This window comes from Bacillus sp. FSL R10-2201, assembly GCF_038008665.1.
Classification (GTDB): Bacteria; Bacillota; Bacilli; order Bacillales; family Bacillaceae_G; genus Bacillus_A; species Bacillus_A mycoides.
On record NZ_JBBOZP010000001.1, the window covers coordinates 2,757,590 to 2,814,635 of the forward strand.

A 57,046-nucleotide genomic window follows, 5' to 3' on the forward strand; every position below is an offset into this window, starting at 1 on the left:
AAGAAAGGAGCAACATTCGATGACTATTAGCGTATTGTTTTTAAGTATTACGATTCAAAGAAATACACTTTCCAAAGCTGAAATTCTTCATAATGAGCAAATTACAAAAGCTATGAATGATGTTAAGGAGCGCCAAGTGCTTTATTGCGATCACCTGTAATTCCTTTTCGAAAGGAGGAATTCGTCCATGACTTTTCATATTTTCTTTTTTACGACAGCACTTCAGAAAAAAACGTTATCTGAAGCTGAAATCTTTCGTAAACAACAATTAAAACAAACTATGGATAAAATAACGGACATTAAAAGTTCGTATTATACACAAATGTATTAAAATTTTTTTTAAAGGGGCAATATCCTAATGAAATTCAAAGCTTTCTTTTTAACTATCACCATTCAAAAACGTAAATCTTCAAAAGCTGAAATCTTACGTGAACAACAAATTAAAATTATTATGGACGAAGTAAAAGAGCGTCAGTCCTCTTATTACAATCGCCTTTACTAAATAAATTATAAAGGGGTAATTTCCTAATGAAATTTAAGGCTTTCTTTTTAACGATTACCATTCAAAAACACAAACTTTCAAAAGATGAAATTTCTCGTGAACAACAAATAAAAAACATTATGGATGATGTGAAAGCGCGCCAGTCCTCTTATTACAATCGTCTTTACTAAATAAATTATAAAGGGGTAATTTCCTAATGAAATTTAAAGCTTTCTTTTTAACGATTACCATTCAAAAGCGTAAACTTTCAAAAGATGAAATTTCTCGTGAACAACAAATTAAAAATATTATGGATGATGTGAAAGAGCGTCAGTCCTCTTATTACAATCGTCTTTACTAAATAAATTATAAAGGGGTAATATCCAATGAAATTCAGAGTATTATTTTTAACAATTACCATTCAAAAAAACAAACTGTCTGAGTCTGATATGCTTCATGACCGACAAATTGAGCAGGCTATGTACAACGTAAAAGAACGACAAAGTCATTATTGTAGTCACCTGTAATTCCTATTCGAAAGGAGGAATTCATGTATGAAGTTTCACCTTTTCTTTTTAACCATTACGATTCAAAAAGAAACTATATCTGCAAATGAAGTAAAACAAGAGGAACAGTATAAAAAGATTATAGATGAAATTCGTGATCGTAGAAGCAAGTACTACACTCACCTATAATTGTTTGAACTTATATTAGAAATGAAAGGAGTCGATTATGATGTTAATAACGCGGTGTAAAGAAATGATTTGGATAGTTCAGAGGGATTCCACATAGTTCATTTAACAAAAATTCACCGCCTGATTTGATGTGTAAAAAATATACAATAATAAGTATTTCATACACTAAAAAATAAAAGATACACCCCTTTTTATTAAGCGGTGTATCTTTCTCAACATATTCTATTTCCGTTTACTTCGTTTCGTCTTAAACAATCTCACTAAGTTCGAAACAACTGTTTTTGTTACCGCATAAGCTGGTACTGCTAAAATCATTCCGATAATTCCCGCGAAATTACCTACCCCTAAAATAAGGATGATAATTGTCAACGGATGGATATTTAATTTTGAACTCATAATACGCGGTGAAATGATGTTACTTTCAAACTGTTGTACGATTGTTACTATAATAATTACGTACAGAGCTTGCATCGGAGATACGAACAGACCTATAATGACAGCTGGTGCTGCTCCGATAAATGGACCTAAGTTCGGAATTATATTTGTAAATGCTGCAATAATTCCTAAAACGAAAGCATACGGTAAACCGATGATTAAATAACCAGTAAATGTAAAGGCACCAATAAACATACAAACGAGCGCTTGACCTTGAATATATGCAGATAATGTTTCGTTCGTTTCCTTTATGATACGAAGTCCTTCTTCACGGTAAGAATCTGGTAATACACTAACAGCTTTTCCTGGAAATGCATGTCCATCTTTAAACATATAAAATAAAATGAACGGTACTGTAAAGATAACTAACGCCACGTTCGTGATAATACCAAATAAAGCCGTTGCACTCGACGTAAGTGTGTTTGGTATTTCCTTTAAGTATTCAATTGCATTTTTCTCAATTGTCTCAATGGAAACGTAGTTTTGTGTAGATAGCCATTCAAATAATCTATGATGGGATAGATCTTGTATGTATACTTTTCCCTCTTTTATGTAAGTCGGCATATTTTTTACTAAATCCATTAACTGTTGTGAGATGGTTGGAACAACTACTCCAATAGCAACTCCAGTTAATGTGATGATAAAAAGATACAGTAGTAAAATCGCTAAACCTCTAGGTACTTTTTTATTCTCCAAAAAGACTAACAATGGGTTAAATATGAAGTATAAAAATAACGCGATTAAAATTGGGAAAAATAATGTTGATATGAAGATACCAATCGGTTGAAATAGAAACGATATTTTTGTGCAAATAAATATAATTCCTACAACCATCAGCACTTCTAATGTCCAAAAGTGCACTTTCGATTTCAAAAAAACGTCCTCCTTTAAACTAGCACTTCTCTTCATTGTACCAAATTAAACTTAGATTTCACATAATATTTTCCTTTACAATATTCCAAAATCCCATTAAATACACTACAATGAGATTACAGACAAATTTGCAGGTAAAGGTGATAAATATGACACAATGCATCATTTGCAGAAAAGATACGAAAGAACTTAGTGAACAATATGTCATTCCAGAGATATTATGTGGATATTATTTCATAAATTCAATTTGTGATTCATGTCATGAACATATGACAACAAATATTGATCGTCCTTTAATTAGACATAAATTAAGTCAATATAAGATTGAGCAAATGAAAAAACAAATCGATTCCCCTCTCTATACGAATGAACATGGTGAGGAGCTAGCAGCCGCTGAGACAGATGTAGTCGAAGTAAGTGATGAGATACTTTATTCCAATGCATTAATTATGAAACTATGTAAAAAGCACGATATTTCATTACATAATGAAATTTGGAAAGAAGAGCGCGTAACAAAAGTAGCTAGTTCTATTCAACGTGAATTGCTTTTAGATAACCGTAAATATAAAATGAGTGTATTAAAAATGGCTTATACTTTTGCTGTACAAACAATTGATGGCTACTTTGACGATCCAGATGCGATTGATATTTCTACCATTCTATTAAATGCCGATTTCATGGAATTAAAGGAAAAGAGTATCGTTCGTGACTTAAGCAAAAGCTCTTTATGGAATACATTAAATACAACGAGCGAAAACCATTACTTTATTTTACTTAGTGATAAAGACGGTCTATTCTGCTTCATTCGCCTATTTGATATTTTTGATGTTGTTGTTCATTTATCAGAAAAAAGATACAATCTTCCATCACCAATTGTCGGCGTAAATAATGTAGACAAAAAAGGATTTTTTGTGGAAAGTTTAAAACAGTATATGGATGGGCTATTTAAAGAAACTACACGTTCTATTTAATCCATATAGGAACATACGGTCTCCTTTCTTCATGAAAAGACACTGTGTTATAATGAGTGTGAAAAGAACAATACAATCACATAAAACAATTAAAACCTGTATATAAATAAAAAAGACTAGTGTGCGGCTACACACTAGTCCACGTAACTTAGCAGATTGGATTGTTCATTTATCCTATTTGTTTCGTACAAACACAACAACCCACTTTCTATAGGCATAGGTGGGTTGTTATTTTTTGAGCTTGTCAATTAAGACGACAATAAACGTTAACAATGCAACGAGAAACAGTCCACCTTGCAGCAGCAACGCAATTTCACTCACGAATTATCACCCCCCTCCTACTTTGGAGAAGTGATAATTGAACAACCAACCGTACCATAAGTTACCTCTTAATTTTATCATATTTATTAATTGTTTACGATGAAAACCCGCAAGCTTAAAAACTTGCGAGTTTTTTATTTCTCACTATTTTTTTAAAGCATATGCATCAGCTATCATTTCACCAACGATTTTATTTTCTTGTTGCTTCTCGTCTTTTAATAAAGGGAATAACAGTTCTGCCACTTCTTCCCCCTCCTTGAACTGATTCATATAAATGAATGGATTCGGTTTTTCCAATCAGCGATACGTTATAGAATTAACTACATATTATAAAAACATTTCCTATAAGTTAACTAGTCTTTATTTAAAGACACATATGATTCGTTTGAACATCGTTACTGTTTGTTTGAAATACAGTTCGATTTATATTCATAAAAATTGTATATTTCTTTATTTGAAAGGTATTTTTCACTTACTATTTTTTATGGTCCTTAATCCGCTGTAACCAATAAGAAAACTCACATGCTAAATGCATTTGATGTGATTTAATAAGACTATTAGGACAAAGTGCTGGGAACTCAACAACTAGACTTACTTCTATCCCAGTATCAATATCTTTAAATTGATGCCGAACTCCACCAATAATAGTACCATCTTTCATACGTGCAACACCTGTTGATTGGTATTGGTAAGACTTATCTCTAGGTGTTTTCAATCCCGTTTCGTCACCAAAAACAATGAAAAATTGAACTGGGAACGGAGAATTACCTGTAGTTTCGATAACCTCTAATTCATTTTCCCCAAAGGGGCTTAGTACATAGTGATCAGGACAAGCCGATAAATTCACTTGATTATTTTCACGTGATTGTTCAAGCATAAAACTATCAATTCCATTTATAGCTTCTTCTGCTGTAATCCCATCTAAATAGATGCTTGTTTTTGAAAATTTTCGTCTATCACCAGATAAAACAGTACAGATACGCATACCTATTCCACTTAATCTAAGTTTTGATTTCAGTTTATCATACATTTCATTATATGAATATTTCAACTTTACTTCCGTTAGCTTTTTTATCATGACGTCTGTATCATTTATTTCAGGCCCTTTATGTCCTAATGTATTTAATGCTTTTTTAATACGTTCTCTTTTCCATTTTGTAAGTTGCTCTTGCGAAATATTGTTTCCATCGATAATAATCTTCATATACATTCACCTTCTTTTTGATCGTATCGTAGTGTAGTTAATACTAAATTAACCATTTCTTGCTTCGTATCTAGATTCAACTTTACTTCTGAATGAGCAATACTGCTAAGACCGTATAAAATAAATCCAGAAGCTAATGAGGAGTTGTCAGTATAAAAAATCCCCGTTTTCACTCCTTCTTCAATTACTTGTCGAATTAATGGTTGAATTCGTGTGAATAATTTCTGTTCCAGTTGAAAATGTTGTTCCGTCTGAAACGAACTCACATTTTTATAGGGTGCTAATTTTTCAATAAATGTCCAAAATATATCTAGAGAATCTTTCATCTTCTGCATTACAGACCGTTCATTTGAAATAAGTATTTCTTCAATTAACTCCATATTTTTCACAATGAAGCTATTTAAAGTCTCATCAACAAAATCTTCTTTAGATTTAAAGTAATAGTAAAACAACCCTGTTGCTACACCAGCCCGACTAACAACATCTTTTATGCTAAATCCTCCCATACCATTTTTCATATATAGTTCAAAACCAATATCCATTAACTCTTGGCGTCTTATATCGGGTTCTTTTGATATTCTTTTCATACGTCATCTCCTACTATGTTTTTTACCACGACTGAATCTGATTCAATCATAAACGACTGAACTCGATTCAGTCAATCTTATTTGATAAATTTAAAAATCAATTTAGAAACTAAGCAACAAAATTCCTACAAAAAAAGAGTAATCCCAAGAAATATGCTTCTAACCTTAGATTTATCAAAAAAGTTAGATCATATAACTTGAGACTACTCATTTTCATTAAACACGTATTCTCTTTTCAAATCGATTAAACTTTATTTTAGCCGCACCATTTCTGTCTCTACAATCATTTGAGGAAGCGACTTTTGAATTATTTCCTTTAATACATAAAGAGCTTCATCCACATAGCTACCTTCAAAACTCTCTAAGGGCTCAGGTAACTCATCCTCATCTAAAATAAAACATTCTCCACTTGGCATTACCATAATATCAATAATTAAGTCTTCAAATGACACTAGTTCGTCTGTTATTTGCGTATTTTTTACAACATTAAAATAAGCGCCTAAATACATTCCGTTCTTATCTCTCCATATGTATAAATTGTACGGACGATTTTCCCAGTAGTATGCAATGGTGTAACTTCCTTTTGGGATTGTTAAACTCGAATCATTTGTATTCATCGTAAATGAATACTGAACCTCATAAAATAACACGATACTTTGCGATTTCTTTTCAAGTATTAAGCAATTGTGATCTACTATTGTCGAGTCATATCGGATTTTTCTTTCTATAATTTCACTTTTAGGTGTTCGTAATTTATTCATTTTTTTGTTTCCCCTTATGCTATTTCTAGTCTTAATTATATCCGTTTATATAGCGATAAAGAAGTGTACGGTCTACAATTACACAATAAAACTCCTTCTTATTTAGAAGGAGTTTTTCACTATCCACCATTCATATGTTTTAACCTTTCAGTAACCGCATCATAAAATTTTCGTTTCTCATCAACATTTAAGTGAACACGACTTACTGTTTTAGTAAATCCATACAACAACTGCACTTTCACTGGCTCTTTTAGCGTTATTTCAAAAGTAGCAGGTTCTTTTATGAACTCCATAACAGTTGCATCCAGCACCTCTTTTTCTTCTTTTGCTGTTAGGGGTTCCCCCTTGTAGAATGCAATATTATCAATTTGTGTAAATGGCAATACAACTTTCTTTCCTAATCCAATTTGAATGATAACTTGTTCTTCTGTTACGACAATTGGATTTTTACGCATCGCTTGTATTTCAGCTAAAAAATAAATCATCGCATATACGTTTAGTATGAGTAAAATCCAAGCTATTACTGGATTCCATTGATGAAGTAAATAGTGAAAACCGATACTTTCAATTAATGTTGCGTGAATAATCATAATATAAACACCTATAGCGCCGGTCTTTTTGTGATAGGAATATGTGCATTCACCATCTGGTACTTTTTCACGCCACGATAAAAATGCATAATAGATTAATTTACACTCAGTAAGAATGATACTTACAGCCTTACTTCTTTTCATAGTAGCATCAAACGCTGCATCAATCGCATAAGAAAATGAAGAATACTCACTTCTATATTCTTTATATCGTTTTATTATTTTAGGAAGTACTCTTATAATTTTATATATAAGAAACAGTTCAAAACATACGAACACAATTTCTCCAGCAACTATTACATACGAAACAAATGAAAAAGCTTGTAAATAATCACTAGGAATTATAAATCTTGCGAATACATATCCAGCTATAACTACAGGAAACATATACGTTAACGAATATCTTTTCCGTATAATAAAGAAATATGTGATGACTGGAATTACAAACATAAAATCTAATAATGAACCGAGGACTACTTCTTTCGGGGCAGCTGGCACTATTGGCAGGGCATACAATAAATAGTTTGATAACATAATTAAAGATACGAGTCCAATCCAAATGCCTTTTTTCCTTCTTGAAATTGATGGATTCATTCCTTCTCTCCTCTATTCAAAAACCTCATTTAAATGGTCTTTATAAAATGAAATAGCACGTTCAAATTCTTTTATCTCATCTACTTTCACAACTGTCTCTAACAGTAATTTCATCGCTTCTTCATGTTCGTTTACGTTATATTTTGCTAATGATAAAAACACTTTCATCACGTCATTTTCCGGGAACTTCTTTATCCCTGCTTCTAATAAAGTAATCGCTTTATCATATTCCCCTATACAACGATACGTACTGCCAAGACCGATATACGCACCGCAAAGGGATTCACCATCAAGTCCGTTCGCAATTGCCTGTTCATAATACGGAACCGCCTCCGTTTCAAGACCCATTACATCATGTATCCAAGCACATTGATATAGTACTTCTGCATCCCTCGTAAAGTTTGTTAATCCTATAAGTATCTCTCTAGACTGCGCATATTTCTTTTCATTTCTAAGTTTAATAGCTTGCTTTAATAAATGTTCCATACAATCCACTCCTCACAAAATGTTCATTATGCATATATCATGTATTACACATTTACGAGCAGCTAATGGCCTATTTATTCCATTGACTCAATTTAATAATTAGTGAGGGCTAAGTTCCCCCACTAATTTAATATTAACTCCATTACATACTATGCGACTGCATCTCTTTCTAAAAGCTTAAATTTACATCGCAGTGATACGATTACATAAATGCTCTAACATATTGACAATTTCTTTTGCAGTTTCATCTTTCCCATTACATAACTTCACATTACCGTCTTGTCCAATAACGTGATGCACAGCACCGCGAGAATATAAAGAATGCGGTGAGTTTGCTACCATTACACTTGCTTTTGCATCTTCCATTCTTTTACTTGCTCTTTCAATAAGTTCTGCTTCATTTACGTCACTTTCAAGTTTAAAGCCAACGAGTATCGTTTCTGGATCCCAACTCTTTATTTGTTTTAATACTTTTGGCGCTTTTTGAAAATGAATAATTGGAGCGATGTCACTTGAAATCTTTCCGTTCATATTAAGAACATTTCCATCTTTATCACAAATCTTTTCGACAACCCAATCTGAGCCAGCAGCAGCCATAATAACTGCATCTACTTTTTCATGTGTAATAATACTTTTCATCTTATCTTGTAAATCAATAATCCCCTCAAATGGGTGCAATTCTAATTGGTTATTTACATCCATTGGCTTCTCAGCGAAATAGCCATGCAAATATATTACATGTGCGCCCTTTGTCATTAGCTCTTCCGCAATAATTCTTCCAATCGTACCTTTTGCTAAATTTGTATGTCCACGTACTTGATCCCATTTTTCTAGGCAGCCGCCGCTCGTAATTAATACTTTTTTCTCCTGCATAATAACCATCCCTTACTGATTTTTCGCACGAAACCACTCTGTTCCAAAGTCAACTGCATCACGCTGCCTCATAAAACGGCACGTCGCATTCCCTATCTTCCCACGCGTAACTGTTCCTTTAAGCTCATATTCAACTCCGATTTCTACAAACGTATCAGAATCGTAATCCATTTCAACGAATTCTTTCCATACTCTTACACCTTCTTCTATAATAGGTGCTCCTACCTTTATTAACTCGCGTGCACCTGTACGTACCTCAGATAAATGTATAGACGTATTAGAGTCATAACCAACACCAAGTAATAATATGTATCCATCTAAATCGTATATTTTTCGTAATGGCGATTCTTCACCAAAACTTATGGAAAGTGAATGATTCGCTGTAATTTCTTCTGCGTGTTGCCCCCATGCTGCAAAACTACTGAGTGGATGATTACTGCGCAATACATTCGGATATGTACGAAAACATTCAACTACTTCTCCCATTGCCCTTGTTGGTGTTATACGTGGATCAAATGCTGGGACGTTATCCCGAATAATTTGCCACCATTCTTCTGGTACAGGTGGTCTTGACCAATGTTTTGGATCGGATAAATCCGAAGATTGCGTCGGCATAATTATCGTTCCTTCTTCTGTAACAACTTTCATTAACGCTTCTACTACGGCAACTGCACCGCCTGATATCCAACCGATTGAACTTAATGAAGAATGTACAATAACTGTTATTCCCTTTTCTATCCCTAATGCTTTTAAATCATTTGTAATTGTTTCGATTGTATTTGGAAATTGTGTATTCGCCACTATGTCATTCATTTTCACGATTGTTCCCCCATTTTGCTTTAAACTAATACATACATATATTATCATATTTTTCTTAATTTTTAACTTAATCATTCCAATTACTATACCTCTGTCGTTTTTATCATATCGGAAACAGTTAAATTATTGTATATTAATTTAAAATAAATATAGAAAGGTAAACACAATCAAAAACTTTCAATCTAGCAATCTTAATTTATACTAATATGAAATAGCCCATCACAAATGATGAGCTATTTATTTTATTCATTCTCTAAATAACAATAAAACCTCTCTACCCCCAGATATTTCTCTCCCAAGCTTTCAATCTTAAAGTTACATTTCTTGTAAAATCCGACTGCCTCTGTATCTGTCTCAGCCTCAATATATGTTAACTCATATTCCCTAATTATTTCTTTAATCATTTGAAGTGCAATTCCTTGATTGCGATATTTTTCATCAACAGCTATGTGACACATTCTCGCTCTATTTGTATGAATTAGCGCTATACCTATGCAACCCTTATTCCCATATTTATATAGCACTGCCTGATCATTTTTATACATTGAAACTGCTTTAAATAAGCTTGCTTCACTCGGACCGGTCGCATGCTTTAATACTTTTTTAATGGGATCTATTTCTAAATGCTCAACACGTTGTAACATCCTATCTCCATCCTTTCTCATGAAAAAAGATTAGCTCTTTATTGAAAAAGAGCTAATCTTTTTATGCCGTTATTTTCTCTTCTTTTTTCACAACTACAGCTACATAACTATGAAGTATCATTCCGACAATTACAAGACTCATTCCAACCCACGATAAAGAAGACGGAATTGGAGCCGATAACCAGAGCAGCTCTCCTACTAATGCAAATAAAACTTCACCAGACTGTGTCGCCTCGACTGTTGCTAATTTTTGCGGATCATCTTTTACAAGATCTGTCGCAAAGAAGAATAATACCGTTGCGATTAACCCTGAACTAACTGCTACAATAAAACATTGGAAAACTTGACTACTTGACGGTAGTCCGCCTGTTGATACTTCATAACCAGATAGTAAAAACCAAAATGGTAAACTTGCTAATGTCATACCGAGAACTCGTTGGAAGACATCTAATTCGCCCTTACATACTTGCATCATTTTTCTATTTCCAAGTGGATATGCAAACGCAGCAATGAGTACAGGAACCACACATAAAATGGTTTCACGAATCCCTAAAGAAGAAGCGTGTTCTACTTGCATAAGAACAACACCGAATAAAATAATGCCTGACATTACTAATTCTTTCATTGGAAGTTTTTTATGTAATGGGTCTACCGCAAAAAATGGTGTTAACAAAATCCCTGCAACTATTGTAATTTGCCAAGTCGAAGCGACAAGCCACCCCGGTCCAAACGCACCCGCGAAACTAAGCGGTGCATAAAAGAGACCAAACCCTACAATACTCCATAACAACCACTCTTTCGGATTGTTTTTCATATATTGCAAGAGTTGTTTTAAATTCCCTCTATACATGACAATAAGTAGTAGCATTGGAACCATAAAGTAATACCGTAGTGATGCACTCCAAATCCAACTCCCGCCCCCTAAGTCCATCGACCGGTTTAACACAAAGGTAAAGGCAAAGAAAAACGATGCCAATATCCCTACTGCAATAGCTTTCATTATAAAACCCCTTATATAGTTTCTTTTTCTACTATATAACAAAATGAATATAATTAATATTCAAAAATTTAATCATACATGCGGTCTACTTCTATATAACTTTCGTAATCGACTAATATGAGCTTGATGGTACCGATTATGATCGGCTATATGCCATATTCCCCACCTTATAGTCGCATTTTCTCCCTTTTCATAAAAAACTTCTCGTGTTAAATCATTTTCTGTTAGTTTCATACATTCCTCATAAAACATATGTTGCACAGCTTCATAATCTTGCATTAATTCTTGTAATTTGTACTTTCTTAAACTAGGCAATTTTCCCATTTCATTCAACATTGGTCCATATTTATTTTCAAGTGCAGGCGGAACTCCCTCTCCTTTTAAACGGTACACCCAGTGTAAATCGACTACTGCTAAATGCTGAAGTAGCTGTCCAATGTTATTTTCATTATTTTCAGACCCTTTATAGGATAGTTCGTTCTTTTCAATACCTTCGACTAACCTTTGCAATCGTTTAAATGTATCAGTAACCGTTGCATACAAAATTGCCACGTTGGGGTTCATATCTTTTTCTAAATGGAGATCTTTCATGATAATATCCTTCCTTTAAAGAAACAACACCATATTTTCATCATCACTATACACACCATTCACCTTTATAGCTCTTTTTTCAATTCCATACGTTTTAAAGCCCATTGATTCATACAATTTTTTTGCTGGTTCGTTTGTAGATACAACACCTAATGTCAATTGCTCTAGTTTTATATCTCGCGCTCTTTGAATGGCATTTGTTATTAACTCACGTGCCAATCCGTTCCGCCTGTTTTGTGCATCTACATACATCGCAACGATATGACCTTTATGTTTATACGCCTCTCTCTCTTCTGTTAGTAAAGTGACAACTCCAACTAAATGATTTTCTTCATTAAATGCACCAAATGTACAACTAGTAGTAGCTGTTAAATTACTTTCCACTCGCTTAATAGGATTTTCCTGGCGAATCGCCTCTTCATAAGTTGTTACAAATGCCTCTGGATTTACTTGTAAAGCTTGTAAACGTAAGTCCCAATATTTTTCCGCATCTTCTTTCGTAAGTAATCTAATCATTTTCCCCATCCCCCTTTTAGTTTACATAACATTTTTATAGACTATTAAATAAAGATTGATATTCTTCTTTTAACATACTATAACGATAGCGATGAATGAACTTCCCTTTACGTAACCGATCATTTCTCATTATTCCTTCACAAACAAATCCTGCTTTTTCATAACTCTTTCTAGCTTGTAAATTATCTTCGTCTACTCGTAGCCATATTTTTTCTAATTCGAATACAGAAAAGCCAATTTGTAACATACTGTATAGTGCTGCCATTCCATATCCTTTACCCCAATATTCTTTATTTCCAATGGCAACCCCTAGTTCAGCATTTTTATTTGTATTATCAAAGTTTTTTAGGTCTATCCATCCAATGTGTATACCTTCCTTTGTAACGATAGCTCGTTGTTCATAACCATTCCCTCGACTTATGCATGCTTCAATCCACCTTCTCGTATCTTCACGAGTGAACGGTGGATATTGATCTGGTACAACTAAATGCTTGGTTACTTCTGTATCTAATGACCATTGATATCGATCTTCTACATCATCTATTGTCAGTTCTCTTAATTGAACGAATGGTACATTCACTTTGCTATCCCCTTTTCATTTCCCTATAGAAAATCCTTCGAACATTCTTCCTCCGTATTGATCTAGCGTGTTTTCTACAAAAGTAATTAATTCATTTTTCTCCTCTGTTTTATAAAAATGATCAAAAGCCGCTACAAAATGTTCTGCATATTGCTCGTCATACCTTCTTAACACTCTAATAAACCATTTTGAATTTCCAAGCCATTGACCATTTATCCTTAAAACATATTCATGTACTAAATCAGCTAATAAATTGGCGATGAACAATTCTTCTTCTCTCTTTGTTGCACCAATGAAATCATCCAAGGTATCCGTAATAAAATAGCGTTTCTGCTTCATCGTTTCTTCTGACCATTTTTTTGGTCCTTTATTTAATAAATCATTCGCTTCTCTTTTAAGTGTCTCTACAATTTCATCTTTTCCTTTTAGCACAATCCCTTCTGAAACTAATTGAGGTAATGAAGGTCTCCCGCGCTCACAATCACTTTTAAAAAAGGTTTTATACGTTTCAAAATTATGTACGAATACTTCAACAGGCCAGCCATTACTATAGAAGGATTCTCTATAACAAGATGACAAACTTTGGTCGAATATTACAATATCAAGGTCAGATGTTTTCGTAGCCTCTCCTCTAGCCACACTTCCCCCTAGTAAAGCAACATCACAATTCGAAAATTGTGATGTAATTATGCTTTGTGCCGCTTCCATTGGTTTCATAACCGTTCCCCTTTTCTTATTTCACTTTCTTTTTTTCAGCTCTTTCTCTCGCTTTTTTTATATACGGTTCTGCGTCTGGTGTTTTGCATGACGTTGCACCATGATCAACTTCTACTTTTCCAATTTCACGTGCAATTTCAATTGCTTGTTGCTCTAAAGCTTCATTTCGAATCCCTATCGCGATTAAAGCACTATTCATCGCTTCTTTTTTTCTATTTTTTTCATTATGTATATTTGCTTTAATTTCTTCTAGATACGGAGTGAAAAATTCATCATGTAACGTTTTATTTTTAATCGCTATATTTGCTAATAAAGACCAACCTGCTCTTCCAATCCATTCATCATCAGACTTCGTCCACTCTTCCATTCTTTCTATTGCGATTGGTGACGTACATATAGCTGTCATAAGAACGTCCATTAAACAATAGTAATCAACATCCTGAACCCATCTATTTAGTTGTTTTGACGTTAGTTTCTTCGGATCTAAAATCATCGTTGCTAAAGTCATTGCATCCATATTTTTCGTTTCCCATAATGAGATTGCTAAATCATGATCCTTTTTTATCCTCTTTTTCAACAATTTTAAATTTGCAAAACTAACTCCAAATAACGGCTCTTTTGCCCCATGATTTTTAAAGATTTTACGGTTTTGTTCTGTTCCATATTCTTCTAGTTGCTGCATTACTTCTTCAAGTAACATAGATCCACCTCTTTTATATATTTTGTTGCCTTCACATATGTATGTACGATATATTCTACATTATTTTTTGGTTTTCCTATATTTATTTTTAAAATACGGTATGTGAAATTTTATTGATGTTCTTTAAAATAAAAAACATCCTCTTCCTTATTTTTCACACGGTTGTTCATTCACACTCTGTATACAATACTCCACAAGCGCATTCAACGGATTTATTATGTTCCTTCCTATTATATTTTCTACCCTTGTAGCAGCATCTACCATAGATAATTGTGCAACTGAAAGCATTTCGTTTCTATCTTTCATAATTTCATATAAATACTTTTCTAATTTAACATCATGCTCTTCTTTACGACCTTGCATAATTAACTCAAATATCCCTTCTATCACTTCTACTTTTACATGTATGGATTTATTATTCTGCCGAGCGTATTGTTTTAAACGTTCCATCGTTCCTGAAACCGTACGATTATTTGTAAAAAGTATTGTTTGTGGCTCTTCAATATGACAAATCATTTCAAAAAATGGCTCATCAATTTTCAATATAGGTATGTCTATTTTGAAATTCTCATCTAATAGCGTAATATAATCTGTACAAGTTAATAAAAGTGTATCTATATCACTTTTGGCTATATACTTTATAATATCTTTTAAATTACTCCGTGCTTGTTCTTTTTCAAAATCGCAATCTTTTTTTAATATGCGTGATAAGATGGGATCTACAAAATGGAGTATTTCGATTCCAAAAGATTGCAATGCTCGGTCAATGTATTCAATATTTGAATGATGAGCATGTAAACAAGCTAATTTTTTCATACTTTTCCTCCCTTTCTAAAACAAAAAACGTGAATGAACCATTATTACATGCAGTTCCATTCATTTAATTCTTGTTTCATTTTTTCAAACCTGCAAAACAGTGAAATCTTACATGCTTTTTAACAAACTTTTTTGCGCTTGTAAAAAAGTTTTTTTGCATTTCCCCCTCTAAAATTGCTAATATAGTAGAGTAGAACTTTTATAGAGAGTAGGAAAATTATGCACAATGGAATTCGGATGACAACTTTAGTGAAAAGGGCTCTGTTGATTTGCGCTGGGGTATTATTTACATACGAAGCTGCTTACGGATCAACACATATCGCTCTAGCAAGTACAGAGGATGAAGCGAAATCTGTTCAACTTGTAAGTGAAATTCAAACGTCCCTTGCTCCGAAAGAAGCTCCAAAGCACTATAACGGGCAAGTTAGAAAAGTCGCTTACTTAACATTTGACGATGGTCCTGGAAAATACACAGCTGAGCTTTTAGATATGTTAAAGAGTGAAAATGCAAAAGCAACATTCTTCCTAATTGGTTCAAACGTAAAAGCTTTCCCTGATCTTGTAAAACGTGAAGATGCTGAAGGCCACTATGTTGGGATGCACAGTATGACTCATAACTACAAGAAACTTTACACAGAAGGTCATTACGTTGATGAAATGAAAGAAGACCAAGGCTTAATCGCTGGCGTTCTAGGAAAATCTCCAGTATTAACTCGTCCATCTTACGGCTCAATGCCAGGGTTAAATGAAGCTCTTCGCAACAAAGTTGTTGAAAATGGTTTAAAAGTTTGGGATTGGACAATTGATTCATTAGACTGGAAATACAACAAAATGCAAGTAGACGCTGCATCTGCTAAAATCGTAGAAAACGTTCTACATGGTGCTACAAACCCAACAGAAGTTATTCTAATGCATGATATTCATCCACAATCAGTTAAAGCAGTACCTGGTATTATTAAAGGGCTGAAAGAAAGAGGATATGAATTAGAAGCCTATAATGAGAACGAACACTTCCCATTAAACTTCTGGCATGATAATCGTATGTAATAAAAAGACTTGATTCCCTCTTGTAGGTTATCAAGTCTTTTTTTATCGTTTTGGGAATTTCCTTTGTTGCTCTTCAATAGAACGAATAATATTCTCCCTATCCTCTTGAGTTATACCGATAGAAAATTCGTATTCTTCTTCCTTACACCATGTGGGGTTAAGTTCCAGCGATAAGCGAATAACAATGTTAAACTCCCCTGCTTTTCCCCCAATAAATTCAAACGCTAAATTTGGTTCTATGAAATCTAGTTCGTTATATTTAGGGTTTGGTAAAGATTCAAACCATTTTATCATGTACTGTAAATCGTATGTTTGTAAAAAAGGATCCATCGTTTCAAAAACTTTATTTTCTTCTGATAGTTTCGCTTTTACTCTTAACCAATTTCTATCACACTCGTCTTTTGCATCTGCATATTGGTAATTTACAACCTCTAAATGTAATGATATTTTTTCATTTTGAAAATTCATGCATAGACTCCTTTTATTTTACCCTATTTTGAAAATATACTTTTCTGTTTCAATATTGATCCTCAAGGAAAATCAAAAGATTTTACAAACAATCATAACACATTTTTTTCAAACCAATCCCTATTTCTTTTATTCAAATTCCCTCACTTTCTTACACTTTAATATTTAAATAAAAAGACTTGAATTCATAATTAGAATTCAAGTCTTTTTATGCTCTATTATTTAGAAAACATTCCCTAGCAATTTCGCAATTTCACTAATTAAAATACCAACAACAGCAAAGTCGGAATCACCGAATGTTGTATTTTCAAATCCTAATCCACCTAATATAGGTAGTAATATAGCTGGTAGGAATGAGATTAATAATCCATTTACAAAAGCTCCAAGTATTGCTCCTCGTCTTCCTCCAGTTGCATTTCCAAATACAGCAGCTGTTGCCCCTGTGAAGAAATGAGGGATTAATCCTGGCACTATTACACTTAATCCGATAAACGGAAGAATAAACATAGATAGTAATCCAGCAATAAAACTTGTTAAAAAGCCAATAATAACCGCATTTGGCGCGAATGGGAAGATTGTTGGACAATCTAATGCTGGTTTGGCATTTGGTACAAGTTTATCTGCTATCCCTTTAAATGCAGGGACAATTTCTGCAATCAACATACGGACACCAGCTAGAATAATATATACACCCGCAGCGAATGTAATTGCTTGCATGAATGAATACACGAGATAATTTTGTCCGTTACTTAATTCTGTTTCGATAAAGTTTTTCCCAGCAAATGGTGCAACAATAAAGAATAACACAGCCATTGTTAATGACATAGAAACTGATGTATCACGTAAAAACCCTAATGACTTCGGTACTTTAATTTGTTCTGTAGATTTTTCCTTATTTCCAAATTTACTACCAACAAATCCTGCTGCTAAATACCCAACTGAACCGAAATGGCCAATTGCGATATCATCCATTCCCGTAATTTTTCTAACATACGGTTGAAGTAGAGCTGGAAAAATGACCATAAGTAATCCTAAAATAATAGACCCACTAATAACTAGTGAAGCGCCTTTCATCCCTGTAGTTGAAAATACAGCTGAAATTAAACATGCCATGAATAAGGTATGATGACCAGTTAAAAATACATATTTAAATCTTGTAAATCGTGCAATTAGTAAATTAGCAATCATCCCAAATACCATAATTAATGCCGTTTCTGTTCCTAAAGTTTGCTGTGCTATCGCAACAACAGCTTCGTTATTTGGAATAATCCCTTTAATATGAAATGCTTTATCAAATATTTTACCAAAAACATCTAAAGCCCCTATTAATATAGTGGCTCCGCCTCCTAAAACGACGAAGCCCATAATTGTTTTTAATGTTCCTGAAACTGTATCTGCAAAATTCTTTTTTTGCAATAGTAAACCACACATAGCAAACAATCCAACTAATATTGCAGGCTGTCCCAAAATATCTTTCATTATTAAATCAAACATAGCACTACTCCCCTTTCACCGTTTCTACATCAGGTGTTTTTGTAATGCTTCTTTAATTTCATTTAAATCTAGAATGTTTGTTAATCCAGCAACTGTGCGAGTACCATCTTCAAGGTTGCAAATGATATCTTTCGCACCTAAATATAGATCTGCTTGTTCTGATTTACTTGATGCTAAATCCGTATGAGAAACTTCAGCTTGCATACCAAGTTCAGTTAATATTTTCTTTACATTCATTTCTATAATAAAACTACTTCCTAATCCATTTCCACATACAACTAATACTTTTTTCATTTCAATCTCCCCTTTAATTAGAATATTTAGCTATCATTTCTAGCATTTTATCTTTTGAATTTGAATGCATTAACATTTCTATGTTCGTTGGTTCAGATAACATCTCACTTAATTGTGCCAATGCCTTCAAATGTGTCTCGTTATCTATAGCTGCTAATACAATAATTAAATTTACAGCATGCTCTTGTTTTTCTGAAAATAACACACCCTCTTTTAGTTGTAATAAACTCATCCCTAATTTTTTGACACCTGCTTCTGGACGAGCATGAGGTATAGCGATTTTAGGTGCAATTACAATATACGGGCCTAACTTCTTTACATTCGCAATCATTTCAGAAATATATTCTTCAGAAATATGTCCACTTTGTAATAAAGGTTCCGACGCAACACGAATTGCTTCCTCCCACGTCTCAACGTGATTCTCAAGCTCTATAAATTCTCTAGTTAATAGCTCGTTTAACATAGGCTTATATTTCTCCTCCTTATCAATATGTACCGGACCACTCATAAACTCTCTCAATTCATTTTTTAAAGATTTTTCATCTAAAATGTCTGTGTATTTTTGGATAATACCCATCATCATATCAACTGAATCATTTTGATTTTCGCCATATAAAGCTACATTGACTTTTCGTAGTAACGATGCTTTTTCGGAATCGGTCAAAATTGGATTTACCATAAAGATAGGAATTTTCCCCTTCTCCAGTTCAGTTGTAGTAATAATACAATCTACATCAAATGTATTTGATTCATATTCCCGCTTTGAAATGGCTTTTAAAATATCTACACTTGAAAACACTTGCTCTAATTGGTACTGCAACATACGTGATGTACCAATACCATTTGGACAAACAAGTAGCGCGGTTTTTCTTGGGCTGGGAACGATTCCCTCTTTCCTCATCCAAGCACCAAAGTGCATAGTAATATATGCCATTTCATCATCTGAAACTATTTTTCCAACATATTCTTCAAAATGATGAATTACTTTTTTTGTAAGAGTATATACTTCTTCATAATTTTGCTGGATTGTATAAAGTAATGGATTTTCTATTTCAATCCCGTACTTTACACGATAATATGCCGGTTTCATATGCAGATATAGGTCTGAAGCAAGTCCTTTAAAATCTTGAAATATAACACAAGCATAATGTTGAAAATCCTTTATCATATATCCGACCATTGAATGTATTCCATCAATCTCACTTTTTTCAAAGTCTTTTTGTTGAGCATTTACTTTTGCTCCTAACAAATGAGTCGTAATATAATAAATTTCATCTATTGGAAAATCCACGAAAAATACTCTTTCAAACTGTTTTGCAATATATTTTGCTGCTTCAAATTGTTTTGTTTCTCTTAGTACATCCTTTTCAGCATCTTCCATCTCAACACATTTTCCATTTACAATACGATTGCGGAATAAATACATGTAAACGCTTAAACTTTCAAGTACCTCATCTGTGTACTGGACCCCTAAAAGCTCTTCACAATTTGATAAAATATTTTTTATTATAAGAAGTTCCTCGTGATCTTTATTACCTTTTACATTTTTATTATCATTCGTAATATATTTCACATGCGATATTAAATATTCCCATCCATGCTTTGAAATTATTTGTGAAAGATTTAAGATTAATATATTTCGTTTTCCATGTTCATTCCCTATAATATTGTAGCCATGTTTACGATTAAAGTTTAATGCGAGCTTAAACTTCACTAACTCTGCTTTTATTTTTTTCAAGTCAGCAAGAGCAGTATTACGACTGACTTGCACAAGTTCTATTAAGTCTTCTAATAGAATCCTTTTCTCCATTGTTAGTATATAAAGAACCAGCAATATTTTTCGTTCATGTGGAGAATATTCATATTGGCTTGTTGTAAATCCATTTAACTTTTTTATCACTCTTTGCTTCGTTTCATTATCAAAACAGTAGCCTAAAGGGCGAATATATTCATATGAATTTAAATCCTCTGCAACTAACCAATCTTCTATTTTCTTCATATCATAATAAATTGTTCGCTTTGAAACTTGTATGACTTCCATTAATTGAGATACAGAAACATAGCTATCCGCTTGAATAATTTGCTGTAAAATACTTATACTTCGATTATCTAATATCATATATGATATACACCCTTTCTATACTTGTTCTTAAATAGAATTGCAAGTATAGATACTAACTTTGCAAAATTAGAGTTTGAAATCGCTTTCTATTAATATCTTATCTTGTATCTCTTCTAAAATTAAGTCCAAATTCTTGTTTATGCACAGTGCAATGATTGTACTTTCATTTAAAAATTTTACTATATACATGCGGCATATGAAATTATACAATACGATTTTTTATTTTAAAGACAATTTGTCAATCTAAGTGCGACAGTTCTTCCTGAAACCCTTCATGGGCAGTTTTCTGTATGAAGTAAGTGATGTGATAACTTCTACTTTATACGAAGCGATATGGGCTTTTTTCTTTAGGTGTCGCACTTAATAATACAATGTATTGATACATAAAATATTTTTAACTCATTACCCTCTGTACATGAAATAAATTTGATTTGCGATATAATCTGAACTAAAGTGAAGTCCATTCCTTATCCACCACATGATAATACCTACCAATGAAGCTGTTTTAATATCAACCGCAACATAATCATCAGGCAGATCCTTTTTCGTATTCTCTCTTCTCGTTTCTATTAACTCTTTTAAAAATAAAAATAGTTGCTCCTCAAATTGATTCATTTTAAATAATATAAATAAATAATTTCGATGGATATATAAATAATCAAGTAATTGTGTTAGCTTTTGTTTTTCTGATAAATCTTTTGCATGTATTAAATCAGCTATTTTATTTGAAAGTTCATTTGAAATCTCATTCGTGATTTGGTCTAGTAAATCTTGAATATCTTGATAATGTAAGTAAAAGGTTGTTCGGTTTAATCCTGCTTTTGTTGCGACTTTCTGAACCGTTAAACTTGAAATACTAGGATTCTCACATAGGAGAGAAAAAACAGCATTTTTAAACATTTCTCTTGAACGAACTGTACGAGGATCTTCTTTTTTAGGTGTAGACATTTTGAAACTCCTTTATAGATTTTCTCTTTACTTACTCGACAGTGCATACCTTCTATGTCGAGTAGTGAACATTTTCAACAAAACTGTTCATGGTCAAAGAAAATTTATTTTGTTACCATTAATTTTATCGACACAATGTCGATAAATCAAGACGACAATGAAGGAGTTTACCAATGCAAAAGGAAATATCAGAAAGAAATAAAAAAATTATATTAATTGTGCTCATTTCCGGTTGTTTTTTATCAACATTAAATCAGACGCTATTAAATGTAGCGATGAGTAATTTAATGGAAGTATTTGATGTTACAGCTGCAACCGTGCAATGGCTATCAACAGGCTTTATGCTCATAAATGGCGTTCTAGTGCCAATTACTGCATTTTTAATGAAACGATTTACAACAAGGCAGCTGTTTATTAGCTCGATGCTCTCTTTGTTTATCGGGACTGTTCTTTGTGCATGTGCCATGAATTTTGGCATTTTGTTAACAGGAAGAATGATTCAAGCAGTTGGGGCAGGAATTATTATGCCACTAATGATGACAGTTATTTTATATTTATACCCTAGTGAAAAGCGTGGCAGTATTATGGGAACCATCGGTTTCGCCATAATTTTTGCGCCAGCCATCGCTCCAACATTATCTGGCTTTATTATTGAATATGTATCATGGAGATGGTTATTTATTGGATTCGCTCCATTTGTATTAATCGTTATTATTCTCGCGCTAAAATATTTAATGAATGTTGCTGAGACAACAAAAGCAAAATTAGATATCGTAAGTGTCATTTTATCAACGATTGGCTTTGGTTGTATTATATTCGGATTTAGTAGTGCAGGAAGTAAAGGATGGGATCATCCAATTGTTATTACTACAATTATCATCGGAATAATTGTTACAACTCTATTTTGTTTACGTCAAATAAAGTCTAGCGATCCACTATTAAATTTATCCGTATTTAAGTATAAAATTTTCACTCTTACATCAGTCATTAACGTACTCATTACGATGATTATGTATGCTGATTTAATTCTTTTACCGATTTACTTGCAAAACGGACGAGGTTTTACTGCTTTTGAATCAGGTTTACTTCTATTACCTGGAGCTGTAATTAATGCATTCTTATCACCTATCACGGGTAAAATGTTTGATAAATATGGGGCAAAACCACTCTTTATTATAGGTTTAATATGTATCATTATATCGATGTGGGGTGTAATTGATTTGACCGAATCCACCACTTATATGTATTTAATGGTTCGTACCATTATTCTACGCATTGGACTAAGTTTCATTTCGATGCCTTTAAATACAGCAGGTTTAAACGCTTTACCAAGAGAACTGGGTTCACATGGTTCCGCAGTGAATAATACCGTACGTCAATTAGCAGGCGCTATAGGAACAGCAGTCATTATTACTGTGTATACAATTCAATCCACTTCACATACTTCACAGTTATCTAGTGAGAACGGAAGCATATCAGCTATGCAAGTAACGAAATTAGCTTCTATCTTCAGCTCAAGTGATGCGTACGTATTTATGTTAGTCTTATCCTTTGTAGCTTTGATTATTGCATGTTTTATGCCTAAAAAAATAGCACTCCAAAAATCCGAAAGTAAATCTTAAAACAAAAAATCCTACTCGTTTTCTATACGAGTAGGATTTTTTATTATTTATTTCGTTTCCCCGTCTTCAGTCGTCTTCACCTTCGTTTTATCTTTATCACGATTGTTATAGTTATATTTAGAAGGTTCTACCGGTGTAAATCCTTCTGGTGTGTAGAATCGTAATAAGTCACCGTTAACAACTTGGTCGGAGTATTTTAGTGATTTTTGAACCATTTGCTCATTTTGTTTTATTTCATCTGTAAATTCTACAGGTTTCCCAGTCGCTGTATCATAGTATTTGCCGTTAAGTGCAGTAACTGTTGGGCTTACGTAGTTACCGTTACGGAACGGAACGACTTGTTTATGCTCTGGTGATAATAAATCTGATCCGAATTGGACATAATTTTTCGTATCTGTACCTAGTAAGTGTAATAACGTTGGAAGAACGTCAATTTCTCCGCCGTATTGATGTTGTACGCCGCCTTCCATTCCTGGTACGCGAATGATTAATGGTACACGTTGTAATTGAGCATTTTCAAATGCGTTCATTTCTTTACCCATTATTTGAGACATTGCTGCACTATGATTATCTGAAATACCGTAATGATCACCGTACATAACGATAATTGAGTTATCGTATAAACCAGATTGTTTCAAGTAATCAATGAATCCTTTTACAGATTCATCTAAATAGCGTGCTGTTTGGAAGTACGTATCTACTGATGAATCACCTGTTTTAGCTGGTTCAATCGTTGCTTCCGCTTTATCAATCGGATAAGGGAAATGGTTCGATAACGTAATGAACTTCGTATAGAACGGTTGTTTCAACGTTTGTAATAACGGAATTGATTCATTAAAGAACGGTTTATCTTTTAAGCCATAGTTTACTACATCTTTTTCATTCATATCGTAGTATGACGCATCAAAGAATTTATTAAAACCAAATGATTTATAAATTTCATCACGGTTCCAGAACGTTTTGTAGTTACCGTGGAACACTGCTGATGTGTATCCTTGTTGACCTAAAATAGCTGGTGCTGATTGATACGTGTTATGAGCTTTATTTGTAAAAACAGATCCTTGTGGTAATCCAAACATTGAGTTCTCTAACATGAACTCCGCATCAGATGTTTTACCCTGTCCTGTTTGATGGAAGAAGTTATCAAAGTATAACGTATTCGCATCTTTTGTAAATGAGTTTAAGAATGGTGTAACCTCTTGACCATTTAGTTTATAGTTTAGTAAAAAGTTTTGGAATGACTCTAAATGAATATAAATTACGTTCATTCCTTTTCCTTTACCGAAATACTCAGGATTTGGACTTGCATAAGTTGATGTAAGATAGTTTCTAACTTCTGTCATATTATCTCCATCCGCTAATGCTCGTTCTGTTGATGCTTTCGCACTTTGAATACCATCATAAATCGTAAAGTTGTACGCCCCTAAATATTTCACGATATAATTGCGGTCAAATGTTCTAGTTAATAACTCAGGACGGTCAGATTCTGCCAGACCTAAGTTAACGCTAAATAATAAAATACCTGCTACAAATACTAGAGATAATTTATGCTTCGCAACACGGATTGGTTTAGGATTTACAAATTTCGTTGCGACTAAAACAATTAAAATGATTGTATCTAAGAAATATAGTGGATCATATAAGTGTAGCAATGCAAAAATACTACCACCTAAATCTCCAAAGTTATTCGATTGTGTTAATGTCGGGAACGTAATAAAGTCACTGAAAAAGCGATAATATACTACGTTTGCGTATAAAAGTATAGACATTAGCAAATTAATAATAATTAACCAAATGTAAGCTCGTTTCCCTTTTGCGAATAATGCGAGTCCTAAAAATAGAACTGCTGAGCTTAACGGGTTGAAAAACAGTAAGAACTTTTGTATTGTGTTCGATATCCCTAAATTAAATTCTGTCACATATGCAGCATATGTTTTTAACCAAAGTAAAATAACAGCAAATACGAAAAATCCAAAATGATTACTTAATACTCGTTTACTCTTCAATAAAAATTGTTGCATCTCTCCACCTCTTTTGATCATCCAAGGCTTATTTTATATAAGTCTGTCTCTCTATTCAATTTCTCTTCTTCAAATAGATTTTATTTGTTTAACTATATGAAGAATATTAGTAATTATAATTTGTAGCTTTTATTTATTCAACTATTTCTTTTTAAACATTTTGACCTTGGTTTCTATTTAACAAAATACATTTGTAACATTTCCTGTTTTCTCCCAGGGGCCCATCCACTAATTATGACTCCACAAACTATAATCCTTTATTTCCTCATTTGCAAACTAACCTATCTCCAATTTTGGTACATTCATGTAAACTACCCAATTTCATAAAATAAAAAGTGTAGTTTGGGCAATTTGCTCAAACTACACTTTTTCGACTACTGTTTATCATCCTTTGTAGCTATTCCCTCTTCTTTTAACCAATTCTTTCAGTCCCATGAATATTACATTCCAATCATGCTCAGAGCCAGCATGACACCCCTTTAAAGCTTTTTCAACATCATATTTTGTCCAATCTTCTTCATGAGCAACGATTATATTTTGTGAAAATATCATTTTAAATCCTTGTTGTTTCTCTTTTATTTCAACTGTGATTTTATCTAATAATTCACTAAACTGCGGCGTTTTTAATGTAAATACTAATTTTTTTAAGACGATTCATTTCGATATATTCCCCAATTGCTCGATAATCTTTTTCGCCACGATGATCAATAATTTCCCAACTCCCTCCTACTTCAGGAGTATTTCCCGTTACTTTATCCGTCCCTTCCAATGTAAAAAACCATTTCTTCATCATTTCAGGGTTTATCCACGCTTCAAAAATTTCTTACCATCGCTAATGTTATTTTTGAATAATTATCCATTTTAATCCTCCCCCCACTTTATATTAAAACGAATATTTGTTTACTTAAAAAAACCCCCGCTCTCATAATAGAAAGCGAGGGTTTTAATCAATTATTATTGACCTTTGTACATTGCATCAACTTGTTTTTGAAGTTCTTGACTTTCTAAGAACTCATCATACGTTGCTACCTTATCAACTACACCGTTTGGCGTTACTTCGATAATACGGTTTGCAATTGTTTGTACGAACTGATGGTCATGAGAAGTGAATAGTAATGTTCCTTTAAATGTGATTAAACCGTTGTTTAATGCTGTAATAGACTCAAGGTCTAAATGGTTCGTCGGATCATCAAGTGTTAATACGTTTGCACCGCTTAACATCATTTTAGATAACATACAACGAACTTTTTCTCCTCCAGATAAAACAGAAACATTTTTCTTTACTTCTTCACCAGAGAATAGCATACGGCCTAAGAAACCACGTAAGAAACTTTCTGACTCATCTTGTGGAGAGAACTGACGTAACCAATCAATTAAAGTGTAATCACTGTTCTCGAAGTACTCAGAGTTATCTCTTGGGAAATGAGCTTGAGATGTTGTTACACCCCATTTGAATGAACCGCTATCTGGCTCCATTTCACCCATAAGAATTTTAAATAATGTTGTCATCGCAATATCGTTACGTCCGATAAATGCAACTTTATCACCTTTATTTAAAGTGAAGTTCACATTATCTAATATTTTTTCGCCATCAATCGTTTTCGAAATACCTTCAACTGTTAATAGGTCATTTCCTACTTCACGTTCTGGTGTGAAACCAACGAACGGATAACGACGTGATGATGGTCTAATATCATCTAATGTAATTTTATCTAACAATTTTTTACGAGAAGTTGCCTGTTTCGCTTTAGATGCATTTGAGCTAAAGCGTGCAATAAAGTTTTGTAACTCTTTTACTTTTTCTTCTTTTTTCTTGTTAGAATCTTGCGTTAGTTTTAATGCTAATTGGCTTGATTCGTACCAGAAGTCATAGTTACCAACGTATAATTGAATTTTACCGAAATCAAGGTCAGCCATGTGCGTACATACTTTATTTAAGAAGTGACGGTCATGGGATACAACGATAACTGTATTTTCAAAGTTCATTAAGAAGTTTTCTAACCATTGAATCGCTTTTAAGTCCAAATGGTTGGTAGGCTCATCTAGTAATAGAATGTCAGGTTGACCGAATAAAGCTTGAGCAAGTAATACTTTTACTTTCTCTGCCCCTGTTAATTCAGACATCTTTTTATCATGAATATCTTCACCAATACCTAACCCTTTTAGAAGGATTGCAGCTTCTGACTCAGCTTCCCAACCGTTTAGCTCAGCGAACTCACCTTCAAGTTCTGCAGCACGCATGCCATCTTCATCACTAAAGTCTTCTTTCATGTAAATTGCATTTTTCTCTTGCATTACTTTATAAAGACGTGTGTGACCCATCATTACTGTTTCTAGTGCAGGGAATTCTTCATATTCGAAGTGATTCTGTTTTAATACTGCTAGACGCTCACCTGGCGTAATATGTATGTCACCCGTTGATTGGTCAATTTCTCCAGATAAAATCTTTAGAAATGTTGATTTACCAGCACCGTTTGCTCCAATTAAACCGTAGCAATTACCTGGCGTGAATTTTATGTTAACATCTTCAAATAATTTGCGATCTGCGAAACGCAAACTAACGTTACTTACTGTAATCATTTGTGTCCTCCTACTAATACCGCTTATTTCAGCGTTTTCTCACCGATTGTCTTAAAAAATCGCATATTACGACTCAATTATTGTAGACTATAGCTATTATATAGTAGAAGCTGGATGAATAGCAACGGTTGATTAGCTTTCTACAACGAAATCGAATAGTTTTTATCCATTCCCCTAGCTATTTTTTGTATATCATCGACTTCTTTCTAATATCCCTATTCGCTTCTCATTCTGTAATACATTGAATCATTTTTTCATTTCATATTTTATATACAAAAAACCTGTAGAGAAAACATTCCCTACAGGTTTTTCTTATTTCGTATTCATTATTTTCTCTTTATAACTCTTCAATTTACTCGTCAATCCTATTAAAGCAGGTAACAATATCGGCATTACAATTAAAGCTAATAGTAAAAGAGCAACGCCAACAACGGATGCTACTTGTATAAGTGTCAATACTCCTGAAGGAATTAACGCTGCAAATGTCCCTCCTAAAATAAGTGCCGCTGATAATACGACTCCTCCTATGTGACGAGATGCATTTACAATTTTCGTTACTGAATCCCCTTCTAGCTCATTGTATCGCATCATAACGAAGATGCTATAATCCACTCCTAAAGCGACAATCATAATGAAGCTAAAGAATGGAACATTCCAGCTTAATGACCCTATGTTTAATACATGTGCACTAATTTGTTCACTTATACCAAGTGATGCAAAGTACGCTAAAATTAACGACCCAATAATAAAGATTGAGTTTAAGAATGAGCGTGTAATCACGATTAATACAAGCGACATCCCTAATAACATAATCGTAGCAGTACGTAGGAAATCTTGCCCGGTTACTTCTTTTAAATCAACGTTTCTAGCTGTTGTCCCGCCAATTGCTTTTTTCGCATCATTTAGTTCTGTTCCCTTTAACGTACCATCTATCGTTTTATTAATTTCTTGAATGATAGGCATCGCTTCTTTTGAATACGGGTTTACGTCTAAAATAATTGTCATTTTAGCAATCTTTCTATTATGTGACATGTACGTATTCAATGCTTTTTGGAAATCTTCTCCTTCTAAAACTTCTTTCGGAATATAAAATTTCTCAGAGCTTTTCGACTCATTTAACTCTCCTAAATATTTTTGAGCGTCACCTAGACCGTTACTTACTTTTCCTAACCCCTCTGTACTTTTAGATAAACCTGATTGCAATTGCCCCATCTTTTCTTGTAAATCTTTCAGTCCAGTTAATAACTGTCCTTGCCCATCGTTTATTTTCATTAATCCAGATTGTAAGTCAGCCGATTTGTTCGAAATTTGTTTTGAACCTGTAGCTCCTTCGTTCAATCCATTTTTCAGTTCAGCAGCTCCTTTTTGTAGTTGCGTTACTCCATTGTTCATTTCCTTTAAACCATTATCTACTTTTAATAATGATTGATTTGCTTCTTTAAATGAACTCATCGCTGCTTTGTGCTGCGTCGCTAATTGATTTAATTCATTTGAAAGAACACTCAATTGCTTCTGAGCTTCTTTTGCAATTCCTAATGTTTGCTGCACATTAGGATCATTTGCTAATTCTGGTTTTGTTTGAATGAAATTGTTCATTAACGTTTCAATTTGTTCATATCCTTTTTTCGCACCATCAATCGCTTGAGAAATACTTCCGAAATATTGATCGTACGAACTTAAACCTTTTTCTAACTGAGCATAACCAGCATGAAGCTGCGAAGTTGCATTTGACAGGGCATTGATATTTCCGTTTAATGATGCTAGCCCATCCTCTATTTGCTTCGCTCCTTGTGCTCCATTGTTTATTCCATTCGATAATTGATTTAAAGCTGTCCCTAATGCTGATACGCCATTTTTCGCTTCATTTGTTCCATCAATTAACTTTTGAACATTTGCAAGACTATTTGAGTCATTACTACCCATTTTATCTTTCGCATCAGTTAATCCTTCATTAATTTCTTTTATGCCACCATTTGCATCTCCTAAGCCTGTATTCAATTCTCCGGCTTGTTTATTTATATATAATTCTTTAATCTTATCTCCAGTTGGACGCGTCGGTGAATATACTTCTGAGACTCCTTTAACTTTCGAGATTTTATCAGTAAGTTCATCTAAAGTTTGTAAAGAATTCGCCTCATCTAACTTTTTATCCGATTGAATGACTAACGTACTTGGTGAAGAAAAACCAGGCGGAAAATGCTCTTCTATTACGTTAATCCCCATTTTTGATTCATATTTATTATCCACTTCAAATAAATCATTGTAATTAAGCGTGTTAGAATATTTTAATACGAATGGAATCGATATCACGAATACGATAATTAAAGCGATAAATGGTCTTGCTACTGAATTTTTCGCAAAGAATCCCCATAAACGACTATCCTCATGTCCTTTAAATGTTTTAACTGGATAAAACATTCCTTTTCCTAAAAGCACCATGAAAAATGGATTTAAAGTGGTTAATACGAGTAGTAGTACTGCGACACCAATTGCTACCGCTGAAGTAGATTGATATAATTTAAAACTTGCTAAAGCAAGAGATGCAAAGCCAATTAGTACTGCTATCCCGCTATATAAAACGGTTTTACCTGCCGATTTAAACGTTTCTTTCGTAGCTAAATATGCATTTTCTTGTTTACTTAATTCTTCTTTAAATCTCGTATATAATAAAATGTTATAGTCTGTTCCTACTCCAAACAGGACGACAACTACAAACACTTGCGTAAAGTTTGAAAACGGAAAATTAAATTGATCAACAAGATGGGCAATAATCCCCATTGAAATTAAATACGAAACACCAACTGTAAGAAGAGAAATAATCGGAACGACTGGTGAACGGAATACAATGATTAATACTACAAGAATGAAAATGATCGAAATAACTTCTGTCTTTTTCACGCCCTCTTGAGAGGATGTAAGAAAATCACCCGCTATTAAATCACTTCCTGTTAAGTACGTTGTAACTCCTTTCGTTTGTACTTTTTTATGAAGATTTTTTACAATTTTTGGTATTTTACCATGTTTTTTATCTACCGATATTTGCGTTAAAATAGTCGTATTATCTTTAGAAACTAATTGTTTCTCCAGTTCTTTATTATCTAAATGTGAAACGACTTCCTTAATTCCTAATTGCTCTTTTTCATTTTGCAGGGCATTGATCGTTTTCGTTATTTCCTCTTTTTGCTCATTTGTTAAAGCCTTCTTACTTCCACTATTAAAGACAGCTATAATTTCATACTTTTCAGCCCCTTCTTTATCCATCTCCTTTATCATCTTGTCAGCAATACTGCTTTGTTCTGTATTAGGAATCGTGATTTGCCCTTTTTCCTTCACTAACTGATCCATATTAGGCATCGTTACGATCATTGCAATAGTAATAACTATCCATAATAGAAAAGATAAACTTCTCCAACTTTTTAGCTTGCTCATTTGAATCATCTCCTGTTATTAGAGTTTCATGGTGCATAGAGAATGAATATTCATTCCCTGTTTTTGAAAACATCATTTCGGAATGAACGTTCATTCCTATTATCCTATTAAATTATTTTTCAATTCTATTAAATCACTCCCTGCGGAATGAATATTCATTCCTTTAATTGTACAGACATATCATCTCCTGTAATCGTTTTTATATTTATTTAGGAATGAATGTTCATTCCTGTCCTTATAAAGCTATAGAATCAAATGATTCTAATAGCATTCCAAGAGCTCTCTTCCAATTCTTTTACTAATTCTTTTGAGTATTCTAACTGCCCTGTCGCCATTACTTTTATTAATTTTTCAAGCGGTTGATATACAATAATAATTAAAGCAATTATAGGCAATGGACGAAGAAAACCTTTTTCGATTCCATCTTCAATAATATTCATAAAGAAGCCTATAAAATCGTCAAATATTTTCTTACTCTGTTCATCAAGAAAATAACTATCACAGTGCGAATTTGTAAAAAGAAAAGCATCCACATTGTTTCTCGCAAATTCAAATAAACGGTTATACGTATGACTAAACTGTTCTCGAATATTTGCTTCAACAGGAAAATCAGTTTTTATTGTTTCAGATAGCTGTAGCATGCTTTTTGAAAATAATGAGTTAACGAGTGCCTCTTTATTTTCAAAATAGCGATAAATAGTACCAGCGCCGACATTTGCTTTTTCAGCGATCATCGGAATTGTCGTACCATCGTAACCACGCTCTGCGAAAAGTTTTATAGCAGCATCAAAAATATCCTCTTGCTTATTTTTAGCCATTTTTCTCACCTCAATTTTCAGGAATGAAAATTCATTCCGTTTATAATTATAAATTACATGGATTAAAAGTCAAGTGTGTAAATACGCTATTGAAACATTTATCAAATAACACACTCAATTAAGATATTAATACATTTTTTGCGTTATCCCATCAAAAAATTTCTTTGTATCATCATGACTTAAAACCCTCAATACATCTTGTATCTTAAAAAATTGAACTTGACTTATTTCATTATCTTTTGGATGTAAATCTATTCTGTCACCTATATATTCTACATAAAACATAGTAGTTTCTTGCTCTTCATATCCAATTTTCATTTTGAGTTCTTCAGGAAAGCCAAAGCAAATTTTATCTTCAAATTGTTTTATAACTTTAAACTTTGTAGATCCAGTTTCTTCTTCCAGCTCTCTCAAAATAGCACTCTCTAAATCATTATCTGTATGTTTCACTCCACCTTTAGGAAAATCCCATTCCCCCTTTGACATAGCATATTCTCCATCTATGTCGCTAATTTTCACCTTATGTACCAATAAAAATTCACTGTGTTGGAATACGACCGCACCTACGGCTTGCCTAATCATTTTACTTTTCCTCCTAAAACAATGATTTCACTCTATTAAATAGAAAAGTACTATAATAAAAAGTTTATCATTATAGTACTTTGTTACTCATACATAGCACATGACATTAATTAAAAGAAATCATAAATAAACGGCTTACGCACCGGCACTACATTCTCAAATGCACGTATCTCCTCTTCGCTACCGCTTATTAAGTCTATTTCATTTAATTCTAGCGGTCGCTTGTAACCAAACATAATAGTAGATAACGCATTAATATCGATTTGAATTCCATTTTCTTTTGCTGTTTCTTCTTTAACGATTGTTATTTCATTATTTTTAAGTTGAACCGTTACGTTATTCCACGGAGCAAATGAATCTGTAATATGTAAAATTACTTCTTTCTCTTCGTTGTTCCAGTTCCATTCATATTGTTTGAAAAACTGTTCTACATCTACAATTCTTCCCATGAAATATGGAGTTACTTCTGCTTTTACTCGTGGTTCTTGTAATGTGTAAAGAAGTGGTTCTGTCTCACTTAGTATCATTTCTAGATCTTTAATCATAGAATCATGTTGGCAAATGAAATTCCAAAGGCCATTTCTCGCTTCATTATGTAATGGGACAAATTCTTTTACTGTCATTTTAGAATTCTCTATTTTGTATAAAATGTAACCAGCCGCCGTTTTATTTTCATCATAGTAAACTGCCAATGTTAAATCATGATACACCGCTTGTAGCCACCATTTACGTCCGCGAACTAACATACCAGAAAATCGTTCTGCAAATGTTTCATATAGATTCTCTACTTCTTCTGGATGATTATCTTTACTAAAACGTTTCACTGTACCATTCACTTGTTTTTTAATTATTAAATCGCTCTTTGTCATCTGACATACGATTCGATTCGCACAAAGTTCCCAGCCGTATTTACGATAAAATGAAACTGCAAATGGATGTAACATCGATACACTATATCCATCTCTTTTCATAGTTTGTAGTGAATGCTGAAGTAACTCTTTTACATATCCACTTCTTCTATATTCCGGATACGTCGCTACCCCCGCAACGCCGCCCATTTTAAACTTTTCTTTTCCTATGTAAATATGAAAAGGAATTAAGTGCAACTTTGCAGCTAACTCTTCTCCTTCCATAATACCGTATATTTGATGGCTTTCCTTCATTCGTGTAATTTGCTGCTCTACTCGTTCTTCATTTGCTTTATATTGAAAAGCATATTCTGATAAACGTAATGCTTCTCTAAACTTATCTTCTTTTAATTGTATAACGTTCATATATTTCTCCTCCATTCCTCGTTTGAATTATACCACAATTCAAACTATTATAATTCGGTAAGTGAAATTACGAGGATGTTTCAACAAAAGATATCGATTTAGAAACAATCTAACATAAAGGCTCTTTTCAACTGCTTTCTATTGGCGGCATAAGAATATTAAACGCCTTGCGTTCTCTTGGGTTTGCGAAGCTAAGAGGTACCATTGAAAGTGATGAAACTTATGACAACGGCAACATTACGGGCATAAAAAAAACCAGTTGATTGAGAGAAACTGGTTCAATAAAGGTTTTATATTGGATATTCATTCAACCAAATTAATGCTTGTTCATAATCATCGAAAAATTTTACGGATTCTTTTGTATTGGATTGTTGTAAATAATTCATTATCTCCCCTTCTTCAAGGAGAAACGCAATTGCCTTACTGTGATTCAAAATGGTTTCATTGAAGAACTTATCTTTCCATGCTTTTTGAACAGAAAAATGATCTGGCGTGTATCCTTTTCTATCCACCAACAATTTGTATTTCCGACCCTCGGAAATGAATTGCTGACAAACCTGCTCGAAGCCATTAAACCATTCATAAACATCAGCTGTATTAATCTTGCCAATTAGATGGGTAACAATTAAATCCCCTGAAACTGTTGTGCTGATATTCTGTTTACTCAACTTGGAACCATCTCCCTTAGTTACAATTATGCGTAAAAATCTCATAAAATCAATAAGGATAAAATTCTTACGTAATAAAGCAACATTATTTAAGAAAAAAGCCAACATAAAAAAGCAGATACATTGCATATCTGCTTCTCATCACTTTATTTAGCTAACGTTTGCAGTTCTTCAAAAAATGTAGGATACGATACACCTACTGCTTCTGCATCTTCAATCGTTGTTTCTCCTTCAGCTATACAGCCGGCAATCGCAAGCATCATTCCAATGCGGTGATCACCGTGACTATGTACTGTATTTCCTTTTAGCTTACATTTACCGTAAATAATCATTCCGTCGTCGGTCGCTTCAATACGAGCTCCTAGTTTCGTTAGTTCAGCAACGACTGTATCGATACGATTCGTTTCTTTCACTTTTAGCTCGTGTGCATCTTTAATGACTGTAATTCCATCTGCTTGTGTTGCCGCTAAAGCGATAATTGGGATTTCATCAATCAGTCGTGGAATGATATCTCCACCGATTTCGATTCCTTTCAGCGGCGATGTTTCAATTGTAATATTTGCAGCAGGTTCTGATGCTCCTTCGTTAATCTGCTCTACAGTAAACGTAGCGCCCATTTTCTCAAGAACATCAATAATACCTGTACGAGTCGGATTCATTCCCACATTTTGTAATAGTAGTTTACTATTTGGAATAATTGCACCTGCTACTAAGAAAAATGCCGCTGATGATACATCACCTGGCACTTGAACATCTGTTGCGGTTAACTTCTGTCCTCCTGCTAGTTTCACTGTTTTCCCCACGCGAGTTACTGTAACGCCAAACGCCTCAAGCATTCTTTCTGTATGATCGCGGGAAATATGAGGTTCTGTAACAGCTGTTACACCTTCTGCGCGAAGGCCTGCAAGTAAAATAGCTGATTTCACTTGCGCACTTGCTACCGGTGAAGTATATTCAATCGCCTTTAAATTCCCGCCTCGTATTGTGAGCGGCGTAAACGTTCCGTCTTTTCGGCCATCAATTTTTGCACCCATTTGCTTTAGTGGATTTGTTACACGTTGCATCGGTCTCTTCGCAATTGAAGCATCACCTTGCACGCAAGAAAAGAATGGTGTGTTTGCAAGTATTCCTGACATTAATCGAATCGTTGTACCAGAATTACCAACATCTAATACAGCTTTTGGCTCTTGTAAACCTTCTAATCCTGTTCCAATTACCGTAACTTCGTCTCTATTTTGTGTAATCTCTACTCCCATTTCTTTAAAACAAGAAATAGTACTTAAACAATCCGCACCAGGAAGAAATCCTTTAATTGTTGTTTTACCTTCCGCGATTGCGCCAAACATGACAGCGCGATGGGAAATTGATTTATCTCCAGGGATTGTAATTTTGCCATTCAATCCGTTATTTACAGTTTGTACTGTTTTTTCTTTCACGTTGTCACCCTCCTCATTAAATTGTTTCATACGTTTGGTATTCTTCTTTTCCGAGCGCAATTTTTGCCTGCGTTCGATCCTCTTCTCTTTGGAAACTAATTCGTAAAACTCCGAGCAATCCTTCTCGCGCTTCTAATATTTGCAAGTTCGTAATACTAATTTCTTCTTCTGCTAGAATGCTTGTGATATGGGCTAATGCCCCTACTTTATCTAAAACGTCGACGTATAAGTCGTGATAGGCAGGAATCGCCCCTCTTTTTCGAACTGGTAAAGAGTCACGATATTCTTTCGCATCTGCAAAATAACTTTGTATTTCTCCTGCATCTCCTTTAGAAACCGTCTTATATAGCTCTTCCATTTCTGAAATCCATTCTTCTAATAGTTCCAATAAATGCCCTCGATTTTGCTTTACGATATCACTCCACATTTTCGGACTACTTGATGCAATACGTGTTATATCTTTAAATCCGCCTGCCGCTAGTTGATGAATAAGCGGATTATCACCAGCATGTTTCTCAACTTGTTTTACTAATCCTGCTGCAATTAAATGTGGGAAATGACTAACTATTCCTGTTATATAATCATGTTCTTTTGTATTTAATACAAGAAAATGAGAGCCTGTTCCTTTTAACCATTCTTTCAACTCTTCTACTCGCTCATCTAATACATGATTCATCGGTGTTAAAATGTAAAATGCATTTTCAAATAAATGCGCCTTCGCACTTTCAACTCCTGTTTTGTGAGAACCTGCCATCGGATGTCCGCCGATAAATGAAACTTGCTTTGTTAATAAAGCTTCTGCTTCATTCATGATTGTCCCTTTCGTACTTCCTACATCGGTAACAATGACATCTTCTCGTAAATGAAATGATGCAAGTTTGTGTAACAACTTTTTCGTTTCTTCAACTGGAGAGGCAAATACAATTAAATTTGCCTCCTCACATGCACGCTGTAAATCTACTGCTACTTCATCAACTACATGTAATTCTTTTGCGCGCTCTACTTGCTCTTTAAATATGTCATAACCGATAATCGTTACATCGTGCTCTTTTTTAATCGCTAATGCAAGAGAGCCTCCTATTAATCCAGTACCGATTAATACTACCTTTTTACACATTTGCCTCATCTCGAGACTTACCTTTTTTATTTTCAAAGTGTTGTTTTAACACTGAAATCACTCCTTCATTTTGTTCCCTAGTTCCGATTGTAATACGAACACCATTTGGGAACGGACGAATAATAAACCCTGCATGCGCACAAGCTTCATAAATTTCCCCAGCATCATCTACCGGCAAGAAGATAAAGTTCGTTTGCGACGGATAAAATGGAATTTCATTTTCTGTACAAAAACTCTCGTATTGTTGTAATCCTTCTGTATTAACACGAACTATTTCTTCAATAAACGCTTCATCGTTAAAAGCAATCGTCGCTGCTTTTTGCGCTAATGAAGATACGTTAAATGGCAAACGTACGACATTTAATTTCTCGATTAACTCTTCCTGTCCAATCGCATAACCAACGCGGAAAGAAGCTAATCCGTACGCTTTAGAAAACGTTCTAAGTACAAGAATGTTGTTATGTTTTTCTAGAAGCGGTAATGTCTCAGGGAAATCTTTTGCTGTTACGTATTCATAGTACGCTTCATCAATGACAATTAACGTATTTTCACTAATGCTTTCAATGAATTGAGTCAATTTTCGCTCATTCACATATGTGCCTGTCGGGTTGTTCGGATTACAAATCCATACGATTTTTGTATGTTCATCAACTGCTGAAGAAATTTCATCTAGATCATATACACCGTTCTTTAAAGCAATTTCTTTCACTTCACAGCCTTCAATAATTGCATGATGACGGTACTGAGGGAATGTCGCGCCAGCAGTTACGATATTATCTCCTTTACAGAGCACTGCACGACTTATAATTTGAATGACTTCATCAAGTCCACTACCACAAAGCACTTGTTCCATTTGCACTTGTAATTTCTCTGCAATTGTTTGTCGGAGTACTTCAGCACCTCCGTCAGGATATAAAGCATGTTCCTGCCACGATTTTTGTAATTCTCCTAAAACACGAGGTGAACAGCCAAATGGATTTTCATTTGATGCTAACTTAACAAATGAATGATTCCCGTATACTTCTTTCATTTGCTCTGGTGATTTACCTGGTTTATACGGTTGTAATGATGATAGTTGATCTTTTACTCGCATGTTAAATCCACCTTTTCATTAAAATTCTTTTGCGTATTTGTTATGTTGCGAAATATTTTGTTTTAGTAATTCCATGCGATCTTTTCCGAATTGCTCGACTAGTGCACCGGCAAGTTCCCATGCAACGACAGCTTCAGCTACAACACCTGCTGCTGGTACTGCACAGCTATCAGATCTCTCAATACTCGCTTGGAACGCTTCTTTCGTATCAATATCTACGCTTGCTAACGGTTTATATAATGTAGGAATTGGCTTCATTACGCCTCTTACGACAATTGGCATACCTGTTGTCATACCGCCTTCTAAACCGCCGGCATTATTCGTATTTCTCGTGTATCCTTTTTCTTCATCCCATAAAATTTCATCGTGCACTTTACTTCCCGGCTGTCTTGCCGCTTCAAAACCAATTCCGATCTCAGCACCTTTAAACGCATTCACGCTCATAATAGCACCGGCAAGTTTTGCATCTAATTTGCGGTCGTAATGAACGTAGCTACCAACTCCAATTGGCATTCCTTCTGCAATGACTTCGACAATACCGCCTATAGAATCTCCGCTACTTTTCGCATCATCAATCGCATTCATCATTTCTTGTTCTACTTCTTTATCTAAACATCGAACTGGTGAATTTTCAGTTATCGTTTGAATTTCTTCAATTGGTAAGTTTGAAATACGCTTCGCTTGTACCCCACCAATTTCAAGAACATGTCCTGCGATTTCCACACCTAGTTCTTTCAAAATTTGTTTCGCAACTGCACCAGCAGCAACACGAACTGTCGTTTCTCTTGCAGAAGAGCGCTCTAATACGTTTCTTATATCACGATGGCCGTATTTAATTGCCCCGTTTAAATCCGCATGTCCTGGACGTGGTTTCGTTATAGTACGTTTCATTTCTTTACTTTCTTGCTCCGAAATTGGTTCAGCACCCATTACTTTCGTCCAATGTTTGAAATCATCATTTTTTACGATTAACGTAATTGGTGAACCAAGTGTCATTCCGTGACGTACACCACTTGCAATTTCAACTGTATCTGTTTCAATTTGCATGCGTCTTCCGCGCCCATGCCCTTTTTGTCTTCTTAATAATTCTTTATTAATATGTTCCGCTGTTAATGTTAAACCTGCTGGTACACCTTCTAAAATAACTGTTAACTGCGGCCCATGTGATTCTCCAGCTGTAATGTATCTCATTTCTCTTGCCCCTTTACTATTTTTTTGTACAAAAAAGTCCCTACTGAGCGCTCAGTAGGGACGATGTTTATCGCGGTACCACCCTAGTTGTAGACTTCTTTCGTCTACCTCTCTTCTTCTTTAACGATCGTTTGACCGTCTTTCTCTCCAAAAGTTGGCGGGAAAGATGCTCCAAGGCTGTAATTCATGCTTACCTTTGTACTGATTCACACCGGCCATCAGCTCTCTTTAACAGTGAGATAAGCACTACTGTTTCCTCTTCAGCGCATTTATGATATGGAATTATGATATGGAATTAAGATAATTTATTTTTGAAACCTTTTAACTCATCCATGAATCTATGGAATTCTGGAATATCCATTTGTTGCGCAGAATCTGATAACGCAACTGCTGGGTCTGGATGAACTTCAGCCATTACTGCATCTGCTCCAATTGCAAGTGCCGCTTTCGCTGTTGGTAATAATAAATCTCTACGTCCTGTTGAATGTGTTACGTCAACGATAACTGGTAAATGTGTTTCTTTCTTTAAAATCGGTACTGCTGAAATATCTAATGTGTTACGTGTCGCTCTCTCGTATGTGCGAATACCGCGCTCACAAAGAATAATTTGGTCATTACCTTGTGCAATAATGTATTCCGCTGCATTAATGAACTCATCAATTGTTGCTGCTAATCCACGTTTTAATAATACTGGCTTATTAACTTTACCTACAGCTCGTAGTAAATCGAAGTTTTGCATGTTACGTGCTCCAACTTGAATTACATCAACGTATTCTAGCGCCATTTCTACGTCATTCGGATTTAAAATTTCACTAATAATCGCTAAGTCGAACTCATCTGCTACTTGTCGTAAAATTTGTAAACCTTCTACTCCTAAACCTTGGAAATCGTATGGAGACGTTCTCGGTTTGAAAGCACCGCCGCGCATTAATTTAAGTCCTTGATCTTTCATCGCTTGCCCTACTTGGCGAACTTGCTCTAAACTTTCTACCGCACAAGGTCCCATGATGAACGTTTGTGTTCCGTTTCCAATCAATTCACCTTTAACATTAACAATTGTATTTTCTTTTTTCTTTTTACGTGAAACTAGTAATGCTTTACGGTTATCATCTTCTTGTAATTCTAAGCTTGCTTTGAAAATCGTTTTGAAAATATGTTGAATCGTTGACGTTTCGAATGGTCCTTCGTTATGCTCTGCAAGCATATCAAGTACTTCACGCTCACGTACTGGATCAAAGCGTTTCGTACCTTGTACTTGTTTTTGCTCCCCAATCTTTTGAACGATTTCACCGCGTTTGTTTAATAGGTGTAATAGTTGTAAGTTAATTTCATCTACCTGTTTACGTAATTGATCTAATTCATGATTTGCCATTTGGAAATCCTCCTCTAATGTTTTAAAAGTATAGTAAGAGAATAAAAAATTCTCTATTTTCTGAACTGGTTAATTATACAAATTTAAAGTGGAATCGATACCTCTTCTTATTTTAAACTAATAATTACCATAAAGACACTAACTACTAGTTAATAAGCCACTTTTTTGTACAAAAAAGCCCTACTGATTCAATCAGTAGGGACGATATTTATCGCGGTACCACCCTAGTTGTAGACTTATTTCGCCTACCTCTCTTCATTGTTAACGATCATCTGACCGTCTTTCCCTTCATAAAGACAATAACTATCTTTACTACGAAAAAGATGCTCCAGGACTGTAATTCGCTCTTGTTTTTGTACTGGTTCACACCAACCACCAGCTCTCTGTTACAGGGAAACAACAACTACTGCTTTTCCTTTCAATGCATGACTATTTTATTTTCAAGTTGGACCACTAAAATACAAAAAGTCCCTACTGAATAAATCAGTAGGGACGATATTTATCGCGGTACCACCCTAGTTGTAGACTATATTTCTGTCTACCTCTCTTCACTGTTAACGATCATTTGACCGCTTTTCCTTCATAAAGACAATAGTATCTTTACTACGAAAAAGATGCTCCAAGACTGTAATTCATGATTATCCCTGTACTGGTTCACACCAACCACCAGCTCTCTGTTACAGTAAGACTAACCACTACTGTGATCTCTTCATTGCACTTTGTTTATTCAAATGTTTTTGAAATTGAATAAGTATGATTCGTATTATAGAACGCTTTTCAAAACACTGTCAATAACTTTTTATATATTTTTTTAAAATTCCACTTCCGCCCTATGATTCCTCTTGTAAATTCTCCGTTACGATTCCGATGCGAATTATTTCATTTTCTATTAAATTTAATACATGTCTTTCTACTTCATACCTGGTTAATAGTTCTTTTACTTGTATGATCTCACTTTCAAGTAAATCGGCTTCTTGACACGTCTGCAGTAAAGTGAAAAACACATTTGCATACAATTCTTTATACGCTTTCATACGCTCTTTCTTTTCAAGTATCTCTATAAACAACTGTTTCATTTCTTCTTGATTAGATTGTCCTTCCACATCTTGAAATTTACTAGAAATAATATTTAATCCTTTTTCTAAAACCTCATCCATGCATAAAACAATACGTAAAAGCATCATATATTCTCTCGTTGTTATTACGCCCATTTTCGGACGTTCTCTTAAAAACACACTAAGCCACGCTGTCCAAAATTTTTGTTGTTCCTTACCACTTAACGTTTTTACGTAGTAGCATAAATACTGCATAAATTTAATTTTATTCTCTTCGTTTTCTTGCATCAAAAGTGGATATAACCAATCTGTTTTTTGCTCCCAATATAATACGCATTTAATAAATACAAAGCTAAGCCATTTTAAAAATGCTTCTCTCGTATATGGATGTAGTGCATCTAAATGTTCTACTGCATACTTAATATATCGTCTTATTTCTGTAAACAAAGGTAGATTAATTTGCGTATAACATAATCCCGCCCACGCATATTTCGTAAGCTCACTTTCTTTCTTTAAATCTAAGTAAGGTAGTACATTTTTCCGACACCATTGCTTCTCAATATGGTATAAAAACGTAATATCTGCTGTTAAACGAGCTAACATAAAGTTCGTTCGTTCCGAAGTAACCCTTACCTGTTCTTCAAATAAAAATAAATATTCATATACATTGCGATCATATAAGTGATCGTACGCTAACAGTTTTAGCAATACAGCTGTCATCTTCCCAACAGGATGCTGTATAGACTCATTGTAAAACTCTTGTTTTCCAATTTTAAAATCTGTTTCCCCTCTCATAACATGTGGAAATACTGAAAAAGCAAAGCTCTTTACAACCCGTATACTGTTTTCTTCTAGCTCTTCTAATCGATTGCTAATTTCATATAGAAAACTACTAATTAGCCAATGAAAAGCAGTATTTCTAATAAATTTCTGCAATAACGGAATGATTTTTTGAATTTGTTCATTCGTCAAATTCCGGTTATTTCGCCACTCTCTTATACACACAAACCATACTTCATTACTAATTTCGTGCACGCCTACTAGTTGATAAGCAAACGAAATACTCCACTCTACATTCAATTTACACGCTTTTGATAACATCTCTAAAAAATGGCGTTGTTCAAAAACACCGTCTCTTGAAAATTGCCGAACTTGCTCCATTATTTCATCGTCTTTCAGCTGTAGTAATCCATCAGCTGTTACATTGCATGTAATACGTTGTTCATTTGCCTCTTTCTTTGGAACACTGTATAGATCTGAATAAAAATGGGGGTGTTTCTGTTTCATTAGCTCGTATCCTTCCGCCGTACACTTACTATTCGAATCACACGTGAATAGTAAGTCTAATACAAGACAAGCATCAAACGCCCTCTCTTCTGCAAGATACTCTAATACATGTTGAATTACTTCTTCTTTCGTTTCCTCTAAAGCATCTGCGTAATAATTCTTTAAAAGTTGAAACACTTCATGTTTACATGTGAAATCTAACAGAACATCTACATGTAACAACCACTTCAGTTTGTCATCCGCTGTAACGAATACATTATTAATCATTGCTTCAATTGCAATTCGCATTTGAAGTACACTATCAGTTTCTATCATTTCTGTAATATAATGATTTGCTTTTTTCTCATTGTTTTCACATAAATATGTAAGACACTCTTTTACAATTTGAATTAAAAATGTAAAATCATTTTGCTGTAACTCCTGCTCTGAAATTTCTCTATCTCTTCTTTTCAGTGCATTTTGTCTTAATGACAATAGTTGTATCTTTTCTAACCCCGTAACCATAATCGGATTTGCGTAGTAAGCGATATGTGGTCTCATTTTCTCTTTCCAAATTCGCTCCACATGAGAAAAAATAGGCATCGGTATACGACTCGATTCCTCGAGTTCAATCGACTCTTGCGTATCATTTCCCCATCTTCTTACACGCTTCAATTTAAGTTTCCCATCTAAAATAAACGTTAATAGCAACAAGCCAATTTCTTTATGCTCAGGGAAAGAACATTTTTGCAATAAATATGTGATTATTTCAATAGAGCTACTATCTTTCTCTGCTGTTTCTAATAAAAGCAATGTCCATCTTGCAAACAACAAAGGGTCCATCGTTTCTTTCGTTTCGTTTAAGTAACTACAAATTGTTCGCCACCATAACGGGGATATTTTAGAATGATTTTTAAAAATCAATTGAAATAGTTCTTTTTGATGACTAAATAGAAATTGCTCCACTAACCATTCCGCAAGCAATTCATCTACTTCATCATAATTTGCTGTAAGCAGAAATAAATTTCTTAGTTTCCCTTCTGCTTCAAGCCATTCCACCCATTCATAATCACGAGCAAATTCAACGAAGTACCGAACGGTTTCAATTTTTTTTATTGACTGTTTTATATAGGATAATTGCTCCTGCTCTACTGATGGAGGAACGGTTACAATATCACGAATACGCATTCTTTTCGTAATATAATTATCCCCCATTAATTCCGCCCACCGCTTCACCGCTTTCACAAGCGCCTGATGATTATTTGCTTTATTCGGATACACAATCGGTCTTATCCCTAAATGCTCCCAATGATATGTATTATCACCTTGTGCGACGAAAGCATAACGCCTTGTACTCGGTGGTAAGCCTGTTGCTAAATATTTCATTACAGGATCATTATGACTATACCCAACGAATAAAACAGTGTAATTTGAGAATAGATCAACTAAAAATCGTCTCGCCCACCCTTCTGTTAGGTAAGCCCTTCCAAAATCACCATCCGTTAAAATTAAAGCTTCTTTCTCTTGTTCTACATTCCCATGTATGTAAGCCAACCCTTTAAACGCTCTCCCTGTCGGTAAAGCAGGTGCATAATAAATATTCAGCTCTCTATTCATTTCTGTAATTACAGACGTAAAATGTTGATCAAAGTTTGTCGTTACAATTCGAACATCCGTATCTAACGGAAACAGCCTTGGAATCGCATAGTGTAATGGATTTGGTTTTGATTTTTCTATATTAACGAGGTCTCTTGCAACTTGATGCACATCTTTCGTTTTCGCAATTTTACCGAGATAATAATCGTGGGGTTCTGTCATCTCACGCCTTTCGACATATAAAGCTTTCGAAATTTCATCAACTAAATCATCGAAATTCGGTAAGTTTGATTTCCCCTTCATAGAAACTCCTGCTCCAACGAATAATACTAACTTACCTTGTTCAAGGTGATCGATTAACTCATCTGGAATTTCTACTTCTGAAGTTATCCACATCCCGGATTCCCCCTTACCTAAAAATGTCATACGCTCTCATTTCACTATAACATTTTTTGATTATTTTTTTAATATTTAGATAAAATTTCAGCATGATAAAGTTTTATATAAATTAAACCGTTCCAATGTATGAACTCCTGTATTTATTGTAAAACTATGTATAAATGGGAGGTGTAAATATTGAATGATATTACTGTAATACTTATCAAATTTATATCATGCATCATCGCTTTTAGTATCGGACTAGCTCTATTTTTCCCAGCAACGCTCGTCCAAATCATTTCTTTTAGTCTCTTCGTCACAATCATTTCTTATATGTTTGTTGATAAAATTATTTTAAATCGAATTGGCAATTCCGCTGCCATTATGACGGATTTCTTACTTACGTACTTAAGTGTTTGGATTTTCGGTAATATTTTATTAGACAACTACATGCAAATTGCATGGGGCAGTATCCTTTCTGCCATCGTCTTTACATTATCAGAAGTAATCGTCCATCGCTTTTCTAATTCCCACACAAGGCACAGCAATGATAACATTCGAATTAATCGCCGGTTTGCATATGGTACCGAGTTTGCTGAAGAACAGAATGTGTTGGATAAAGATAAGAAGAAATAACGTTTTGGTGAAGGAGTACCCTTGTTGATAATGTGGTACTCCTTTTTGTTTTTTTGTGATATCAATACGGTGAATGAAATTATATCAACAATTCGACAAGAAATATCGATTTATCGACAAAGTTTGATAGCCTATCTTCAAATAAAAAAGCTGCCCCATTAAGAGACAGCAACTTCTGTAATTACGCTTTTACTTTTAAATCTTTTAACGTAATAACATCTGCAAATGATCCAAATACAACATTATGATGTTTTACAATATCTTCAGCGCGTAATACATCTGTGTCAAATGTGCTATGTGCATCACTTACTAATGTTACTTTATACCCTTCACTAAACGCTCTTCGCGTTGTCGTATCAACACAGTACTCTGTTTGCATTCCTGAAATAATAACATGCTCAATTCCTTTTTCTTGTAACAGTTCGTTTAGGTTTGTCTTATGGAATGAATCTGGCGTCGTCTTTTCAACGATACTATCACCATCTTGTGGTGCAATCGCTGCATGTACTTGCCAGCCAGCTGTACCTTTTTCTAACGGGTGATTTTTTGGCCCATTATGTTGTACATAAATAATCGGAATACTATTTGAACGACATTCCTCAATAAGATTTTGTAATGTTTCTAAAAACTTTTCCCCATTATGTACTGGCATTCCTGCTGTATACATACCCACTTGCACATCAATAACTATTAATGCTTTTTTCATTTCACACAGCTCCCTTTGTTTGTATAAGCCTTTGCATATTCATTATGATAGTTTAAATTCTATCATCCAACAATCTTCTAATTTCCCCTCATGTAACTCATGTTCCTTTAAAATCTTCACCTTTTTAAATCCACATTTTTCATAACAGCTTATCGCACGTTCATTATTTACTCTAGGATCCATCGCTATCGCTTCTGCTCCTAAACTCTCCATAATGTATGTACTTGCTGATTGAACAAGTTTTGTGCCAATTCCTTTTCCCCAATACACTGGTTCACCGATGAATTGGTCCATGCCCCATATATTTTGTGATTCTTCATATCCATATAAAGCTTTCCATTCAGAATCAACAGGATACATTTGTATATAACCGATCGATATTTCATTGAATTCTACTAGACATCGTTTTTCATTACTATTTGGATTATGTATAAAATGTTCAAGTGCATTCTCTATAGATTGCGGATTATCTCTTCCTTCGTAGTACTGCAGGACTTCTGGATCTGTTAACCATTTTGAAATGATAGATGCATCGTTTTTTGTTACGTATCTAACCGATAAATTTTCTTTTTGAAATAGCATATTACACCTCTTTGTTAATAGCTTAAATCTTTGTATTTTCCCTTGATGTTAAATCTTTAATTGTGCCTATTAATGCATATATAGTAGTAATGCAATGATAAAAAATGCTGTATACAAGTTAAATTGTGAAGTTTTATACGGAGCAAATGTTTCTGTAAAGAACTGTGAGTTCATAATTCTTTCAAATAATCCCCCTTCACTAAATTTCGGAGGCCACCATGAGTTTAAGTCACAGAAGAAAAATATGAATTGCATAACAAGAAATGCAAAAAGAGTGCATACCCAGTCTCGCTTCCAAAAAGACTGAGCCTTTTTTGTTACTTACTCTATTTAACATCCCTCTTTATTATCCATTACATTGATTATATACTTAACCTTATTTAATTATCGAAAAATTCATTTCATTCCCCTTGCTACAAATCATACTTCCGCCTATATTCTAATTAAAATAAATACTACTATCGTTGGAGGATAATGTGATTTTCCCGTAATAAAATAAAAGTAATAAACAATAAATTGGAGGAATTCACATGACTAAATACTATAATTCCAAAGAAGAATTACAATTAGGGATGAAGCACATTGAACAAACCATTCATGAAGTTGAAGCTGCATTCAATAAACATGATGCCGATGAACTTGATCGTCACTTTACATTACACGCTTCATGGGTAAATGTCTTAGGAATTCGCCTCTCGGGCTGGAAACAAATCAATGAAGCTCACAAAATTCTTTTAGCAGGACCACTTCACAACTCTTATGCACAGTATGAAATTGAAGACATTCATTTCATACGTTCCGATGTAGCTATCGTACACATTAAACAATATCCAACAACTTCTGAAGGAACGATAATAGAAAATGAACAAAGTAGCCTCGCTATGTATGTTATGGTTAAAGAAAAAGATACGTGGAAAATTGCATCTGGACAAAATACATTCGTACAATAACTCTTCGCATAACACCACTCGTTTACAAAGCTAAAATAAGCTCTGTAAACGAGTTTATTCTGAAAATCTAATATAGCCCTACTGAAAATTGTCTAATAAAAACACATAGGAGATGAGACTTTGAAATCAACATTAATCATTCTTCGAGGGAACTCCGCAAGCGGTAAGACAACAATCGCAAAAGAATTACAAGAACATTTCGGTCACGGAACACTTCTAGTCTCTCAAGATGTCGTTCGTAGGGAAATGCTAAAAGTTCACGACACATTGGGCAACCTATCTCATGATTTAATTTTTGAGATTACGAAGTACGGAAAAGGAAAATGTGAATTTGTCATTTTAGAAGGTATATTAAACAGTCGTAGATATGGAGATATGTTGAAAGAATTAATACATTATTTTGACGGAAACGCATATACATATTACTTCGATTTATCGCTAGATGAAACAATTAAACGGCATAATACGAGAGAAAAACGACTTGAATTTGGAGAAGATTTATTGAGGAAATGGTATAACCCGCACGATACAATTGAAGTTGATAAAGAAACTATTTTTACAGATGATTTCATTCAAAAAGACATCTTTCATGCGATTCTTAATGATGTGACACATCAAAAATAAGACTGACTTTTTATGTCAGTCTTATTCTTTTATATTCCTTGAATTTCAGTTTTCATAACGGAACAATCTTTACATACATAATAATATATATTCATTTCCCCAAACTGGAAATCAACTACTGAAATAAGTTCCCGTTCTTCAAGATCTTGTGTAATTGTAGCAACATATTTCATCTCTTTCGAACAAGTTGGACATCCTAAATCTTCTGGAACATCATCGTATAGGGGCGCTCCTACCAATCTACATACATATTCCGAACCGAATAAGTCAAAAGCTTCCCAGTAACTATCTTCATCAGTAGGTATATCTTCATTTTTCATATTCGTTAGCTTTACATTAGTTTTTGGAAGATTGACCGGTAGCTTATACTCAGCTTCCATAATCCACTCTTCCGTATTGTCTTGTTTTATTATTTGTACCGTTTTGCCCCCATTACTTAATTGAAAATATTGCGGCTCCCACACCATCGCACAATTCAAGCAAGAGATGAATGGTAATACAATCAATTCATCATTTTTAAGTTCAGCAAGTTTCTCATCTTTCAAATCAAAACAAAAAATTTGATGCATTTTCTCACCGCATAACTTACACAATGGTACTTCACAATCTTGACCACCGAAATAATGATTATATGAATCTTTCCCTTCCATTACTCTATACCCTTTTATTCCATCCCAATGTTCGCCATATAATTCCATTGTCATATTCTATCCTCTTCTCGCTTATAAAGGTAATCCTCGATACTAATCTTTTAATAACTTTCGGTACATAAAACATTTTTTATTGTTGCTAATCATCATTTTTCTCATTCTTATCACCGTTATCTTTTTGGTATGAATACGATAATAAAATAATAACAATTTACAAGAAGACTGAGTTCTGTATCCATTCTGACACTATAGGGATTTGGAACGTTATAAACCCTAGTATAAGACTAAATAAAACAATTACTATTTTATGAATATTTTTCTCCTATTTATCTAATTGTATTTTAATAGTGATAGAAGAACAATATGGTTGTCAGAAATACAAATAAGGATTATATAATTCAATAGGGTTAATTTTACTGCTCACGGTACTCAGCAGCAAAATTAAGGTTTTATTCTTTTACATATCCTTCAAATTTTTTCAATGAATCACATTAAGGTAAAAAATAAAAGCCAGTCTCAATAAAGAGAACTGACTTCTATTTGGATAACCATTATTATAAAATTTTCACTTTAACAGTTTGTCTTCCCCAGTTCATAGCTTTACTTTTTGAACCCATTAAAACATCAATACGATTTCCTTTAATAGCACTACCAGTATCACCAGCAATAGCTTCTCCATAACCTTCTACCCATACTTTAGATCCTAATGGGATTACCTTCGGATCTACTGCAATAATTCTCATATTAGGATTTTCCGTTAAATCATGACCCATCGCAGTTAAAACGCGTCCACCATATGTACCATTTTCACTTGGATCAGCAGTATATGCTGTCGCTACTACCGTTAATTCACGTTTAGCAGACTGTGTGTTATTTTTAGATACTTCTTGTGTCTTTGTTGCTTCTTGTGCTTTCGCTTCTTCTTTCGCTTTTTCTATTTCTCGTGCTTGCGCTTCTTTCTTAGCCTTTGCTATTTCCTGCGCTTTTGCTTCTTCTTTTGCTTTTGCTTCTTCTTTTGCTTTTTCTATTTCTCGTGCTTTTGCTTCTTCCTTAGCCTTTGCTATTTCTTGTGCTTTTGCTTTTTCCATTTCTCGTACTTTTGCTTCTTCCTTAGCTTTTGCTATTTCTTGCGCTTTCGCTTCTTCTTTTACTTTTTCTATTTCTTGTACTTTTGCTTCTTCCTTAGCTTTTGCTATTTCTTGCGCTTTCGCTTCTTCTTTTACTTTTTCTATTTCTTGTGCTTTTGCTTCTTCCTTAGCCTTTGCTATTTCTTGCGCTTTTGCTTCTTCCTTAGCCTTTGCTATTTCTTGTGCTTTTGCTTTTTCCATTTCTCGTACTTTTGCTTCTTCCTTAGCTTTTGCTATTTCTTGCGCTTTCGCTTCTTCTTTTACTTTTTCTATTTCTTGTACTTTTGCTTCTTCTTTAGGCTTTACTATTTCTTCTGCTTTCGTTTCTTCCTTAACTTTTACTCTCTCTGTTACTTTCGCTTCTTCTTTAGGCTTTACTATTTCTTCTGCTTTCGTTTCTTCCTTAACTTTTACTCTCTCTGTTACTTTCGCTTCTTCTTTAGGCTTTACTATTTCTTCTGCTTTCGTTTCTTTCTGCTCTTTTGTTGTTTCTTTCGCTTTTGCTATTTCTTGTACTTTTGCTTCTTTCTGCGTTTTTACTTCTTCCTTTGCTTTAACTGCTTTTTGTACTTTCGCTACTCGCTTCGTTTTCTCTTCAGCTTTCTTTTCAATTGGTGCTGTACTTGATAGGAAAGAAACATTTGCATAAGCTGTTTTTCCTTTATACTCAAATTGCAGCCATCCATCTTTTACTTGATGTGTTGATTCAATTACATCATCTTGTTTCAGTCTGCCAAGAATTTCTGATTCTGTGTTTGCTTCAGTACGTACATTTAATAGGTTTGCTGTTACATGATAAATATCTTTTGTATACTCCGAACTTACAAACAATTCTTTACCATTTAAATCAATTTTTGACCATCCTTCTTCAGTATGTATGACCTTTAACTTTTGTCCTTCTTTTACTTTTTCGACAATTTTTGATTCCGTGGTTGGCTTTTCACGTACGTTAAGTACATCCGCTGTTACGATAGTTTCTGCGATAGCAGATGTGGTAAAAGCCCCCAATCCAAGAACTGTTGCTGTTGCTGCGCCAATTATTTTTTTCATATTAGCCTCCATTGCGTTTTTTTGAGTTCTATCAAATGCTTCCATAAAATTAGGGAATTCCACAGAGTATCAAAACATTTGTAACAGTATATTAATACCACTTAATATACTGTTTTTAAAACTTCCTACTCCAATATTATCAAATTTTCATTTCTAATTCTATACATTATAAATCTACTTATCTTCTATAAACTCTTCATGACCTTCTACTTCACACTAGATAGTTGTCGCAATTCCTGCCAAAAATAAACTTACAATTGCTAAAAATGGCGTTCCAGCTATTGCACCTCTTAAGTGAAACTTATAGTCTTTATATCCTTTCATTTCCTCAGTACTAGGAATAACAACAAATCTTGGAGTAATCCAGCAAAATATAAGCCAATCGATTATTAATAAATCTACTAAATTGAAAATCATTACAATCCCAAAAGTATGTAAATAGGCCTCAATATACAATAATTTTCCATGGTGATGTAGTATATATGTAGAAACTAAAGGCGTTCCGAAGAGAATAATATTGTAAATAATTCCGAAATAAAACGTTTGTTTTTTTTCATTTATCGATTTTGGCAAAACTACTTTTTGAATATCTTTCGGATAATCATTTAACCAAAGGCGAGGATTATAATACGTAGACCCTAATATCATAATAAACAGTATAAAAGACATGGAAATACCGACAATCACCATTTGTTCAAATTGCCCCACAAATGTCCCTCCTTATTTGAAATTTTGACGTACGTAATTCACTTAATTAGACATTGTATGCATGTTATGACTTAAAAATTATCTAATACCATTAATAAAAATTTTTCATTACAATCCGCTTTTTCCTAACGTCCATTCTTATTTCTTGCAATATGCATGCAAATTTAATAAAGTGAACATCTAATTAGTGTTGTTGAATTTCGCTAATTATTACAGAGTACATATTTTTTAATTTACATAAAGAATGGGTTGGTGAAACGAATGAAAATCGAACATATAGCAATTTGGGTAAATGATTTAGAATTAATGCGTACTTTCTATACAAAGTACTTTAACGGTAAAGCAAACTCTTTATATCATAATGAAGCGAAACACTTTGAATCTTATTTTATTACGTTCGAATCTGGAGCGCGCCTTGAAATTATGCGTAAGAAAGGCATAGAAAACGAGCCTAACCTAAATATCACTGGCTATGCACACATGGCTTTCTCTGTTGGTAGTGAAGAACGTGTAAATGAACTAACAAAAACGTTAAAAGAAGCTGGTTCTCCTTTATTAAATGGACCACGTTTCACTGGAGATGGCTATTACGAAAGTGTAATTAGTGATCCGGAAGGTAATCAAATAGAGATCACTATTTAACTATCGTTTATCTTTTCTGAAGAACTAATAAAAATTCGTTTGGAGGAACCCTATGCATAAACTGCATTTCAAAAAATTTGAAGCAACAGATTTTAGTCCATATTTCCAGCTCGTATCAAATGAAAGAGTGATGGCACAAATTACAGAGCGTGCTATTCCGCTAGAAGAGGCACAAAACGACTATGAAAAATTGTTAAGGCGCAATGAAAAGCATAAACTGTTTGGGTCTTATAAAGTTTATGACAGTGCAACAAATGAATTTATCGGCCTTGGACATGTAACAGTGAATGAAGATAATGTAAAAGAAGCTGAAATTGGGTATATGATTTTGCCAGAGCACTGGGGAAAAAGATATGGTAGTTATATCGCAAGAGAATTAATTGAAATAGCGAAGCAGACAGATGTAAGCGTACTAAAAGCAATTATCGATCCGAGCAATACCCCCTCTCGGAAGATTTTACTAAACGTTGGTTTTACATCTGAAAAAGTTTGCGAGATTGATGGATTGCCTGGGGAGATTTTGAGTACATATATTTAACTATATAAAAAGGCAATGCTACATTTGAACTAACCGTAGCATTGCCTTTATCTTTTTTTATTATAAAAGTCCCATTTTCACCTTAATACGAACTAAATCACTATTTCTTTATCTCGTCTACTACACTTTGAACTAAAGAGATAAGAGCTTTCTTTGTATCCTCATCTGTTACTTTTGCATCATCACTAAATTTAGTTCGCACAGATGGGATTAATAACGAGCCATTTTGAACGACAATTGTATCTAGCATACCTAGTGTAAGTAATAAAGATTCATGGGCTTTATCCCCTCCCGCAATTGATGGTGAAGCTGTTATAATAGCCACTGGCTTTTTATAAAGTTCCGCTGATGAAACAAGCCATTCTAAAGCATTCTTCAAAACTCCTGGAATACTTTTTGCATACTCTGGTGTACAAATAATAAGTGCATGTGCTTCACTTAATGTCTTTCGAAATTCTTCAACAACAACCGGTGCTCCAACTCGATCTACATCCGGATTAAAATGAGGTAGTTCCTCTATCCCATTATAAATAGTGTAATCTATACCTTCTGGAATAAATGCTGCTAAAGTTTTTAATATGTTTGTGTTGGATGATCCTTCCCTAATACTTCCTGAAATCGCTATGATTTTTTTGTGTATACTCATATGATCCCCTCCTACAAACATCATACTTATGCAGCCAGAGAAAAATCAAAAATATTGAACTATTTACCAAGCTGTACATTCATCAATTTTGACATCTTGCTTTTGATTCCCTAATAAAAATACTACTGTCTATAAATATCTTTACTTGCTAATTTATAAATAACTCGAAAGGCTTCTTGGTCCCCAGACTCCATTTTATACAGCCATTCTTTTAATTCTACTTCATCCAAAATTACGTTCCCCTCTCATGAGCTTTCACACTATATTCGCCCGTTTCTCACAAAAGGTTCATTTTACATAAAAATTTATTTATTACAATAAAGATATACTATATATTTTACAGAAAGGATGATTCGTATAATGAACAAAGAAGACAAACTTTATGCTGAAAATGTATTAAAACATCTCTTCATAGGAGCACAAGTTGATGGATTGCAATTTGGTATTTCTCCAGCAACTATAAAAATTCATTTTACAGATTTTGAAGCCACCGTTGATTATGACGGGCAATTATATGTCAACATCGAATCGAAATGGTGTTTATTTCATACTCCACCTGAAAAATATCCATCTAATGAGGGTGAATTTGACGATTATACTGAGGAAGAAGAATATAAGAGAATATTTGAAATGAGAAGAAAAAAAGTTACAGACATACAACTAGGTAAGGCAACTCCGCATTTAATTATTACATTTGAAAATGGGCAAATCATGTTTGTAAATGGTTTTCATGACTATTATGAATGCTGGCAAGCTGGGGTCCAATTTGATGATTGGCTTGTAGTTGCTGCACCTGGGAATGAAATCGCTACTTGGACTCCCGATGAATTTACTAATAAATAAGCCGTCAGAAATCACAATAGAAAAAGTATATCTTACACAAGGGGAAACAGATTTACGTAAATCAATTGATGGACTAGCGACTGTTGTAAAAGAAGAATTTGAAATTTAAAATCACCCCGTTTTAACAGGAAAAAGTGGCATTTTTACTATTTCTAATGTTCGCTAATGCTTATTGCGTGATTTGGTTTCATTGCTACACAAACCCCAATACCCACTCTTAACTTGATGGGCATGTATAGTGCCCCCGATTAGCATCAACGAGAAGGAATAGACCTTGTAAAAAAACATTTATAATTCCACTGATACGCAGAAAAATAAAAAGAGAATAATTCAGAAATTCCCTATGAATCATTCTCTTTTTATTTTCATATTTTAACATGCTGGATATGCATTAGAACCCAAATAACGTTCTTTTATAAGTTGACGATGATGAAGCTCATGACCAGCAATAATGTTTGCTAATGCAAGAACCGTGACTTCAGAATTGTTCGCAATTCCCCTTTGTAACCAAGCTTCTTTATCTAAACTTTTAAGCAAATGCATAGTAGATTGGCGAACAACTGTTAAATTCTCAAGAAGATCTTGCATAGATTGCTTATCAAAAGCTGCTCTAAGAACATACATATCATCGTTATATCCAGGAAGTTCTGCTGTCTCGCCTCTTGCTATGGAAAGCAATCGATACGCCATGATACGTTCAGTATCCGCAATATGACCGATTACTTCTTTTATACTCCATTTATTAGGAGCATATCTAAAATGTCCCTCACTATCAGAAATATCCTTCAACAAAAGATTCGTTTCCTTCATTTGTTGCTCTAGAATATGTATGATATCTCCATCTGGTATTAAGTTTATGTACGTTGAATAATACGGGTTATATTCATTTGCCTCTGGTCTCTTTTGCATGCTTATCATCCTTTTTATTTTATCCTTATATACAACTTATCATAAATTATTATCATATTAATCAAAAAAAATAATTTTAAAACAAAATGGCCCCATCCTATATAGGATTACATTAACAAAGCGGCTTATCCCCAAGCCCCCAACTAAACCATCTCCCATGCCCTTCCGTTTCCCCAACAGTTTCACAATATTCGTTTCCGTTAATATAATAATCAATATGAAGGTCACGGTCCCACATGTTGTTATATAGGTGGAATACATCACGTTTTGCACCTATTTCTTTAATTTGTTTTTCTAGCTTATGTTTTACATTTTCAGGTATTTGATTTGCGACGTGTGTATGGAAAATGCAGATTTCAGCATCTTCCCTTATTTGATTTGCAATGGCTGGAAGAAGTGCTACACCGTCCCCTTCAATTAATTGTACTGATTTTTCTTTTACAAGCGTTGCTGCTTGATCGAATAGTTCAAGTCTTTCTTTATGTTCTGGCCAAATAAGCGCGCGTAACCATAAATAATCTTCTTCATCATTTAAATTATTCACATGTAAATCTAGTCCGATTCTTTCCATAACAGGTGGACTTTGTTCTAAAAAGGAGGGCTTCTTCTCCCCTTTTATTTCTGATTGTAAATGAACATTTGATTGTCTATTTCCATACATTTCTTCCGTTCCATATGAATAACGATATTGATCCCAAAATAGTTGTAATCCCGCACTTGTACCAATTTCTATTAACGCCAATGGTTTGTTCACTTTATTAAATATGTAACAGAAACTTGGATATAAATAGGCACATCTTCTTACTTCATTCGTTTGAACAAGTTTCGTTTGTAATAAAGAGATAATTTCTTCTCGATATACATGGCAAAAATCTTTAAATTGGTAAAAGGCATTTTCAAAATTTATATCAGCATTTTCAACTAAACTTTGATAATAGTTTTTTAAACTGTGCTCTTTTCCTTTTAACAATAAATAATGGACTGCACCTAATAATAAGTTTGGGACTGGTTGACCAGGTTGTGCGTAGGAAGCTAACGTAAGAACTTCCTCATCTTCAGAAATTTTTATTGATAAATATTCGTATAAGTCACTAGATCCTTTACATTCATTCACAGAAAAATTCCGAAATAAGTTTGCGACTTGTTCTTTTGTAAGCATTGGTATCCCTCCTTAATTATTTTCAGAATAATCTTATCATTTATTTGTTATTTACTCTATTTTTTCAAATTAGATGTCACGAAAATAGAATTTTACTAGTTTCCAAAGATAAAACATAAAAATAGAAGTTTTTTTGACATAACATCAAACT

Annotated in this window: 62 protein-coding genes, 4 pseudogenes and 3 other annotated features; of the genes and pseudogenes, 18 read left to right on the top strand and 48 right to left on the bottom strand. The window is 33.9% G+C overall.

Annotated features, from left to right (window positions below; genetic code table 11):
- Positions 1-19 precede the first annotated feature (19 nt).
- The 7 genes from NSQ69_RS14250 to NSQ69_RS14280 are packed head-to-tail and all read left to right on the top strand — an operon-like array spanning position 20 to position 1,176.
- Positions 20-160, top strand: coding sequence for a YrzI family small protein (locus tag NSQ69_RS14250; RefSeq protein WP_000156202.1), 141 nt, complete (start codon positions 20-22; stop codon positions 158-160).
- 27 nt (positions 161-187) lie between these two features.
- On the top strand, positions 188-331 hold the full coding sequence (locus NSQ69_RS14255; protein ID WP_000142704.1) for a YrzI family small protein: 144 nt from the start codon (positions 188-190) through the stop codon (positions 329-331).
- A gap of 27 nt (positions 332-358) precedes the next feature.
- On the top strand, positions 359-502 hold the full coding sequence (locus NSQ69_RS14260; RefSeq protein ID WP_000668987.1) for a YrzI family small protein: 144 nt from the start codon (positions 359-361) through the stop codon (positions 500-502).
- Between the two features lie 26 nt (positions 503-528).
- A complete protein-coding gene (locus NSQ69_RS14265) occupies positions 529-672 on the top strand; it encodes a YrzI family small protein (protein ID WP_002127828.1) in 144 nt (47 codons plus the stop codon).
- A 26-nt stretch (positions 673-698) separates the two neighbouring features.
- The gene (locus NSQ69_RS14270; protein WP_002013394.1) at positions 699-842 is read left to right on the top strand and encodes a YrzI family small protein; all 144 of its coding nucleotides are present in this window, start codon (positions 699-701) and stop codon (positions 840-842) included.
- 25 nt (positions 843-867) lie between these two features.
- Entirely contained in the window at positions 868-1,008 is a 141-nt protein-coding gene (locus tag NSQ69_RS14275) for a YrzI family small protein (protein WP_000672237.1), read from the top strand.
- A 27-nt stretch (positions 1,009-1,035) separates the two neighbouring features.
- The gene (locus NSQ69_RS14280; protein WP_002065956.1) at positions 1,036-1,176 is read left to right on the top strand and encodes a YrzI family small protein; all 141 of its coding nucleotides are present in this window, start codon (positions 1,036-1,038) and stop codon (positions 1,174-1,176) included.
- Between the two features lie 222 nt (positions 1,177-1,398).
- Here the strand turns inward: NSQ69_RS14280 and NSQ69_RS14285 are convergent, their stop codons facing one another.
- Entirely contained in the window at positions 1,399-2,484 is a 1,086-nt protein-coding gene (locus NSQ69_RS14285) for an AI-2E family transporter (RefSeq protein WP_341099419.1), read from the bottom strand.
- Between the two features lie 149 nt (positions 2,485-2,633).
- Between NSQ69_RS14285 and NSQ69_RS14290 the strand changes: the two genes are divergently transcribed.
- Positions 2,634-3,455: an HNH endonuclease gene (locus tag NSQ69_RS14290; RefSeq protein WP_000189680.1), complete on the top strand. Its 822-nt coding sequence runs from the start codon at positions 2,634-2,636 to the stop codon at positions 3,453-3,455.
- A 228-nt stretch (positions 3,456-3,683) separates the two neighbouring features.
- On the opposite strand, the gene NSQ69_RS14295 is transcribed toward NSQ69_RS14290, so the two are convergent.
- From NSQ69_RS14295 to NSQ69_RS14375, 17 genes and pseudogenes are all read right to left on the bottom strand, one after another.
- Positions 3,684-3,776 (bottom strand): putative holin-like toxin, encoded by a 93-nt coding sequence (locus NSQ69_RS14295; RefSeq protein ID WP_001289319.1) that lies wholly within the window; start codon positions 3,774-3,776, stop codon positions 3,684-3,686.
- Positions 3,777-3,920: 144 nt separating this feature from the next.
- Positions 3,921-4,034 (bottom strand): annotated as a pseudogene (locus NSQ69_RS14300) (alkanesulfonate monooxygenase); the annotation flags it as partial.
- Positions 4,035-4,251: 217 nt separating this feature from the next.
- Positions 4,252-4,980 carry a hypothetical protein gene (locus tag NSQ69_RS14305; protein ID WP_002127829.1) on the bottom strand — a complete coding sequence of 243 codons (729 nt, stop codon included), beginning with the start codon at positions 4,978-4,980 and terminating at the stop codon, positions 4,252-4,254.
- Positions 4,977-5,567, bottom strand: a complete 591-nt coding sequence (locus tag NSQ69_RS14310) for a TetR/AcrR family transcriptional regulator (protein ID WP_002127831.1) — start codon at positions 5,565-5,567, stop codon at positions 4,977-4,979. The genes NSQ69_RS14305 and NSQ69_RS14310 overlap by 4 nt, the downstream gene beginning before the upstream one ends.
- A gap of 251 nt (positions 5,568-5,818) precedes the next feature.
- The gene (locus NSQ69_RS14315; protein WP_341099420.1) at positions 5,819-6,328 is read right to left on the bottom strand and encodes a DUF402 domain-containing protein; all 510 of its coding nucleotides are present in this window, start codon (positions 6,326-6,328) and stop codon (positions 5,819-5,821) included.
- A 119-nt stretch (positions 6,329-6,447) separates the two neighbouring features.
- Complete coding sequence (locus NSQ69_RS14320; protein WP_341099421.1) at positions 6,448-7,512, bottom strand: hypothetical protein; 1,065 nt, start codon at positions 7,510-7,512, stop codon at positions 6,448-6,450.
- Positions 7,513-7,524: 12 nt separating this feature from the next.
- The gene (locus tag NSQ69_RS14325) at positions 7,525-7,998 is read right to left on the bottom strand and encodes a tetratricopeptide repeat protein (RefSeq protein WP_002013416.1); all 474 of its coding nucleotides are present in this window, start codon (positions 7,996-7,998) and stop codon (positions 7,525-7,527) included.
- Between the two features lie 183 nt (positions 7,999-8,181).
- Positions 8,182-8,871 (bottom strand): phosphopantothenoylcysteine decarboxylase domain-containing protein, encoded by a 690-nt coding sequence (locus NSQ69_RS14330; protein WP_197236015.1) that lies wholly within the window; start codon positions 8,869-8,871, stop codon positions 8,182-8,184.
- Positions 8,872-8,883: 12 nt separating this feature from the next.
- Complete coding sequence (locus NSQ69_RS14335) at positions 8,884-9,684, bottom strand: aminoglycoside N(3)-acetyltransferase (RefSeq protein ID WP_131243733.1); 801 nt, start codon at positions 9,682-9,684, stop codon at positions 8,884-8,886.
- Positions 9,685-9,932: 248 nt separating this feature from the next.
- Positions 9,933-10,334 carry a GNAT family N-acetyltransferase gene (locus NSQ69_RS14340; protein ID WP_002127840.1) on the bottom strand — a complete coding sequence of 134 codons (402 nt, stop codon included), beginning with the start codon at positions 10,332-10,334 and terminating at the stop codon, positions 9,933-9,935.
- Between the two features lie 61 nt (positions 10,335-10,395).
- Positions 10,396-11,334: a DMT family transporter gene (locus NSQ69_RS14345; RefSeq protein WP_002013410.1), complete on the bottom strand. Its 939-nt coding sequence runs from the start codon at positions 11,332-11,334 to the stop codon at positions 10,396-10,398.
- 72 nt (positions 11,335-11,406) lie between these two features.
- The gene (locus NSQ69_RS14350) at positions 11,407-11,925 is read right to left on the bottom strand and encodes a DinB family protein (protein ID WP_002127841.1); all 519 of its coding nucleotides are present in this window, start codon (positions 11,923-11,925) and stop codon (positions 11,407-11,409) included.
- 15 nt (positions 11,926-11,940) lie between these two features.
- Positions 11,941-12,441 (bottom strand): GNAT family N-acetyltransferase, encoded by a 501-nt coding sequence (locus NSQ69_RS14355; protein ID WP_002032747.1) that lies wholly within the window; start codon positions 12,439-12,441, stop codon positions 11,941-11,943.
- 34 nt (positions 12,442-12,475) lie between these two features.
- Positions 12,476-13,021 carry a GNAT family N-acetyltransferase gene (locus NSQ69_RS14360; RefSeq protein WP_002185628.1) on the bottom strand — a complete coding sequence of 182 codons (546 nt, stop codon included), beginning with the start codon at positions 13,019-13,021 and terminating at the stop codon, positions 12,476-12,478.
- A 15-nt stretch (positions 13,022-13,036) separates the two neighbouring features.
- Positions 13,037-13,738 (bottom strand): nucleotidyltransferase domain-containing protein, encoded by a 702-nt coding sequence (locus NSQ69_RS14365; protein WP_033729208.1) that lies wholly within the window; start codon positions 13,736-13,738, stop codon positions 13,037-13,039.
- 16 nt (positions 13,739-13,754) lie between these two features.
- Positions 13,755-14,438, bottom strand: coding sequence for a DNA alkylation repair protein (locus tag NSQ69_RS14370; protein WP_002127844.1), 684 nt, complete (start codon positions 14,436-14,438; stop codon positions 13,755-13,757).
- A 147-nt stretch (positions 14,439-14,585) separates the two neighbouring features.
- Positions 14,586-15,254, bottom strand: coding sequence for a hypothetical protein (locus NSQ69_RS14375; RefSeq protein WP_002127846.1), 669 nt, complete (start codon positions 15,252-15,254; stop codon positions 14,586-14,588).
- A gap of 219 nt (positions 15,255-15,473) precedes the next feature.
- On the opposite strand from NSQ69_RS14375, the gene NSQ69_RS14380 reads away from it, so the two are divergent.
- Positions 15,474-16,301: a peptidoglycan-N-acetylglucosamine deacetylase gene (locus NSQ69_RS14380; protein ID WP_002127847.1), complete on the top strand. Its 828-nt coding sequence runs from the start codon at positions 15,474-15,476 to the stop codon at positions 16,299-16,301.
- Positions 16,302-16,343: 42 nt separating this feature from the next.
- On the opposite strand, the gene NSQ69_RS14385 is transcribed toward NSQ69_RS14380, so the two are convergent.
- The 5 genes from NSQ69_RS14385 to NSQ69_RS14405 all read right to left on the bottom strand — a co-directional run bounded on the left by NSQ69_RS14385 (position 16,344) and on the right by NSQ69_RS14405 (position 21,627).
- Positions 16,344-16,769 (bottom strand): WapI family immunity protein, encoded by a 426-nt coding sequence (locus NSQ69_RS14385; protein WP_341099422.1) that lies wholly within the window; start codon positions 16,767-16,769, stop codon positions 16,344-16,346.
- A 222-nt stretch (positions 16,770-16,991) separates the two neighbouring features.
- Positions 16,992-18,263 carry a PTS ascorbate transporter subunit IIC gene (locus NSQ69_RS14390; protein WP_000459912.1) on the bottom strand — a complete coding sequence of 424 codons (1,272 nt, stop codon included), beginning with the start codon at positions 18,261-18,263 and terminating at the stop codon, positions 16,992-16,994.
- 24 nt (positions 18,264-18,287) lie between these two features.
- Positions 18,288-18,557: a PTS sugar transporter subunit IIB gene (locus NSQ69_RS14395; protein WP_000757313.1), complete on the bottom strand. Its 270-nt coding sequence runs from the start codon at positions 18,555-18,557 to the stop codon at positions 18,288-18,290.
- 13 nt (positions 18,558-18,570) lie between these two features.
- Positions 18,571-20,676 carry a BglG family transcription antiterminator gene (locus NSQ69_RS14400; protein WP_002127850.1) on the bottom strand — a complete coding sequence of 702 codons (2,106 nt, stop codon included), beginning with the start codon at positions 20,674-20,676 and terminating at the stop codon, positions 18,571-18,573.
- A 405-nt stretch (positions 20,677-21,081) separates the two neighbouring features.
- Complete coding sequence (locus NSQ69_RS14405; RefSeq protein WP_002127851.1) at positions 21,082-21,627, bottom strand: TetR/AcrR family transcriptional regulator; 546 nt, start codon at positions 21,625-21,627, stop codon at positions 21,082-21,084.
- Between the two features lie 173 nt (positions 21,628-21,800).
- On the opposite strand from NSQ69_RS14405, the gene NSQ69_RS14410 reads away from it, so the two are divergent.
- Positions 21,801-23,249, top strand: a complete 1,449-nt coding sequence (locus NSQ69_RS14410; RefSeq protein WP_002185624.1) for a DHA2 family efflux MFS transporter permease subunit — start codon at positions 21,801-21,803, stop codon at positions 23,247-23,249.
- Between the two features lie 47 nt (positions 23,250-23,296).
- Here NSQ69_RS14410 and NSQ69_RS14415 read toward each other — a convergent pair whose 3' ends face one another.
- From NSQ69_RS14415 to NSQ69_RS14450, 8 genes are all read right to left on the bottom strand, one after another.
- Complete coding sequence (locus NSQ69_RS14415) at positions 23,297-25,270, bottom strand: LTA synthase family protein (RefSeq protein ID WP_002127854.1); 1,974 nt, start codon at positions 25,268-25,270, stop codon at positions 23,297-23,299.
- A 384-nt stretch (positions 25,271-25,654) separates the two neighbouring features.
- Positions 25,655-25,822 (bottom strand): hypothetical protein, encoded by a 168-nt coding sequence (locus tag NSQ69_RS14420; RefSeq protein ID WP_002127855.1) that lies wholly within the window; start codon positions 25,820-25,822, stop codon positions 25,655-25,657.
- A gap of 55 nt (positions 25,823-25,877) precedes the next feature.
- Positions 25,878-26,063: an ATPase gene (locus NSQ69_RS14425; protein ID WP_341099423.1), complete on the bottom strand. Its 186-nt coding sequence runs from the start codon at positions 26,061-26,063 to the stop codon at positions 25,878-25,880.
- Positions 26,064-26,224: 161 nt separating this feature from the next.
- Positions 26,225-27,850 carry an ABC-F family ATP-binding cassette domain-containing protein gene (locus tag NSQ69_RS14430; RefSeq protein WP_002032778.1) on the bottom strand — a complete coding sequence of 542 codons (1,626 nt, stop codon included), beginning with the start codon at positions 27,848-27,850 and terminating at the stop codon, positions 26,225-26,227.
- 312 nt (positions 27,851-28,162) lie between these two features.
- Positions 28,163-31,279 (bottom strand): MMPL family transporter, encoded by a 3,117-nt coding sequence (locus NSQ69_RS14435; protein ID WP_341099424.1) that lies wholly within the window; start codon positions 31,277-31,279, stop codon positions 28,163-28,165.
- Positions 31,280-31,530: 251 nt separating this feature from the next.
- Complete coding sequence (locus tag NSQ69_RS14440; RefSeq protein WP_002013443.1) at positions 31,531-32,097, bottom strand: TetR/AcrR family transcriptional regulator; 567 nt, start codon at positions 32,095-32,097, stop codon at positions 31,531-31,533.
- 126 nt (positions 32,098-32,223) lie between these two features.
- Entirely contained in the window at positions 32,224-32,679 is a 456-nt protein-coding gene (locus tag NSQ69_RS14445; protein WP_002127860.1) for an NUDIX domain-containing protein, read from the bottom strand.
- Positions 32,680-32,789: 110 nt separating this feature from the next.
- Positions 32,790-33,953 carry a GNAT family N-acetyltransferase gene (locus NSQ69_RS14450; RefSeq protein WP_002168166.1) on the bottom strand — a complete coding sequence of 388 codons (1,164 nt, stop codon included), beginning with the start codon at positions 33,951-33,953 and terminating at the stop codon, positions 32,790-32,792.
- Between the two features lie 127 nt (positions 33,954-34,080).
- Here NSQ69_RS14450 and NSQ69_RS27750 point away from each other — a divergent pair.
- Positions 34,081-34,198: pseudogene (locus tag NSQ69_RS27750) on the top strand (IS1595 family transposase); the annotation flags it as partial.
- Positions 34,199-34,243: 45 nt separating this feature from the next.
- Here the strand turns inward: NSQ69_RS27750 and NSQ69_RS14455 are convergent.
- The 7 genes from NSQ69_RS14455 to NSQ69_RS14485 all read right to left on the bottom strand — a co-directional run bounded on the left by NSQ69_RS14455 (position 34,244) and on the right by NSQ69_RS14485 (position 45,173).
- Entirely contained in the window at positions 34,244-34,750 is a 507-nt protein-coding gene (locus NSQ69_RS14455) for a SpoIIAA family protein (protein WP_033734078.1), read from the bottom strand.
- Positions 34,751-34,767: 17 nt separating this feature from the next.
- Positions 34,768-36,057 carry a 3-phosphoshikimate 1-carboxyvinyltransferase gene (gene aroA, locus NSQ69_RS14460; protein WP_003189969.1) on the bottom strand — a complete coding sequence of 430 codons (1,290 nt, stop codon included), beginning with the start codon at positions 36,055-36,057 and terminating at the stop codon, positions 34,768-34,770.
- A gap of 16 nt (positions 36,058-36,073) precedes the next feature.
- Positions 36,074-37,174 carry a prephenate dehydrogenase gene (tyrA, locus tag NSQ69_RS14465; protein ID WP_002131144.1) on the bottom strand — a complete coding sequence of 367 codons (1,101 nt, stop codon included), beginning with the start codon at positions 37,172-37,174 and terminating at the stop codon, positions 36,074-36,076.
- The gene (gene hisC, locus NSQ69_RS14470) at positions 37,167-38,267 is read right to left on the bottom strand and encodes a histidinol-phosphate transaminase (RefSeq protein WP_002066031.1); all 1,101 of its coding nucleotides are present in this window, start codon (positions 38,265-38,267) and stop codon (positions 37,167-37,169) included. The genes tyrA and hisC overlap by 8 nt, the downstream gene beginning before the upstream one ends.
- 18 nt (positions 38,268-38,285) lie before the next feature.
- Positions 38,286-39,458, bottom strand: coding sequence for a chorismate synthase (aroC, locus tag NSQ69_RS14475; protein ID WP_002013434.1), 1,173 nt, complete (start codon positions 39,456-39,458; stop codon positions 38,286-38,288).
- A gap of 53 nt (positions 39,459-39,511) precedes the next feature.
- Positions 39,512-39,731: a binding site (T-box leader), on the bottom strand.
- A gap of 22 nt (positions 39,732-39,753) precedes the next feature.
- Positions 39,754-40,830 carry a bifunctional 3-deoxy-7-phosphoheptulonate synthase/chorismate mutase gene (locus NSQ69_RS14480; protein WP_002013433.1) on the bottom strand — a complete coding sequence of 359 codons (1,077 nt, stop codon included), beginning with the start codon at positions 40,828-40,830 and terminating at the stop codon, positions 39,754-39,756.
- Between the two features lie 194 nt (positions 40,831-41,024).
- Positions 41,025-41,261 (bottom strand) — a binding site (T-box leader).
- A 54-nt stretch (positions 41,262-41,315) separates the two neighbouring features.
- Positions 41,316-41,552 (bottom strand) — a binding site (T-box leader).
- 108 nt (positions 41,553-41,660) lie between these two features.
- Positions 41,661-45,173 carry a DUF4020 domain-containing protein gene (locus NSQ69_RS14485; RefSeq protein ID WP_341099425.1) on the bottom strand — a complete coding sequence of 1,171 codons (3,513 nt, stop codon included), beginning with the start codon at positions 45,171-45,173 and terminating at the stop codon, positions 41,661-41,663.
- Positions 45,174-45,323: 150 nt separating this feature from the next.
- Here NSQ69_RS14485 and NSQ69_RS14490 point away from each other — a divergent pair, with 150 nt between their 5' ends.
- Positions 45,324-45,761, top strand: coding sequence for a YndM family protein (locus tag NSQ69_RS14490; protein ID WP_002127868.1), 438 nt, complete (start codon positions 45,324-45,326; stop codon positions 45,759-45,761).
- Between the two features lie 181 nt (positions 45,762-45,942).
- Here NSQ69_RS14490 and NSQ69_RS14495 read toward each other — a convergent pair whose 3' ends face one another.
- The 3 genes and pseudogenes from NSQ69_RS14495 to NSQ69_RS14505 form a co-directional block, all read right to left on the bottom strand.
- Positions 45,943-46,467 carry a cysteine hydrolase family protein gene (locus tag NSQ69_RS14495; protein ID WP_002127870.1) on the bottom strand — a complete coding sequence of 175 codons (525 nt, stop codon included), beginning with the start codon at positions 46,465-46,467 and terminating at the stop codon, positions 45,943-45,945.
- 42 nt (positions 46,468-46,509) lie between these two features.
- Complete coding sequence (locus tag NSQ69_RS14500) at positions 46,510-47,049, bottom strand: GNAT family N-acetyltransferase (protein ID WP_341099426.1); 540 nt, start codon at positions 47,047-47,049, stop codon at positions 46,510-46,512.
- Positions 47,050-47,071: 22 nt separating this feature from the next.
- Positions 47,072-47,370: pseudogene (locus tag NSQ69_RS14505) on the bottom strand (YfzA family protein); the annotation flags it as partial.
- A gap of 209 nt (positions 47,371-47,579) precedes the next feature.
- On the opposite strand from NSQ69_RS14505, the gene NSQ69_RS14510 reads away from it, so the two are divergent.
- Both NSQ69_RS14510 and NSQ69_RS14515 read left to right on the top strand, forming a co-directional pair.
- Positions 47,580-47,999, top strand: coding sequence for an SgcJ/EcaC family oxidoreductase (locus tag NSQ69_RS14510; RefSeq protein WP_002127872.1), 420 nt, complete (start codon positions 47,580-47,582; stop codon positions 47,997-47,999).
- Positions 48,000-48,119: 120 nt separating this feature from the next.
- Positions 48,120-48,623: a kinase gene (locus NSQ69_RS14515; protein ID WP_002127873.1), complete on the top strand. Its 504-nt coding sequence runs from the start codon at positions 48,120-48,122 to the stop codon at positions 48,621-48,623.
- Positions 48,624-48,652: 29 nt separating this feature from the next.
- On the opposite strand, the gene NSQ69_RS14520 is transcribed toward NSQ69_RS14515, so the two are convergent.
- The 3 genes from NSQ69_RS14520 to NSQ69_RS14530 form a co-directional block, all read right to left on the bottom strand.
- Positions 48,653-49,327, bottom strand: coding sequence for a hypothetical protein (locus NSQ69_RS14520; RefSeq protein ID WP_016120402.1), 675 nt, complete (start codon positions 49,325-49,327; stop codon positions 48,653-48,655).
- A gap of 500 nt (positions 49,328-49,827) precedes the next feature.
- Positions 49,828-51,450, bottom strand: coding sequence for a cell wall-binding protein EntB (gene entB / locus NSQ69_RS14525; protein ID WP_341099427.1), 1,623 nt, complete (start codon positions 51,448-51,450; stop codon positions 49,828-49,830).
- 216 nt (positions 51,451-51,666) lie between these two features.
- Positions 51,667-52,158 (bottom strand): nitroreductase, encoded by a 492-nt coding sequence (locus NSQ69_RS14530; protein WP_197236011.1) that lies wholly within the window; start codon positions 52,156-52,158, stop codon positions 51,667-51,669.
- 261 nt (positions 52,159-52,419) lie between these two features.
- Between NSQ69_RS14530 and NSQ69_RS14535 the strand changes: the two genes are divergently transcribed.
- Complete coding sequence (locus NSQ69_RS14535) at positions 52,420-52,800, top strand: VOC family protein (protein WP_002127880.1); 381 nt, start codon at positions 52,420-52,422, stop codon at positions 52,798-52,800.
- Positions 52,801-52,852: 52 nt separating this feature from the next.
- Positions 52,853-53,338, top strand: coding sequence for a GNAT family N-acetyltransferase (locus NSQ69_RS14540; RefSeq protein WP_002127881.1), 486 nt, complete (start codon positions 52,853-52,855; stop codon positions 53,336-53,338).
- 100 nt (positions 53,339-53,438) lie between these two features.
- Here NSQ69_RS14540 and NSQ69_RS14545 read toward each other — a convergent pair whose 3' ends face one another.
- Together NSQ69_RS14545 and NSQ69_RS14550 are read right to left on the bottom strand one after the other, a co-directional pair.
- Positions 53,439-53,984 (bottom strand): NADPH-dependent FMN reductase, encoded by a 546-nt coding sequence (locus tag NSQ69_RS14545; protein WP_002189990.1) that lies wholly within the window; start codon positions 53,982-53,984, stop codon positions 53,439-53,441.
- 90 nt (positions 53,985-54,074) lie between these two features.
- Positions 54,075-54,214 (bottom strand): annotated as a pseudogene (locus NSQ69_RS14550) (sigma-70 family RNA polymerase sigma factor); the annotation flags it as partial.
- Between the two features lie 130 nt (positions 54,215-54,344).
- Between NSQ69_RS14550 and NSQ69_RS14555 the strand changes: the two are divergent.
- Positions 54,345-54,827, top strand: a complete 483-nt coding sequence (locus tag NSQ69_RS14555; protein WP_002185577.1) for a hypothetical protein — start codon at positions 54,345-54,347, stop codon at positions 54,825-54,827.
- Positions 54,808-54,936: an IS66 family insertion sequence element accessory protein TnpB gene (gene tnpB, locus NSQ69_RS14560; protein WP_002185576.1), complete on the top strand. Its 129-nt coding sequence runs from the start codon at positions 54,808-54,810 to the stop codon at positions 54,934-54,936. The genes NSQ69_RS14555 and tnpB overlap by 20 nt, the downstream gene beginning before the upstream one ends.
- Before the next feature lie 263 nt (positions 54,937-55,199).
- Here the strand turns inward: tnpB and NSQ69_RS14565 are convergent, their stop codons facing one another.
- Positions 55,200-55,736: a DinB family protein gene (locus NSQ69_RS14565; RefSeq protein WP_016120406.1), complete on the bottom strand. Its 537-nt coding sequence runs from the start codon at positions 55,734-55,736 to the stop codon at positions 55,200-55,202.
- A 112-nt stretch (positions 55,737-55,848) separates the two neighbouring features.
- Complete coding sequence (locus tag NSQ69_RS14570) at positions 55,849-56,895, bottom strand: DUF2332 domain-containing protein (protein WP_063225782.1); 1,047 nt, start codon at positions 56,893-56,895, stop codon at positions 55,849-55,851.
- Positions 56,896-57,046: the final 151 nt, after the last annotated feature.

What these genes read in the sequence shown, in the direction of transcription:
- NSQ69_RS14250 (WP_000156202.1), top strand. Translation starts at nt 20, where the DNA reads ATGACTATTAGCGTATTGTTTTTAAGTATTACGATTCAAAGAAATACA.
- NSQ69_RS14255 (WP_000142704.1), top strand. Translation starts at nt 188, where the DNA reads ATGACTTTTCATATTTTCTTTTTTACGACAGCACTTCAGAAAAAAACG.
- NSQ69_RS14260 (WP_000668987.1), top strand. Translation starts at nt 359, where the DNA reads ATGAAATTCAAAGCTTTCTTTTTAACTATCACCATTCAAAAACGTAAA.
- NSQ69_RS14265 (WP_002127828.1), top strand. Translation starts at nt 529, where the DNA reads ATGAAATTTAAGGCTTTCTTTTTAACGATTACCATTCAAAAACACAAA.
- NSQ69_RS14270 (WP_002013394.1), top strand. Translation starts at nt 699, where the DNA reads ATGAAATTTAAAGCTTTCTTTTTAACGATTACCATTCAAAAGCGTAAA.
- NSQ69_RS14275 (WP_000672237.1), top strand. Translation starts at nt 868, where the DNA reads ATGAAATTCAGAGTATTATTTTTAACAATTACCATTCAAAAAAACAAA.
- NSQ69_RS14280 (WP_002065956.1), top strand. Translation starts at nt 1,036, where the DNA reads ATGAAGTTTCACCTTTTCTTTTTAACCATTACGATTCAAAAAGAAACT.
- NSQ69_RS14290 (WP_000189680.1), top strand. Translation starts at nt 2,634, where the DNA reads ATGACACAATGCATCATTTGCAGAAAAGATACGAAAGAACTTAGTGAA.
- NSQ69_RS14305 (WP_002127829.1), bottom strand. Translation starts at nt 4,980, where the DNA reads ATGAAGATTATTATCGATGGAAACAATATTTCGCAAGAGCAACTTACA.
- NSQ69_RS14310 (WP_002127831.1), bottom strand. Translation starts at nt 5,567, where the DNA reads ATGAAAAGAATATCAAAAGAACCCGATATAAGACGCCAAGAGTTAATG.
- NSQ69_RS14315 (WP_341099420.1), bottom strand. Translation starts at nt 6,328, where the DNA reads ATGAATAAATTACGAACACCTAAAAGTGAAATTATAGAAAGAAAAATC.
- NSQ69_RS14320 (WP_341099421.1), bottom strand. Translation starts at nt 7,512, where the DNA reads ATGAATCCATCAATTTCAAGAAGGAAAAAAGGCATTTGGATTGGACTC.
- NSQ69_RS14325 (WP_002013416.1), bottom strand. Translation starts at nt 7,998, where the DNA reads ATGGAACATTTATTAAAGCAAGCTATTAAACTTAGAAATGAAAAGAAA.
- NSQ69_RS14330 (WP_197236015.1), bottom strand. Translation starts at nt 8,871, where the DNA reads ATGCAGGAGAAAAAAGTATTAATTACGAGCGGCGGCTGCCTAGAAAAA.
- NSQ69_RS14335 (WP_131243733.1), bottom strand. Translation starts at nt 9,684, where the DNA reads ATGAATGACATAGTGGCGAATACACAATTTCCAAATACAATCGAAACA.
- NSQ69_RS14340 (WP_002127840.1), bottom strand. Translation starts at nt 10,334, where the DNA reads ATGTTACAACGTGTTGAGCATTTAGAAATAGATCCCATTAAAAAAGTA.
- NSQ69_RS14345 (WP_002013410.1), bottom strand. Translation starts at nt 11,334, where the DNA reads ATGAAAGCTATTGCAGTAGGGATATTGGCATCGTTTTTCTTTGCCTTT.
- NSQ69_RS14350 (WP_002127841.1), bottom strand. Translation starts at nt 11,925, where the DNA reads ATGAAAGATCTCCATTTAGAAAAAGATATGAACCCCAACGTGGCAATT.
- NSQ69_RS14355 (WP_002032747.1), bottom strand. Translation starts at nt 12,441, where the DNA reads ATGATTAGATTACTTACGAAAGAAGATGCGGAAAAATATTGGGACTTA.
- NSQ69_RS14365 (WP_033729208.1), bottom strand. Translation starts at nt 13,738, where the DNA reads ATGAAACCAATGGAAGCGGCACAAAGCATAATTACATCACAATTTTCG.
- NSQ69_RS14370 (WP_002127844.1), bottom strand. Translation starts at nt 14,438, where the DNA reads ATGTTACTTGAAGAAGTAATGCAGCAACTAGAAGAATATGGAACAGAA.
- NSQ69_RS14375 (WP_002127846.1), bottom strand. Translation starts at nt 15,254, where the DNA reads ATGAAAAAATTAGCTTGTTTACATGCTCATCATTCAAATATTGAATAC.
- NSQ69_RS14380 (WP_002127847.1), top strand. Translation starts at nt 15,474, where the DNA reads ATGCACAATGGAATTCGGATGACAACTTTAGTGAAAAGGGCTCTGTTG.
- NSQ69_RS14385 (WP_341099422.1), bottom strand. Translation starts at nt 16,769, where the DNA reads ATGAATTTTCAAAATGAAAAAATATCATTACATTTAGAGGTTGTAAAT.
- NSQ69_RS14390 (WP_000459912.1), bottom strand. Translation starts at nt 18,263, where the DNA reads ATGTTTGATTTAATAATGAAAGATATTTTGGGACAGCCTGCAATATTA.
- NSQ69_RS14395 (WP_000757313.1), bottom strand. Translation starts at nt 18,557, where the DNA reads ATGAAAAAAGTATTAGTTGTATGTGGAAATGGATTAGGAAGTAGTTTT.
- NSQ69_RS14400 (WP_002127850.1), bottom strand. Translation starts at nt 20,676, where the DNA reads ATGATATTAGATAATCGAAGTATAAGTATTTTACAGCAAATTATTCAA.
- NSQ69_RS14405 (WP_002127851.1), bottom strand. Translation starts at nt 21,627, where the DNA reads ATGTCTACACCTAAAAAAGAAGATCCTCGTACAGTTCGTTCAAGAGAA.
- NSQ69_RS14410 (WP_002185624.1), top strand. Translation starts at nt 21,801, where the DNA reads ATGCAAAAGGAAATATCAGAAAGAAATAAAAAAATTATATTAATTGTG.
- NSQ69_RS14415 (WP_002127854.1), bottom strand. Translation starts at nt 25,270, where the DNA reads ATGCAACAATTTTTATTGAAGAGTAAACGAGTATTAAGTAATCATTTT.
- NSQ69_RS14420 (WP_002127855.1), bottom strand. Translation starts at nt 25,822, where the DNA reads ATGATATTTTCACAAAATATAATCGTTGCTCATGAAGAAGATTGGACA.
- NSQ69_RS14425 (WP_341099423.1), bottom strand. Translation starts at nt 26,063, where the DNA reads ATGATGAAGAAATGGTTTTTTACATTGGAAGGGACGGATAAAGTAACG.
- NSQ69_RS14430 (WP_002032778.1), bottom strand. Translation starts at nt 27,850, where the DNA reads ATGATTACAGTAAGTAACGTTAGTTTGCGTTTCGCAGATCGCAAATTA.
- NSQ69_RS14435 (WP_341099424.1), bottom strand. Translation starts at nt 31,279, where the DNA reads ATGAGCAAGCTAAAAAGTTGGAGAAGTTTATCTTTTCTATTATGGATA.
- NSQ69_RS14440 (WP_002013443.1), bottom strand. Translation starts at nt 32,097, where the DNA reads ATGGCTAAAAATAAGCAAGAGGATATTTTTGATGCTGCTATAAAACTT.
- NSQ69_RS14445 (WP_002127860.1), bottom strand. Translation starts at nt 32,679, where the DNA reads ATGATTAGGCAAGCCGTAGGTGCGGTCGTATTCCAACACAGTGAATTT.
- NSQ69_RS14450 (WP_002168166.1), bottom strand. Translation starts at nt 33,953, where the DNA reads ATGAACGTTATACAATTAAAAGAAGATAAGTTTAGAGAAGCATTACGT.
- NSQ69_RS14455 (WP_033734078.1), bottom strand. Translation starts at nt 34,750, where the DNA reads ATGCAATGTATCTGCTTTTTTATGTTGGCTTTTTTCTTAAATAATGTT.
- tyrA (WP_002131144.1), bottom strand. Translation starts at nt 37,174, where the DNA reads ATGTGTAAAAAGGTAGTATTAATCGGTACTGGATTAATAGGAGGCTCT.
- hisC (WP_002066031.1), bottom strand. Translation starts at nt 38,267, where the DNA reads ATGCGAGTAAAAGATCAACTATCATCATTACAACCGTATAAACCAGGT.
- aroC (WP_002013434.1), bottom strand. Translation starts at nt 39,458, where the DNA reads ATGAGATACATTACAGCTGGAGAATCACATGGGCCGCAGTTAACAGTT.
- NSQ69_RS14480 (WP_002013433.1), bottom strand. Translation starts at nt 40,830, where the DNA reads ATGGCAAATCATGAATTAGATCAATTACGTAAACAGGTAGATGAAATT.
- NSQ69_RS14485 (WP_341099425.1), bottom strand. Translation starts at nt 45,173, where the DNA reads ATGACATTTTTAGGTAAGGGGGAATCCGGGATGTGGATAACTTCAGAA.
- NSQ69_RS14495 (WP_002127870.1), bottom strand. Translation starts at nt 46,467, where the DNA reads ATGAAAAAAGCATTAATAGTTATTGATGTGCAAGTGGGTATGTATACA.
- NSQ69_RS14500 (WP_341099426.1), bottom strand. Translation starts at nt 47,049, where the DNA reads ATGCTATTTCAAAAAGAAAATTTATCGGTTAGATACGTAACAAAAAAC.
- NSQ69_RS14510 (WP_002127872.1), top strand. Translation starts at nt 47,580, where the DNA reads ATGACTAAATACTATAATTCCAAAGAAGAATTACAATTAGGGATGAAG.
- NSQ69_RS14520 (WP_016120402.1), bottom strand. Translation starts at nt 49,327, where the DNA reads ATGACAATGGAATTATATGGCGAACATTGGGATGGAATAAAAGGGTAT.
- entB (WP_341099427.1), bottom strand. Translation starts at nt 51,450, where the DNA reads ATGAAAAAAATAATTGGCGCAGCAACAGCAACAGTTCTTGGATTGGGG.
- NSQ69_RS14535 (WP_002127880.1), top strand. Translation starts at nt 52,420, where the DNA reads ATGAAAATCGAACATATAGCAATTTGGGTAAATGATTTAGAATTAATG.
- NSQ69_RS14540 (WP_002127881.1), top strand. Translation starts at nt 52,853, where the DNA reads ATGCATAAACTGCATTTCAAAAAATTTGAAGCAACAGATTTTAGTCCA.
- NSQ69_RS14545 (WP_002189990.1), bottom strand. Translation starts at nt 53,984, where the DNA reads ATGAGTATACACAAAAAAATCATAGCGATTTCAGGAAGTATTAGGGAA.
- NSQ69_RS14555 (WP_002185577.1), top strand. Translation starts at nt 54,345, where the DNA reads ATGAACAAAGAAGACAAACTTTATGCTGAAAATGTATTAAAACATCTC.
- tnpB (WP_002185576.1), top strand. Translation starts at nt 54,808, where the DNA reads ATGAATTTACTAATAAATAAGCCGTCAGAAATCACAATAGAAAAAGTA.
- NSQ69_RS14565 (WP_016120406.1), bottom strand. Translation starts at nt 55,736, where the DNA reads ATGCAAAAGAGACCAGAGGCAAATGAATATAACCCGTATTATTCAACG.
- NSQ69_RS14570 (WP_063225782.1), bottom strand. Translation starts at nt 56,895, where the DNA reads ATGCTTACAAAAGAACAAGTCGCAAACTTATTTCGGAATTTTTCTGTG.